Source organism: Streptomyces indicus (assembly GCF_900100315.1).
Taxonomy (GTDB): Bacteria; Actinomycetota; Actinomycetes; order Streptomycetales; family Streptomycetaceae; genus Streptomyces; species Streptomyces indicus.
The window spans coordinates 1-57,671 of the sequence record NZ_FNFF01000003.1 but is presented as its reverse complement, the minus strand read 5'-3'; the positions used below and the strand labels follow the sequence as shown (position 1 = coordinate 57,671).

At 72.6% G+C, this 57,671-nt stretch carries 45 protein-coding genes and 1 rRNA gene (1 of these 46 running past the window's edge); 21 read left to right on the top strand and 25 right to left on the bottom strand.

The window, feature by feature from the left end; translation table 11 throughout:
• The 3 genes in view from BLT97_RS09735 to yczE are tightly spaced (at most 44 nt apart) and all read right to left on the bottom strand, a layout consistent with a single transcriptional unit that may run on beyond the window.
• Positions 1–746, bottom strand: partial view of an MFS transporter gene (locus BLT97_RS09735; protein WP_093608416.1) — the 5' portion only. The gene continues 601 nt to the left of window position 1, outside the view; the window shows 746 of its 1,347 coding nt (coding positions 1–746); it begins with the start codon at positions 744–746; the stop codon falls past the left edge of the window.
• A 44-nt stretch (positions 747–790) separates the two neighbouring features.
• Positions 791–1,564, bottom strand: coding sequence for a glycerophosphodiester phosphodiesterase family protein (locus BLT97_RS09730; protein ID WP_093608415.1), 774 nt, complete (start codon positions 1,562–1,564; stop codon positions 791–793).
• Entirely contained in the window at positions 1,561–2,214 is a 654-nt protein-coding gene (yczE, locus tag BLT97_RS09725) for a membrane protein YczE (protein WP_093608414.1), read from the bottom strand. Before yczE ends, BLT97_RS09730 begins: the two co-directional genes overlap by 4 nt.
• 225 nt (positions 2,215–2,439) lie before the next feature.
• On the opposite strand from yczE, the gene BLT97_RS09720 reads away from it, so the two are divergent.
• Positions 2,440–3,939, top strand: a complete 1,500-nt coding sequence (locus BLT97_RS09720) for an SCO1417 family PLP biosynthesis transcription factor (RefSeq protein ID WP_093608413.1) — start codon at positions 2,440–2,442, stop codon at positions 3,937–3,939.
• Positions 3,940–3,971: 32 nt separating this feature from the next.
• On the opposite strand, the gene BLT97_RS09715 is transcribed toward BLT97_RS09720, so the two are convergent.
• Positions 3,972–5,549, bottom strand: a complete 1,578-nt coding sequence (locus BLT97_RS09715; protein ID WP_093608412.1) for an ATP-binding protein — start codon at positions 5,547–5,549, stop codon at positions 3,972–3,974.
• Positions 5,550–5,595: 46 nt separating this feature from the next.
• Positions 5,596–5,790 carry a hypothetical protein gene (locus BLT97_RS09710; protein ID WP_018534760.1) on the bottom strand — a complete coding sequence of 65 codons (195 nt, stop codon included), beginning with the start codon at positions 5,788–5,790 and terminating at the stop codon, positions 5,596–5,598.
• A 274-nt stretch (positions 5,791–6,064) separates the two neighbouring features.
• On the opposite strand from BLT97_RS09710, the gene BLT97_RS09705 reads away from it, so the two are divergent.
• The 5 genes from BLT97_RS09705 to BLT97_RS09685 all read left to right on the top strand — a co-directional run bounded on the left by BLT97_RS09705 (position 6,065) and on the right by BLT97_RS09685 (position 11,484).
• On the top strand, positions 6,065–6,457 hold the full coding sequence (locus tag BLT97_RS09705) for an ankyrin repeat domain-containing protein (RefSeq protein WP_093608411.1): 393 nt from the start codon (positions 6,065–6,067) through the stop codon (positions 6,455–6,457).
• A 302-nt stretch (positions 6,458–6,759) separates the two neighbouring features.
• Complete coding sequence (locus tag BLT97_RS09700; RefSeq protein ID WP_093608410.1) at positions 6,760–8,169, top strand: hypothetical protein; 1,410 nt, start codon at positions 6,760–6,762, stop codon at positions 8,167–8,169.
• A 161-nt stretch (positions 8,170–8,330) separates the two neighbouring features.
• The gene (locus BLT97_RS09695; protein ID WP_093608409.1) at positions 8,331–9,455 is read left to right on the top strand and encodes a glycosyltransferase family 4 protein; all 1,125 of its coding nucleotides are present in this window, start codon (positions 8,331–8,333) and stop codon (positions 9,453–9,455) included.
• On the top strand, positions 9,452–10,618 hold the full coding sequence (locus BLT97_RS09690; protein ID WP_093608408.1) for a glycosyltransferase: 1,167 nt from the start codon (positions 9,452–9,454) through the stop codon (positions 10,616–10,618). Before BLT97_RS09695 ends, BLT97_RS09690 begins: the two co-directional genes overlap by 4 nt.
• The gene (locus BLT97_RS09685) at positions 10,615–11,484 is read left to right on the top strand and encodes an SGNH/GDSL hydrolase family protein (RefSeq protein ID WP_093608407.1); all 870 of its coding nucleotides are present in this window, start codon (positions 10,615–10,617) and stop codon (positions 11,482–11,484) included. Before BLT97_RS09690 ends, BLT97_RS09685 begins: the two co-directional genes overlap by 4 nt.
• Positions 11,485–11,498: 14 nt before the next feature.
• Here BLT97_RS09685 and BLT97_RS09680 read toward each other — a convergent pair whose 3' ends face one another.
• The 5 genes from BLT97_RS09680 to BLT97_RS09660 all read right to left on the bottom strand — a co-directional run bounded on the left by BLT97_RS09680 (position 11,499) and on the right by BLT97_RS09660 (position 16,099).
• Positions 11,499–12,362, bottom strand: coding sequence for a 5-oxoprolinase subunit C family protein (locus tag BLT97_RS09680; protein ID WP_093608406.1), 864 nt, complete (start codon positions 12,360–12,362; stop codon positions 11,499–11,501).
• Positions 12,359–13,048: a 5-oxoprolinase subunit B family protein gene (locus BLT97_RS09675; RefSeq protein WP_093608405.1), complete on the bottom strand. Its 690-nt coding sequence runs from the start codon at positions 13,046–13,048 to the stop codon at positions 12,359–12,361. Before BLT97_RS09675 ends, BLT97_RS09680 begins: the two co-directional genes overlap by 4 nt.
• Complete coding sequence (locus BLT97_RS09670; RefSeq protein WP_245769238.1) at positions 13,045–13,794, bottom strand: LamB/YcsF family protein; 750 nt, start codon at positions 13,792–13,794, stop codon at positions 13,045–13,047. Before BLT97_RS09670 ends, BLT97_RS09675 begins: the two co-directional genes overlap by 4 nt.
• A 158-nt stretch (positions 13,795–13,952) precedes the next feature.
• A complete protein-coding gene (locus BLT97_RS09665) occupies positions 13,953–14,792 on the bottom strand; it encodes a putative hydro-lyase (protein WP_093608403.1) in 840 nt (279 codons plus the stop codon).
• Entirely contained in the window at positions 14,789–16,099 is a 1,311-nt protein-coding gene (locus BLT97_RS09660) for an MFS transporter (RefSeq protein WP_093608402.1), read from the bottom strand. The genes BLT97_RS09665 and BLT97_RS09660 overlap by 4 nt, the downstream gene beginning before the upstream one ends.
• Before the next feature lie 166 nt (positions 16,100–16,265).
• Here BLT97_RS09660 and BLT97_RS09655 point away from each other — a divergent pair, with 166 nt between their 5' ends.
• The 4 genes from BLT97_RS09655 to BLT97_RS09640 all read left to right on the top strand — a co-directional run bounded on the left by BLT97_RS09655 (position 16,266) and on the right by BLT97_RS09640 (position 24,288).
• Positions 16,266–16,964 (top strand): GntR family transcriptional regulator, encoded by a 699-nt coding sequence (locus tag BLT97_RS09655; protein WP_093608401.1) that lies wholly within the window; start codon positions 16,266–16,268, stop codon positions 16,962–16,964.
• A 142-nt stretch (positions 16,965–17,106) separates the two neighbouring features.
• Positions 17,107–18,612 (top strand): hypothetical protein, encoded by a 1,506-nt coding sequence (locus BLT97_RS09650; RefSeq protein ID WP_093608400.1) that lies wholly within the window; start codon positions 17,107–17,109, stop codon positions 18,610–18,612.
• A 52-nt stretch (positions 18,613–18,664) separates the two neighbouring features.
• Positions 18,665–19,558 carry a hypothetical protein gene (locus BLT97_RS09645; RefSeq protein WP_093608399.1) on the top strand — a complete coding sequence of 298 codons (894 nt, stop codon included), beginning with the start codon at positions 18,665–18,667 and terminating at the stop codon, positions 19,556–19,558.
• A 50-nt stretch (positions 19,559–19,608) separates the two neighbouring features.
• Positions 19,609–24,288, top strand: coding sequence for a hypothetical protein (locus BLT97_RS09640; protein ID WP_093608398.1), 4,680 nt, complete (start codon positions 19,609–19,611; stop codon positions 24,286–24,288).
• 44 nt (positions 24,289–24,332) lie between these two features.
• On the opposite strand, the gene BLT97_RS09635 is transcribed toward BLT97_RS09640, so the two are convergent.
• The 6 genes from BLT97_RS09635 to BLT97_RS09610 form a co-directional block, all read right to left on the bottom strand.
• Positions 24,333–25,457 carry an aromatic ring-hydroxylating oxygenase subunit alpha gene (locus BLT97_RS09635; RefSeq protein ID WP_093608397.1) on the bottom strand — a complete coding sequence of 375 codons (1,125 nt, stop codon included), beginning with the start codon at positions 25,455–25,457 and terminating at the stop codon, positions 24,333–24,335.
• Between the two features lie 14 nt (positions 25,458–25,471).
• Positions 25,472–26,587, bottom strand: a complete 1,116-nt coding sequence (gene solA / locus BLT97_RS09630; protein WP_093609010.1) for an N-methyl-L-tryptophan oxidase — start codon at positions 26,585–26,587, stop codon at positions 25,472–25,474.
• 116 nt (positions 26,588–26,703) lie between these two features.
• Entirely contained in the window at positions 26,704–29,103 is a 2,400-nt protein-coding gene (locus tag BLT97_RS09625; RefSeq protein WP_093608396.1) for a GcvT family protein, read from the bottom strand.
• 111 nt (positions 29,104–29,214) lie between these two features.
• Positions 29,215–29,841 (bottom strand): MBL fold metallo-hydrolase, encoded by a 627-nt coding sequence (locus BLT97_RS09620; RefSeq protein ID WP_093608395.1) that lies wholly within the window; start codon positions 29,839–29,841, stop codon positions 29,215–29,217.
• Entirely contained in the window at positions 29,841–30,926 is a 1,086-nt protein-coding gene (locus tag BLT97_RS09615; protein WP_093608394.1) for an S-(hydroxymethyl)mycothiol dehydrogenase, read from the bottom strand. The genes BLT97_RS09620 and BLT97_RS09615 overlap by 1 nt, the downstream gene beginning before the upstream one ends.
• Positions 30,927–31,067: 141 nt before the next feature.
• Positions 31,068–31,811, bottom strand: a complete 744-nt coding sequence (locus BLT97_RS09610) for an IclR family transcriptional regulator domain-containing protein (RefSeq protein ID WP_093609008.1) — start codon at positions 31,809–31,811, stop codon at positions 31,068–31,070.
• A 439-nt stretch (positions 31,812–32,250) separates the two neighbouring features.
• On the opposite strand from BLT97_RS09610, the gene BLT97_RS09605 reads away from it, so the two are divergent.
• Positions 32,251–32,571, top strand: a complete 321-nt coding sequence (locus BLT97_RS09605) for a bifunctional 3-phenylpropionate/cinnamic acid dioxygenase ferredoxin subunit (RefSeq protein ID WP_093608393.1) — start codon at positions 32,251–32,253, stop codon at positions 32,569–32,571.
• A gap of 66 nt (positions 32,572–32,637) precedes the next feature.
• Here BLT97_RS09605 and BLT97_RS39085 read toward each other — a convergent pair whose 3' ends face one another.
• Complete coding sequence (locus tag BLT97_RS39085) at positions 32,638–33,207, bottom strand: hypothetical protein (protein ID WP_425442682.1); 570 nt, start codon at positions 33,205–33,207, stop codon at positions 32,638–32,640.
• Positions 33,208–33,625: 418 nt separating this feature from the next.
• Between BLT97_RS39085 and BLT97_RS09595 the strand changes: the two genes are divergently transcribed.
• The 5 genes from BLT97_RS09595 (at position 33,626) to BLT97_RS09575 (ending at position 42,120) form a co-directional block, all read left to right on the top strand.
• A complete protein-coding gene (locus BLT97_RS09595; protein WP_093608392.1) occupies positions 33,626–36,676 on the top strand; it encodes a sensor histidine kinase in 3,051 nt (1,016 codons plus the stop codon).
• Positions 36,673–37,113: a roadblock/LC7 domain-containing protein gene (locus BLT97_RS09590; RefSeq protein WP_093608391.1), complete on the top strand. Its 441-nt coding sequence runs from the start codon at positions 36,673–36,675 to the stop codon at positions 37,111–37,113. Before BLT97_RS09595 ends, BLT97_RS09590 begins: the two co-directional genes overlap by 4 nt.
• A 9-nt stretch (positions 37,114–37,122) precedes the next feature.
• The gene (locus BLT97_RS09585; protein WP_093608390.1) at positions 37,123–37,518 is read left to right on the top strand and encodes a DUF742 domain-containing protein; all 396 of its coding nucleotides are present in this window, start codon (positions 37,123–37,125) and stop codon (positions 37,516–37,518) included.
• 51 nt (positions 37,519–37,569) lie between these two features.
• Complete coding sequence (locus BLT97_RS09580; protein WP_093608389.1) at positions 37,570–41,328, top strand: hydantoinase B/oxoprolinase family protein; 3,759 nt, start codon at positions 37,570–37,572, stop codon at positions 41,326–41,328.
• Positions 41,329–41,514: 186 nt separating this feature from the next.
• The gene (locus BLT97_RS09575; RefSeq protein ID WP_093608388.1) at positions 41,515–42,120 is read left to right on the top strand and encodes a GTP-binding protein; all 606 of its coding nucleotides are present in this window, start codon (positions 41,515–41,517) and stop codon (positions 42,118–42,120) included.
• A 138-nt stretch (positions 42,121–42,258) separates the two neighbouring features.
• Here BLT97_RS09575 and glpK read toward each other — a convergent pair whose 3' ends face one another.
• The 5 genes from glpK to BLT97_RS09550 all read right to left on the bottom strand — a co-directional run bounded on the left by glpK (position 42,259) and on the right by BLT97_RS09550 (position 47,794).
• The gene (gene glpK, locus BLT97_RS09570) at positions 42,259–43,773 is read right to left on the bottom strand and encodes a glycerol kinase GlpK (RefSeq protein WP_093608387.1); all 1,515 of its coding nucleotides are present in this window, start codon (positions 43,771–43,773) and stop codon (positions 42,259–42,261) included.
• A gap of 37 nt (positions 43,774–43,810) precedes the next feature.
• A complete protein-coding gene (locus BLT97_RS09565; RefSeq protein ID WP_093608386.1) occupies positions 43,811–44,539 on the bottom strand; it encodes an MIP/aquaporin family protein in 729 nt (242 codons plus the stop codon).
• Positions 44,540–45,045: 506 nt separating this feature from the next.
• Positions 45,046–46,236 carry a lipid-transfer protein gene (locus tag BLT97_RS09560; protein WP_093608385.1) on the bottom strand — a complete coding sequence of 397 codons (1,191 nt, stop codon included), beginning with the start codon at positions 46,234–46,236 and terminating at the stop codon, positions 45,046–45,048.
• The gene (locus BLT97_RS09555; RefSeq protein ID WP_093608384.1) at positions 46,233–46,655 is read right to left on the bottom strand and encodes a Zn-ribbon domain-containing OB-fold protein; all 423 of its coding nucleotides are present in this window, start codon (positions 46,653–46,655) and stop codon (positions 46,233–46,235) included. Before BLT97_RS09555 ends, BLT97_RS09560 begins: the two co-directional genes overlap by 4 nt.
• A 323-nt stretch (positions 46,656–46,978) precedes the next feature.
• Complete coding sequence (locus BLT97_RS09550; protein WP_093608383.1) at positions 46,979–47,794, bottom strand: M15 family metallopeptidase; 816 nt, start codon at positions 47,792–47,794, stop codon at positions 46,979–46,981.
• A 162-nt stretch (positions 47,795–47,956) separates the two neighbouring features.
• On the opposite strand from BLT97_RS09550, the gene BLT97_RS09545 reads away from it, so the two are divergent.
• Both BLT97_RS09545 and BLT97_RS09540 read left to right on the top strand, forming a co-directional pair.
• Positions 47,957–48,490, top strand: a complete 534-nt coding sequence (locus tag BLT97_RS09545; RefSeq protein WP_245769237.1) for an NUDIX domain-containing protein — start codon at positions 47,957–47,959, stop codon at positions 48,488–48,490.
• A 59-nt stretch (positions 48,491–48,549) separates the two neighbouring features.
• Positions 48,550–49,104, top strand: a complete 555-nt coding sequence (locus BLT97_RS09540; RefSeq protein ID WP_093608381.1) for a GNAT family N-acetyltransferase — start codon at positions 48,550–48,552, stop codon at positions 49,102–49,104.
• Here BLT97_RS09540 and BLT97_RS09535 read toward each other — a convergent pair.
• A complete protein-coding gene (locus BLT97_RS09535; protein ID WP_093608380.1) occupies positions 49,073–51,430 on the bottom strand; it encodes a glycoside hydrolase family 31 protein in 2,358 nt (785 codons plus the stop codon). The genes BLT97_RS09540 and BLT97_RS09535 overlap by 32 nt on opposite strands.
• Before the next feature lie 336 nt (positions 51,431–51,766).
• Here BLT97_RS09535 and BLT97_RS09530 point away from each other — a divergent pair, with 336 nt between their 5' ends.
• Together BLT97_RS09530 and BLT97_RS09525 are read left to right on the top strand one after the other, a co-directional pair.
• A complete protein-coding gene (locus tag BLT97_RS09530; protein WP_093608379.1) occupies positions 51,767–53,737 on the top strand; it encodes an acetoacetate--CoA ligase in 1,971 nt (656 codons plus the stop codon).
• A gap of 88 nt (positions 53,738–53,825) precedes the next feature.
• Positions 53,826–54,719 (top strand): hypothetical protein, encoded by an 894-nt coding sequence (locus BLT97_RS09525; protein ID WP_093608378.1) that lies wholly within the window; start codon positions 53,826–53,828, stop codon positions 54,717–54,719.
• A 98-nt stretch (positions 54,720–54,817) separates the two neighbouring features.
• Here the strand turns inward: BLT97_RS09525 and ptsP are convergent, their stop codons facing one another.
• The gene (gene ptsP, locus BLT97_RS09520; RefSeq protein ID WP_093608377.1) at positions 54,818–56,488 is read right to left on the bottom strand and encodes a phosphoenolpyruvate--protein phosphotransferase; all 1,671 of its coding nucleotides are present in this window, start codon (positions 56,486–56,488) and stop codon (positions 54,818–54,820) included.
• A gap of 77 nt (positions 56,489–56,565) precedes the next feature.
• Positions 56,566–57,015, bottom strand: coding sequence for a PTS sugar transporter subunit IIA (locus BLT97_RS09515; protein WP_093608376.1), 450 nt, complete (start codon positions 57,013–57,015; stop codon positions 56,566–56,568).
• A 581-nt stretch (positions 57,016–57,596) separates the two neighbouring features.
• Here BLT97_RS09515 and BLT97_RS09505 point away from each other — a divergent pair.
• Positions 57,597–57,671 (top strand): 16S ribosomal RNA (locus tag BLT97_RS09505); the annotation flags it as partial.

Genomic DNA, 57,671 nt, shown 5'->3' with positions numbered 1-57,671 from the left:
ATGTCCCGCAGCGTGGCGCGCAGTTGGCGCCAGCCGCCGGAGACCGGTGCCGCCTCGGCGGGTTCCCGGCGGCGGTCGCGCAGCCTGGAGAGCGGTATGAGGGCGAAGGTGCCCCACCACACGCCGGCGGATGCGAGACAGATCCGCACGGCCATGGCCTCCGAGAGGCCGAAGGAGTCGTGGGCCAGATAGAGGATCAGGTTGAGGACCAGGACGAGTGCGCCGGAGGCGTAGCCGAAGGCCCAGCCGCGCGCCGAGACGGCGTCGCGCTCCTCGGGTGCGGCGATCTGCGGCAGGTACGCGTTGTAGAGCGCCATCGCCACGGCGAACGAGGCGTTGGCGAGGATCAGGAGCAGGCCGCCCAGGAGATAGCGCTCGCCCGCGAGGAAGAACATGCCGGCCGTGGCCGCCGCGCCCAGGTAGGCGGCGGCCGCGAGGTAGGGCTTCTTGCGGCCCGTCCGGTCGGCGGCGGCGCCCACGAGGGGCATCGCGACCAGGGCGACGATGAGCGAGGCCGACACCGCGTACGGGAAGAAGGAGCCGGCCCGCACCGGGATACCGAGGGGGTGGACGAAGCCGTCCGCGTCGGCGGCGGACTCGGCGATCTCCGTCAGGTAGGGGCCGAGGAACACTGTGAGCACGCTGGTCGAATAGACCGAGCAGGCCCAGTCGTAGACGTACCAGCCGCGCTGTTCGCGGCGGCGCTGTCCGCCGTCGCTGCGCTCGATGACGGTGTCCGTGCCCACCGCGCCCCCTCGCCGCTCCGCATCGAGGCGGCGCCGTCGCGCGGTCAGGCCCAGGCCCCGCGCTCCTTGAGCACCTCGATCAGTGTCCCCGTGTGATCGGTCATGATGCCATCGACCCCCAGGTCCAGGAGTCGCTCCATGCGTGCCCGGTCGTTCACGGTCCACACGTGGACCTGGAGGCCCAGGGCGTGGGCGGTGCGCACGAAGCGGTGGTCGACCACGCGGATCCCGGACTGCAGCTCGGGGACCTGGGCCGCGACGGCCGAGCGGCGCAGCCGGGCCGGCATCCCGAGGGAGCGCAGCCGCAGGGCCAGCACCCCGGACGTACCGAGCGAGGTGGCGAGCTGCGGACCCGCGAGGCGCTGGGCGCGGGCGACCCGGGCCTCCGAGAAGGAGCCGACGCAGATGCGGTCCCAGGTGGCCGTGCGGCGGATCAGGTTCAGCAGCGGTTCGAGGGCGGGATCCGCCTTCACGTCCACGTTCCAGCGCGCGTCGGGGAAGGCTTCGAGGAGGTCCTCGAAGAGCGGGACCGGCTCGCGGCCGCCCACGCGGGCCTTCTGCACGTCCGCCCAGCGCAGGTCGGCGATCCGGCCGCCGGTGTCCGTGACCCGGTCGAGGGTGGCGTCGTGGAAGGCCACGAGCTTGCCGTCGGCCGTGGCGTGCACGTCCGTCTCCAGGTAGCGGTACCCGGAGTCGACCGCGCTGCGGAACGCGGCCTCGGTGTTCTCCAGACCGTCCGCCGCCCCGCCCCGGTGGGCGAAGGCGAGCGGCGCGGCGTCGAGGTAGGGGTGGCGTATCGGGGTGCTCGGCGAGGTCACGACCGCAGTATCGCGCGCTTGCGTGGCGCGGCGGCGACCACCCGGCTGCCGGACTCCACGCCCGGGATGGCGAAGAAGCGCAGGAAGAACTGGGCGAGTGGGCCGATCGCGAGCGCGTACAGGACCGTGCCGACGCCGACCGTGCCGCCCAGCAGGAAGCCGGTGGCGACCACGGCGATCTCGATGCAGGTACGGGCCAGGCGGATGGACCAGCCGGTGGCCTGGTTGAGGCCGGTCATCAGGCCGTCGCGCGGACCGGGGCCGAAGCGGGCCGAGATGTAGAGGCCGGTGGCCACGCCGTTGAGGAGGATGCCGCCGACCAGGGCGAGCACCCGCAGGGGCCAGCCGTGGGCGTCCGGGACCAGCGCGAGGGTGCCGTCCATGGCGAGGCCGACCACGAACACGTTGGAGACCGTGCCGAGGCCCGGGCGCTGCTTGAGCGGGATCCAGAGCAGCAGGACGGCGGCGCCGACGATGATGGAGACCACGCCGATGGTCAGGCCGGTGCGTTCGGCCAGGCCCTCGTGCAGCACGTTCCACGGTTCGAGGCCCAGGCCCGAGCGCAGCAGGAGCGCCGAGCTCGCGCCGTACAGGGCGAGGCCCGCGTAGAGCTGAACGAGGCGGCGGGTCAGGTGGGTGCCGCGCTGCAAGGTGTCCCCCTCGAATGTCGTGTGACGAGTGGTGCGGAGCACTCGCCCTCTGGTGGTGACCCGGCCGATGGGTCCGACCTTGGTTCCCGGCCAATGACCCGGCCGATCCCTACGGTGTGGCCTTCGTCTCGTCCGGCAGTGGCCCTCACAGGCCCACACATGACACTCTGTGGCTTGCCAGGAGATGGCCGATAGGGCCAATTCGGGGAAGGTGGACTGGTTTCAATGGTGCAGTGGACTTCGGCGGTGGGCTCCACCCAGCTCGCCCGCCTCATCACCTCGCAGCAGGCGCGCCCGGCCGGCCCCGGCACCCGTCGGCCCCCGGCCTACCGCGCGCTCGCCGACGGCGTCCGCACCCTCGTCCTCGAAGGCCGCGTGCCGGTGGCGGCCCGGCTGCCCGCCGAGCGCGAACTGGCCCAGGCCCTCAACGTCAGCCGCACCACCGTGGCCGCCGCCTACGAGGCGCTGCGCACGGAAGGGTTCCTCGAATCCCGCCGCGGGGCGGGCAGTTGGACCGCCGTGCCGGCCGGCAACCCGCTGCCGGCTCGGGGCCTCGAACCGCTGCCGCCGGAGGCTCTCGGCTCGATGATCGACCTCGGCTGCGCGGCCCTGCCCGCCCCCGAGCCGTGGCTGACACGCGCGGTCCAGGGCGCCCTGGAGGAGTTGCCGCCGTACGCCCACACGCACGGCGACTACCCGGCGGGCCTCCCGGCGCTCCGCCAGATGATCGCCGACCGCTACACCGAGCGCGGCATCCCCACCATGCCCGAGCAGATCATGGTCACCACCGGGGCCATGGGCGCGATCGACGCGATCTGCCACCTCTTCACCGGGCGCGGCGAGCGCATCGCGGTCGAGTCGCCCTCGTACGCGAACATCCTCCAGCTCATGCGCGAGGCCGGCGCGCGGCTCGTTCCGGTCGCCATGGGGGAGGGGCTGACGGGCTGGGACCTGGAGCGCTGGCGCCAGGTGCTGCGCGAGTCTGCGCCCCGACTCGCGTACGTGGTGGCCGACTTCCACAACCCGACCGGCGCGCTGCCGGACGACGACCAGCGGCGCGCGCTGGTGGACGCGGCGCGGTCCGCGGGCACGGTCCTGGTCGTCGACGAGACGATGAGCGAGCTGTGGCTGGAGCCCGGCTTCGAGATGCCGCGCCCGGTCTGCGCGTTCGACCCCGCGGGCTCCTCGGTGATCACCGTCGGCTCGGCGAGCAAGGCCTTCTGGGCCGGGATGCGGATCGGCTGGGTGCGGGCGGCCCCGGACGTGATCCGCTCCCTGGTCGCGGCCCGCGCGTACGCGGACCTCGGCACCCCCGTGGTGGAGCAGCTGGCCGTCAACTGGCTGATGAGCACGGGTGGTTGGCAGGAGGCCGTGGCGCTCCGCCGCACCCAGGCCCTGGAGAACAGGGACGCTTTGGTCGCGGCGGTCCGACGCGAACTCCCGGAGTGGACCTTCGAGGTCCCCCAGGGCGGCCTGACCCTCTGGGTCCGCGCGGGCGGCCTCTCCGGCTCCCGCCTCGCGGAGGTCGGCGAACGGGTCGGCGTCCGCGTCCCCTCCGGCCCGCGCTTCGGCGTAGACGGCGCCTTCGAGGGCTTCGTGCGCCTGCCGTTCACGGTGGGCGGCGCGCTGGCGGAGGAGGCGGCGGTCCGGCTCGCGGCGGCGGCTCGACTTGTGGAGGGCGGGGCAGGGGCCGGGGTGCATCAGCCGCATACGTTTGTGGCGTAGGGCCACCGGCCAAGTGGAGCCGCCGCCGCGGCTCAGACGTTGCTCGCGCTCAACTCGTCGTCCTGTTCCGTCGCGTCACCCTGCTCCGCCGCGTCATCCTGCGGCGCCACCCGTTCCGGCAGCAGGTCGAGGACCGCGCGGCGCTGGGTGTCGTTGGTTGCGTCGTCGTACGGGTCCGGGGTGGCCGGGACCTGGAGGCGGTGGACCGGGCCCGTGCCCAGGCGGGCGTAGCCGCGGCCCGGGGGGACGTCCTGGGTGGGGGTGGTGTGCGGGGAGGCGCCGAGCACCGCTTCGATGTGCTCCATCGGGGCCGCGCCCAGGACCACGCGGGCCCGGGTGTGCTGGCGTACCGGATCGCTGAGCGCGTCCATCGTGTCGAACTGGTCGGCCACGACCACCGTCACGCTCGCCGCGCGCCCGTGCCGCAGCGGGACCTGGAGCAGGGCCTGCGGGTCCTCGCGGCCGTCCGCCGCGGCCAGGTGGCCGAGGACGCTGGGGCGGTCCAGGAGGATCCACAGCGGACGGCGGGTGTCCTCCGGAGCCGGGTGCCCGGCCTGCCGCGCGCGGTTCGCCGCGATCAGGCGGCGCTCCGTCTCGTGCGCGGCCCATTCCAGGCAGGCCGCCGCGCCGGCCAGTCCGCACTCGACGCCGAGCACGCCGTGCCGTCCGGTCAGGCAGGCGTACTCGCCCGTGCCGCTGCCCTCCACGATCAGGACGTCGCCGTGTTGAAGGGCCTGGAGCGCGATCGAGCGCATCAGGGTCGTGGTGCCGCTGCCGGGCTGACCGATGATCAGCAGGTGCGGCTCGGTGGAGCGGGGGCCTGTGCGCCAGACCACCGGCGGTACGTCGCGCTGTTCGCCGCCGTCCACGACCGGCAGCGTGCGCTGGACGGCCGTTTCGTCGGTGAAGCCGAGCACCGTCTCACCCGGCGTCGTCACGAAACGCTGGGCCGCGATGTCCGTCGGGAGCGGGGCGAGGACGTGGACCGTAAGCTCGTTGCCCTCCTCGTCCCACTCGAAGTGGTACTCGCGGCCGCGCCCCGCCTTCGCGTGCAGCACCTGCTCGATACGGGCCCGGGACGAGGCCTCGCCGTCGGTGAAGTACGCGGGGTAGCGCAGCGTGAGCCGGCTGATGCGGCCGCTCTCGTCGAACTCGTGGGAGGGGAACGCCTTGTCCCACTCGCCGCCGTGCGCGTAGAGCGGGCTCGGGTCGTCGGGGACCGAGAAATACGGAACCAGCGCCTCGTAGAGCGTCTGAAGGCGCTGGAGCTGGTTCTCGTCCGGACCTGTCTGGACCGGGGTGCGGTCGCGGCCGGTCCACGCGGCCGTCGCCATCAGGGAGATCAGGGCGAGCAGCGGACCGTACGGGATGAGGACCACGACCAGGAGGCACGAGGCCACCAGGAACAGGACCGGGCCGCGGCGGTCCTTCGGTGTCTCACTCCATTTGCGCCGCCCTGCGGAGGCGAGGCGGCGCAGTCCCCGAGTGATGGTGATCAACGGATGGAGCACGTCCGTGGCGCTGTCGGCTGCCGTTCTGGCCAGTTCCCGGCTTCGCGTGAGAGAGGCGGAACCGGTGGTCAGAATGCGCGGAAGTGGTCGCCTGGCCACGTCGTACTCCTGAAGTTGTGATCCGTTGTGATCCGGTGTGCGGCCGTCAGAACTTGATGCCGCCGAGCAGGCTCGCCAGGCTCGCGCCGCCGGCCTTGATGCTCGGGGCGATGGCGGTGCCCGCGAGATAGAAGCCGAAGAGCGCGCAGACCAGCGCATGGGACGCCTTGAGCCCGTCCTTGCGGAAGAAGAGGAAGACGATGATTCCCAGCAGCACGACACCCGAGATGGACAGGATCATGAGAGTTCTCCTGGTAGAGGGGACAGTCACCATGAGTTCTTCCAGGCTCACAGCATGTATCCATACGACAAAAGGTGCAACCGGGTGAAATTTCGCTAATTTCCCCCGTATGGCAGCAGGCTGCTGAGCCGGTCGTGCGGGTGCCGAGCTGCGGAGCAGCTCGAAGTGATCTTTGCCTCGGGCGGGGGCAGGCATGTGCTGTGACGGGCAGTACGCTGTCGATTCACTCGTACGGCCGACCTGGTGCGGCCACCCCTGATGAAAGGTCCGGCCGATGACGCAGACACCCGATCCGGAGGTCGTGGAGCTCGCCACGAAGATCTTCGATCTGGCGCGCCAGGGCGAGACCGAGACCCTCGCCGCGTACGTGGACGCCGGTGTACCGGTGAACCTCACGAACGACCGCGGCGACTCCCTCGTCATGCTCGCCGCCTATCACGGCCACGCCGCCGCGGTACGGGTCCTCCTGGAGCGCGGCGCGGACGCCGACCGGGCCAACGACCGGGGGCAGACGCCGCTGGCGGGCGCGGTGTTCAAGGGCGAGACCGAGGTGATCGAGGCGCTGCTCGCCGGCGGCGCCGACCCGGCGGCAGGAACGCCCTCGGCGGTGGACACGGCGCGGATGTTCGGCAAGAACGACCTGCTCGAGCTGTTCGGCGCCCAGTAGCCCCGGGGGCGGGGGTCCGGGAAACCGGGCCGCACGGGGGTACACGGGGGGTCAGCGGAAATCTGGTCGACCCGGCCGAAGCGGCTGGGTCATCATGACGTCGTGATTCACGGACACGACTGCTGGGCAGATGCCGCAGCACGCGGACCGTGACCGGCCCTGACCCGGGGCCGCCGACCGAGAGGCAGAGAAAGATGGCTTACAGCAAGCAGCAGACGACGGGCAGCCGCACGTGTTGTCGCACCTGCAGGTAGTGCACGGACACCCCCTGTTGCGTCGACGCTTGATGTGAGGCTCTTTCCATGTTCGACACGGTCATAGCGCCCAGCGGTACGCTGCTCGGCCTGCTCCAGCGAGGCCGCGGCGACGGCACGCTGCACGCGCTCACCGCCCCCCGCGAGGAAGCCCTCGCGGCCCTTGACCACTGTGTGCTGAGCGATCCCCGCCACGACTGGCAGGTGGAGAACCGCTCGCTCTACTACGCGCGGCTCTACCTCGATCTCGGCGGCCCGCTGGAGCGGATCGCGGAGCACCTGTTCAGCGCCGAGGACGTGTTCGACGGCGAGGAGTCCCGTACGGGCCTCGCGCTCTCCGTGCTCGGCCACCTCGCCTCGTACGGCCGTGACGACGCCCTGATGCTGCTGCGCCGGTACGCCGCCGAAGGGTCCAACTGGGCCTGGGCGCTGGACGAACTCGCCCTGCGCGACGACGACGCCGGGCTGCGCGCCCTCGCCGAGCCCGTGCTCGCCCGCTTCCCGCGGACCGCGGAGGGCGACGCCGAGCTGGCCGCCGCCGTGCGCGACGCCTTCGAGCCCCGGCCGTGGCGCCTGTGGGCCGAGGACAAGCGGGAGTTCATCGGCGGCCGGGTGCGCGCGGCCGGTGAGCGCGGCTCCTTCGACCAGTGGCAACGGCAGCTGAGGCCATCGGGGCCACGCCCCGGATGGAGCGTCGCCGCCGTGTTCGCCTGGGCCGAGGAGGCCATGGAGCGCGGCGCCGGACGCCATGTGCCGGCCGCCCGCTGCCTGGCCGCCGTGGCCGGACCCGAGGACCTGCCGGAGATCATCTCCGTGGCGCGGTCCGGGTCGGACGGGGCGCGGTGCACCGCGTTGCGCTATCTCGCCGACGCCGGCGATCCCGTCGTACTGGATCTGGTGGAAGCCGCCCTCGCCGACGGCTCGCGGGTCGTCGTCGAGGCCGCCGTCGACGCCTTCGAGCGGATGACGGACGACCACGCGCTCGAGCGCGCCCGACGCTGGGCCGCCCGGCCCGACGCCCTGGGTGCCGCGGCCGGACGGGTGCTCGCCTGCAGGGGCGGCGCCCAGGACGCCTCGCTGGTGCTCGGCGCGCTGCGCGAAGCCGTGCGCTCCGAAGGACCCGACGGGCCCACGCTGTGGACGCTCGTCGACGGCACCGGTCGGCTCGGCATCGCGTGTGCCGCCCCCGTCCTGCGCCATATCTACCGCGAGACCGCCTCATCCCATCTGCGCGGGCGCGCCGCCGCGGCGCTGGCCGCCACCGACCCCTCCTTCGCGGCCGGCTTCGCCGTCGAATGCCTGTGGGACTGCGAGGAGACCACGCGCGAACTCGCCGCACGGCACGCCGAGACCGCGGACAGCCGCGTCGTCGAGCAGCTGCGCCGGCTCGCCGCCGATCCGGCGGAGGAGACCGAGATGGAGACCGTCGTGCGCAGCCGGATCGGGCCCGAGGCGTAGCGGCCGGGCGGGTTCGCCGCCCTCGCGCGGGTGCCGCGGCCCCGGAGCATGCCGGGTGACCTGAGACCGGGGGCCCGTCGGAGCGGAACGCTCATGGGACGTTCCCCCGCCGGAAAGATCCACGTTGGCGCGGCCATGCCGCGGGCGACGACAACACCGGTATGCGTGTCGTCATCGTCACCGAATCCTTTCCCCCCGACGTCAACGGCGTGGCGCACTGCGCCCTGCAGACCGCCCGCCACCTCGTCCGGCGCGGACACGACCCCCTCGTCGTCGCACCCGCGGGACCCGACAAGACCCCCGACGCCGACGCGCCCTGCCCCGTGGTGCGCGTCCCCTCCCTGCCGCTGCCCGGCTATCCCCAGGTCAGGGTGGCGCTGCCCAGCCGCCGCGTCACGGCCGCGCTGCTCGCGCACCGGGCCGAACTGGTCCATCTGGCCGGTCCGTTCGTGCTCGGGGTGCGCGGGATGGCGGCCGCGTCCCGGCTCGGACTGCCCGCCGTCGCCGTCTACCAGACCGATCTGGCCGGCTACGCCCGTACGTACATGGGCGCGGGTGAAGGGGCGGCCTGGCGCCGGATCCGGGCGGTGCACAAGGCCGCCGACCTGACCCTCGCCCCGTCGAGCCCGGCGCTCGCCGACCTGGTCGCGCACGGGGTGCCGCGGGTGGCCCTGTGGCCGCGCGGCGTGGACACCGGCCGGTTCCGGCCGGAGCTGCGGGACGAGGGACTGCGCCGCCGCTACGCACCGGACGGCGAGCTGCTCGTCGGGTACGTGGGGCGGCTCGCGCCCGAGAAGCAGGTCGAACTGCTCGCAGGGGTCTGCCGGTTGGACGGCGTACGCGTGCTCGTCACCGGAGACGGCCCGAGCGGGCCGGCGCTGCGGGCCGCCCTGCCCGGAGCGCACTTCCTCGGGCGGCGTACCGGCGGCGAACTCGCCCGGATCTTCGCCTCGTTGGACCTCTTCGTGCACACCGGGCCCTTCGAGACCTTCTGCCAGACGGTGCAGGAGGCCATGGCCAGCGGCGTCCCGGTGATCGCCCCGGCCGCGGGCGGACCGCTCGACCTCGTCGCACACGGGCGCACCGGCATCCTGGTGCCGCCGGGCGACGCGGAGGCCGTGCGGGACGCGGTGTGGTCCCTGGCGGCCGATCACCGGCTGCGGGCCGCCTACGGCCGGGCCGGCCGGGCCGCGGTGGCGGACCGCACCTGGGAGGCCGTCGGCGACCAGCTCCTCGGCCACTACGCCGAGGTGCTCGCCGCACGGCGGACGGCGGTGGCGGCATGAGCGCGCGGGCGGGCACCGGGCTGCGGATCGTGCGGATGGCCAACTTCGTCGCCCCCGCCTCCGGTGGACTGCGCACGGCGCTGCGGGAGTTGGGCGCCGGTTACCTGGCCGCGGGGCACGAGCCGGTCCTGATCGTGCCCGGCGCGCGAGCCGAGGACCGGATGACCGCGCAGGGGCGCGTGATCATCGTGCCGGGGCCGCTGCTGCCCGGGACCGGCGGCTACCGCGTGCTGACCGGCCGGCGCGATCTGACCCGGCTCGTGGAGGGGCTCGCACCGGACCGCCTGGAGGTGAGCGACCGCACCACGTTGCGCTGGACCGGGGAGTGGGCGCGGCGGGCGCGTGTGCCCGCCGTGATGGTCTCGCACGAGACGGCGGACGGGGTGCTGCGCACCTGGGGCCTGCCCGAGCCGGCTGCCCGCCGCGCGGCCGACCGCCTCAACCGCCGTACGGCGTACGCGTACTCCCGCGTGGTGTGCACCACCGAGTGGGCCGAGCGCGAGTTCGTACGGATCAGGGCGCGCAACGTCGTACGGGCACCCCTTGGCGTGGATCTCATCGGCTGCCGTCCCGGGCTGCGCGATCTGGCCCTGCGGGCGCGCTACGCGTGCGAGGGCGAAGTGCTGCTCGCGCTCTGTTCGCGGCTCTCGGTGGAGAAGCGTCCGGGCACCGCGATCGACGCCGTACGGGTGCTGCGGGAGCGCGGTCTGCCGGTGCGCCTGGTCGTGGCGGGGGACGGGCCGCTGAGGGCCCGCCTTGAGCAGCGGGCGCGGGCGCTGCCCGTGACATTCCTCGGGCACGTCGCCGACCGGGCCCGGCTCGCCGCGCTCCAGGCCACGTCCGACCTGTGTCTGGCGCCGGGGCCGGCCGAGACCTTCGGGCTGGCCGCGCTAGAGGCGCTGGCGTGCGGGACACCCGTGGTGGCCAGTGCCTCCTCGGCGCTCGCCGAGATCCTCGGGCCGGCGGGCGTGGTGGCGGCGGACGACGGGGAGTCCTTCGCCGACGCCGTGGAGGCGCTGCTCGGTCGGACGGAACGGCTGCGGCGCACCACCGCCCGTGCGCGTGCCGAGTGCTTCGGCTGGGACCGCGCGGTGGCGGCCTTCCTGGCGGCGCACGAGGCGCCGGTCCGTGTGGTGGCGCGCCCGGAACGGGTGCGGTCATGAGCCGAGCCCTGCGCTTCGTGGCGCTCGGCGACTCCCTCACGGAAGGGGTCGGGGATCCGGTCGACGGCGGGTGGCGGGGCTGGGCCGCGCTGCTCGCGCCCTCGCTCGGCGGCGGCGAACGGCCCGTGGAATTCCGCAATTTCGCCGTCAGCGGCGCCCAGACCCGCGACGTCCTGGAGCGCCAGCTGCCCGCCGCGCTGGCCTTCGGTGACGCTCGGGCACCCGACGTGGTGTCCGTCGTGGTGGGCGTGAACGACACCCTGCGCTGCACCTTCGACATCGCCGCCGTGGCGGCCCGGCTCGACGCCGTCTACGCCGCGTGCAGCGGACGGGGCGCCCTGCTGCTCACCGCCTGCTTGCCCGATCCCGGCAGGAAGCTGGGGCTGCCGCCCGCCCTGGCCCGTCCCCTCGCGCGGCGGCAGCGGGCCGTCAACTCCGTGGTGCACGCCCTGTCCGAGCGGTACGGCGCGGTGCATCTGCATGCGGCGCAGGGCGCCTGGGTGGGGGACCGCGCGATGTGGAGTGCCGACCGGCTGCATCCCGGTGAGCGCGGCCACCGGATGCTCGCCGTGCGCTTCCACGCCCGGCTCGCGGAGCTCGGCCACGTGCTCGGCCCGCCGCCGTCCACCGAGCCCGAGCATCCGGAACCGACGCGTTCGGCCAGCCTGTTCTGGCTGGCAACGGCCGGCACGGGGTGGGTAGTACGCCGGTGCACGGATCTGCTGCCGCAGCTCCTCGCCTTGGCCGCGCACGAGGTCCACCACCATGCCCGCGGCACCTCAGCCACTCTGGATCTCAAGGCGGCCCGCGCGGCCTCGGCGGCGCTCGCGGCGGTGTCGGTGGGGTGGTGGGAGGAGGCGGCCTGAAAGGGAATGACCGGTCAGCGTCCCCGTACGAAACGCACCGCCGTCCCGGGTACCGCCTGCGCCGCCGCCGCCAGGTCCGCGGGCCTGACCACCGCCACCACCGGGTAGCCGCCCGTCGTCGGACGGTCGGCCAGGAAGATCACCGGGCGGCCGTTCGCGGGGACCTGCACGGCGCCCGACACCACGCCCTCGCTGGGGAGTTCACGGGTCACCGCCCGTTCCAGGGGCGGGCCTTCGGTGCGCAGGCCGATGCGGTTGCTCGTCGCGGAGACACGGTAGGTGCGGGTGGTGAGCGTGCGGAGTGCCGCGGGCGTGAACCAGTCGTCGCGCGGGCCGAGGGCGATGCGCAGCACCAGCTCCGTGGGCGGGGCGGGCTGCGGGGCGAGGTCCATCCGGGCGGGCGCGGCGGTCACGGGTCCCAGGGGCAGCACGGTGCCGTCGGCGAGCGGGGCCGGGCCCAGGCCCGAGAGCAGGTCCGTGGCGCGGCTGCCGAGCACCGGGTCAACGTCCAAGCCGCCCGAGACGGCGACGTAGGAACGTACGCCGGAAAGGGCCGCACCCACGGAGAGCAGCGCGCCCGCCGGCACGCGGACCGGCGCGCCCCAGGCGGCAGGCCGACCGTCCACCGCGACCGGACAGGGGGCACCGGTCACGGCCACGGTGACCGCACAACGAGGGCGCAGATCAACGCCGTTGAGAGTGGTCTCCAGGAGCGCCGCCGACGCGGGGTTGCCGACCAGACGGTGGGCGAGCAGGCCCGCGGGGACGTCGAGCATGCCCGAGGGCGGCACCCCGAGATGGGCGTGGCCCGGGCGGCCCAGGTCCTGGACCGTGGTCAGCGCTCCGGCGCGTACGACGACGAGGGCACGGTCGGTCACGCCGCCTCCCCGAGGATGCGGAACCGCACCCGACTGCCGGGGGAGAGGAGCGCGGCCGGAGTGCGGGTGTGGTCCCACAGCACGGCCTCCGTCCTGCCGATGAGCTGCCAGCCGCCGGGGGACGAGCGCGGATAGACGCCCGTGTACGGCCCCGCGAGGGCTACCGAGCCCGCCGGGACCGCGGCGCGCGGAGTGGCGTGGCGCGGCACCGCGTACCGTTCGGGCAGTCCGGTCAGATAGCCGAACCCGGGCGCGAACCCGCAGAAGGCGACGCGGAATTCGAGGTCCGCGTGGATCCGCGGAACGTCCGCGACCGGCACGCCCCAGTGGTCGGCGACCTCCGCCAGATCGGGTCCGTCGTAGCGCACCGGCAGCTCGACCACCTCATGGGTGCGCGGCGGCACGGGGGGTACGGGCAGGGCGGCGAGGCGGGCGGCGACCTGGTGCACCGGTTCGGTCAGGCCGTCGAGGAGGACCGTGCGGGCCGCGGGCACGAGGTCGCGTACCGCCGGAAAGACGCCGGCCGCGCGCAGTCGCACCAGCTCCGCATGCAGGGCCTCCGCCTCGGCGGCGCAGGGGAGTTCGACGAGAAGCGCGCTGTCGCCGACCGGGAGGATGCGGCGTTCGGAGGCGGGGGCTTCGGTGGCGCGTGCAGAGGCGGGCTCCGGGGCTTCGGTGCCGTTCATGCGAAGGCCGCCACTTCGATGCCGTGCTCCTCCAGGTGCCGCCGTACCCGCCGGGCCAGCTCCACCGCGCCCGGGGTGTCGCCGTGCAGGCAGAGCGAGCGCGCCCGGACCGTGATCCGTCGGCCGTCCAGCGACGTGACGGCGGAATCGCGGGCCAGGCCCAGCGAGCGTTCCACGACAGCCGAGGGATCGGTGACGACCGCTCCCTCACGCGTACGCGGCACCAGCGTGCCCTCGTCCGTGTAGGCGCGGTCCGCGAACGCCTCGGCGACCACCGACAGTTCGGCCTTCGCGGCGAGGTCCAGGAAGCGGGAGCCCGGCAGGCCGAGCACCGGGAGTCCGCCCGCGAGGAGCACGCCGTCCACGACCGCGCCGGCCTGCTCCTCGTCGTGCACCACCCGGTTGTAGAGCGCGCCGTGCGGCTTCACATAGGCGACCGCCGCGCCGGCCGCCCGGGCGAAGACCTCCAACGCGCCGATCTGGTAAGCGACTTCGGCGGCGAGTTCGTCGGCGGGCACGTCCATCGCGCGCCGTCCGAACCCGGCCAGGTCCCGGTACGAGACCTGGGCGCCGATCCGTACCCCGTGCTCGGCCGCGAGTGCGCAGACCCGGCGCATGGTGGCCGCGTCGCCGGCGTGGAAACCGCAGGCGATGTTGGCGCTGGTGACGACCGGGAGCAGCTGCTCGTCCTCGGTCAGCCGCCAGCGCCCGAAGCCTTCGCCGAGGTCGGCGTTGAGGTCGATCACGGGGCGGTGGGGCGCAGGGCTCGAGTGGGTCTCTGAGCCAGAGTGGGCCTCCGGGCTCGGGCGGTTCTCAGGGCTCATGTGCGGGTGCTTGCCTTCGGTTGCGGTGCTTGCTTTCGGTTGCGTGCTGTCTTCGGTGCGAGAGGGGCGGTCGGCGGGTTTCAGATCACCCGGTACGTATCGTCGCGCGTATCCGTGATGAGCATCCGTCCCGGTGCGTGGGTGAGTGCGAACGGCGGCCGTGACTCCATGACCGCCGCCTGCGGGGTGACCCCGCAGCCCCAGAACACCGGGATCTCGCCCGGCCGGATGTCCACGGGGTCGCCGAAGTCGGGCCGCCCCAGGTCCTCGATGCCGAGCACGGACGGGTCACCGCAGTGCACCGGGCTCCCGTGCACGGCGGGCAGCAGGGCCGTCTCGCGGATCGCCGTGGACAGCAGCTCGGGCGGGATGGGCCGCATCGAGACCACCATCCGCCCGCTCAGCCGGCCCGCGCTGCGGCAGGGGCGGTCGGTGAGGTACATCGGCACGTTGCGGCCCTGTTCCACGTGGCGCATCGGGATGCCGGCGGCGGTGAGCGCGGCCTCGAAGGTGAAGCTGCACCCGATCAGGAACGTGACCAGGTCCTCGCGCCACCACCCGGTCACGTCCCTGGGCTCGTCGGTCAACTCGCCGTCCTGCCACACGCGGTAGCGCGGCAGGTCGGTGCGCAGATCGGCGCCAGGCGCGAGCCGCGTGCGCCACTCGCCCTTGTCGGTGACGTCGAGCACCGGGCAGGGCTTGGGGTTGCGCTGGCAGAACAGGAGCGTGTCGTACGCCCAGTCCGCGGGCACCGAGATCAGGTTGACCTGGGTGTGACCGGGCGCCCAGCCCGCCGTGGGCTCGTCCGCGCCCGCCCGGAAGTGGGCGCGTGCGGCCCGCGGCTTGCGGCGGTGGAGCGGCAACTGGCCGCTCTCGTACGGGGCATGACGGTCCGTGAGGTGTGCTCCGTGCCGTGTCATGTGAGCTCCCGGCCGCGCGTCTCGGGCAGTCCGACCAGGGCGACGACCGCGATGCCGTACGCCAGCGCGCCGAACACGAGCGCTCCGCCGACGCCCCAGCTGTCCGACAGGAAACCGACCAGCGTGGGGAAGACGGCGCCCACGCCGCGGCCCGTGTTGTACGTGAATCCCTGGCCCGTGCCGCGTACGGCCGTGGGGTAGAGCTCGGCGAGGAAGGAGCCGAAGCCGCTGAAGATCGCGGACATGCAGAACCCGAGCGGGAAACTCACCACGAGCAGCAGCCCGTTGGAGCCTTCGGGGATCGAGCCGAACGCCAGGATGCACAGGGCGGACAGGACCGCGAAGAGCGCGATGTTGCGTTTGCGGCCGAGGACGTCCGTGAGGTAACCGCCGGTCAGATAGCCGATGAAGGCGCCCGAGATCAGCACTGCCAGATAGCCGCCGGTGCCGACGACGGTGAGGCCGCGCTCGGTCTTGAGGAACGTGGGGACCCAGGTGGCGAGGGTGTAGTAGCCGCCCTGCACGCCGGTCGACAGAAGTGCGGCGAAGAGGGTGGTGCGCAGCAGTCCCGGCTTGAAGATGGCAGCGAAACTGCCCTTGTGCGGGCTCCTCTTGCGTGCTTCGGCGGCCTCGGGGGCGTCCTGCACGTTGCGCCGGACGTAGAGCACGAGCAGGGCGGGCAGGGCGCCGGTGAAGAACATGACGCGCCAGGCGGTGTCGTCGTCGAGGAACTGGAAGACCAGCGTGTAGACGAGCACGGCCAGGCCCCAGCCCGCGGCCCAGGCGCTCTGGATCGCGCCGAGTGTGCGGCCGCGGTGCCTTGCGCTCGCGTACTCGGCGACGAGGATCGCGCCGACCGCCCACTCGCCGCCGAACCCGAGGCCCTGGAGGGCGCGGAAGACCAGCAGCGTCTCGTAGTTGGGCGCGAAGCCGCAGGCCACGGTGAACACGGCATACGTGACGACGGTGACGATCAGGGCCTGCACGCGGCCGATGCGGTCCGCGAGCACGCCGGCGAGCGCGCCGCCCACCGCGGAGACCACCAGGGTCACCGTGGTGAACAGGCCGGTCTGGCCGTTGTTCAGACCGAAGTAGGCCGCGATCGCGACCATGCTCAGGGGCAGCGTGAAGTAGTCGTACGAGTCCAGCGCATAGCCGCCGAACGCGCCCGCGAAGGCGCGCCGGCCGCGCGGGCCGAGGTCCCTGAACCAGGCCAACGGGCCCTGTTCCGCCGGGAGTTCGGGGTCTGTGCTCGCGGGCGTGTCGGGGACGGCCTTCAGGTCGCGGGACGGTGGGGTCGCGGTCATCCGGGCACCTCGCTGTCGGTGGAGGGGAGTGTGCCTGTGCTCGTGCCTGTGCCTGTGCCTGTGCGGGGTGTGCCTGCGTGCGGTGTTCGTCACCGTAGAGGATTGTTGAACGATTCCTCAATACCCATGGTGGAAGGTTCGTGGATTCTGCGGTTGAATCCCGGCCATGAACGGGCTCGAGGACGACCGCGCACTGCTCGGCCGCACCAGCACCGCGGAACGGGTCGCCGGCATCCTGCGCGGCCGGATCGCGGACGGCTACTTCCCGCCGGGGGAGCGGCTGTCGGAAGAGGCGATCGGCGCGGCCCTGAAGGTCTCACGCAACACGCTGCGCGAGGCGTTCCGGCTGCTCACGCACGAGCGGCTGCTCGTCCACGAGCTCAACCGGGGGGTGTTCGTACGGATCCTGACCGTCGAGGACGTCGAGGACATCTACCGCACCCGGCAGCTCGTGGAGTGCGCGGTGGTGCGCGGACTCGGCAGGCCGCCGTACGCGCTGGACGGGCTGCGCGGCGCCGTGGAGGACGGGCGGCGGGCGGCGCGGGCCGAGGACTGGGCGGGAGTGGGCACGGCCAACATCCGCTTCCACGGCGAACTCGTCGCCCTGGCCGGCAGCCGGCGCACGGACGAACTCATGCGCAGCGTCTTCGCCGAACTCCGACTCGCCTTCCACCTCGTCGACGATCCGCACCGCCTGCACGAGCCGTATCTCGCGCGCAACGCGGAACTGCTCGACACGCTCGACGGGGGCGGACGCGCGGCCGCCGAGAAGCTGCTCGCCGGGTATCTGGAGGATTCGCGGCTGCGGGTGGTCGAGGCGTACGCGCGCCGGCTCGCGGAGGGTTCGGGCGCCTCCGGGGTGTGAGGCGCGGCACATTCGGGTGCGGGTCGGCGTGCTGGGCGAGACGTCGTGAAGCAGCGGGACGAGGTGCCGTGAGGCTTCGGGACAAGCAGTCCCAACTGCGCCGTTTCGGTCGTTGTCAGTGTGAGCGCCTAATCTTTGCGTCGTGACTGCTCCTGCCCCGGCGAAGATCCACCCGTCTCCGGCACCGGGCCCGGCCGCCGACGAAGGCCTGGCGCGGCGCCTGCGCGCGCTCGCCTGCACCGCTCCGCTGCACGATCTGGATGTGCGCAAGGCCAACCTCGCCGGTGAGTACACGGTGTACGCGATGGCCGAGGTCGCCCTCGCGGCGATCGATCTCGTCACGCTGAACATGGACTTCGACACCGGCGCCGACCACGAGCAGATCGTTGCCCGCCTCATCCCTCGCATCGCCGCCCAGGCCCCGCAGCGGCCGGCCGCCGAGCACGAGCGGGTGGCCCGCTGGGTCCTGGAGAACCTGATCAATGTCGGCAGCGTGGACCGGGGCTTCCGCGCCGTGTACGGGACCTTCGCGCCCGACGGCAGCTATGTCCGGCGTGACTACGACTTCAAGCTGATCGAAGAGGTCCCGGGGTACGGGGGCGGCGTCTATCTCCGTACGACCGATGAGGCCGTCAATGTCCTCGTCGGCGCCCTCGACACGGACGTCACCAGCGCGCAGATCGCCGCCGAGGTCAAGCTGGAGGTCCTGATCAGCCGCGGCCGGCTCGCGGACGCCCAGCTCGCCGCCGAGCAGGCCCGCTACCGGACGGTGCAATACTCGGAGACGCTCCGCCGGGCCCTGGACGCCACGCGCCGCAATGTGCGCGCGGTCGACTGGCTCGAAGCGGTGCCCGACATGATCGCCGAGGCCCTCGACCACGTGGCCGACCGCTACCGGCACGAGAACGCGATCCTCACCAACATCCGCAAGGCCCGCGACGAGGCCGAGGACCAGGAGCACAAGCGCCGCGCCGCCGAGCTCGTCGACATCGTCAAGGACTGCATCCGCCGTCATACGCAGCTTCAGTCGCGGCTGCTCGAAGCGGGACCGCTGTTCCGTGCCGAGCAGGACCGCCAGGCCTTCGCGCCACCGTCCGGACGGATCGGGCTCGACCTGTACGGGCAGCTGGTGGCGCCTCTGCTGCCGCTCCCCGTGGAGCAGGCGATCCGCGTGACCGACGCGTTCTTCGCCCGCGGCACCGGGCTGCGCACGCCCACGTCCGTACGCGTCGGCGACCTGGTCGACATACTGCTGACCCCGCCCCTGGAGCGGGAGCACCTCGGCGCCGAGATGCCCGAGCCGGACGTGATCGCCACGCCGGACGACAGCCGGTTCAGCGAGGAGCAGCTCGCCCGGGCCATGGAGCTGCTCGACCTGGAGCACGAGGCACCGCGGCGTCTGTCGGGGCTGCTGGCCGACGCGCGCCGCATCGACCCCGAACTGCCGTATCTGGTCGCCCTGTTGGCGGTCCACGCGGCGAGTCCGCCGGTGGGCACGGCCTACCGCCAGGGCGAGCAGAAGCTGTTGTTCGCCGTGGACGACGGGACGCAGCTAGACGACCCGGAGTTCGGCGGCGCCGACCTCATCGTCGGCACCGCCCTGCTGGACGCCGCCGGCATGGCGGCCGACCGGACGGAGGCGGCGTGACCCGTCTGCTCGTCCACCACTTCTCCACCCCACGCGACAAGGAGCCCCGCCCGTGACCGACAAGGACGTCGAGACCGGCACCTGGGGCGAGCCCGAGGCACGCCCCGCGGCCGCGCCGGTCACCCCCGCCGACGCCGCCGACGCGGCACGCCTGGTCTCCTTCGGCCTGCAGCCCAAGCTGCTGCCCGCACGCGACGCCGAGTACGCCGAGCTCCTTCGCCGCTACCGCGAGGACCCGCCGTTCGCCCGCCTCGCCGACGCCGTGGCCAGCGGACTCGGCCTGGTGGTCCTCGAGGTGTCGCCGCGCGCGGGCATGGCGGTGACCGCCGCCGAGGACTCGCTGTTCGCCGTGCGCATGGGCGACTACGCGCGCCGTGCCTCCTCCGACGCGGGCGACCGCTTCCTGCACGGCCTCGCCCACCTGGCGATGGCCGCCCTCGCCTTCCCGCGGCCCGAGGACCTCGCCGACGACGGCTACATCGGCCGGATCACGGTCAACGGCGTGGACGCCTTCGTCCGCCAGGCCTGTCAGCGCCTCGAAGAGCGCGCCGAGGAGGCCGGTGAGAACACCGACCCCGCCTCCGACGCCCCCGGCCTGGAGTCCGCCTGGCGGATCTGGGCGCGGCGCAGCTCGACCGGTGCCACCAAGGACGCACGGCGGCTTGCCGGTTCGACCACCGGCATCGTCTCCAAGGCCGCCGCCTTCCTCACCGACTCCGGGTTCCTGCAGCGCACCGGGGACGATTCGGGCGGTACGTATCGCACGACGCCGCGTTATCAACTGCAGGTGCGCGACATGGCCGGTTCCGCCGCCATGGCGGAGCTGCTCGACCTCGGGGTGGTCCCCGTGAGCGACGGCTCCGCGAGCCTGACCGTGCCCACGGCGGGCGAGGACCTGGAGCTGGTGGCGGGGGCCGGACTGCCGTTCCACGCCGACACCCCCTGACCGCACCCGCCCGCCCCTTCGCCCCGCCCCTCCGTTCACGAGAGTCCGCCATGTACGAGCTGTCCCGGGTCCGCCTCTACTCCATCGGCCCCGCCGGTGCGCGCTATGCCGACACGGTCCTTGACCTGCGCGGTGTGGGCGAGCCCGTGCCCGACCCCGCGCCGCAGCAGGCGGAGTTCTTCGCGGAGGAGCCCACCGGGCCGCAGCTGCGCCCGGCCCCGGCCGGCGTGCTGTTCCTGGAGAACGGCGGCGGCAAGTCCGTCCTGCTCAAGCTGATCTTCTCGGTGATGCTGCCCGGCCACCGCAACACCCTGGGCGGCGCGAGCTCCGGTGTGCTGCGCAAGTTCCTGCTCGCCGACGACTGCGGGCACGTGGCCCTGGAGTGGCAGCACACCCTGACCGGCGAGTGCGTGGTCGTCGGCAAGGTCAGCGAGTGGCGCGGGCGCCAAGTCTCCAACGACCCGCGGAAGTTCGCCGAGGCCTGGTACTCCTTCCGGCCCGGACCCGGCCTCAGCCTGGACAACCTGCCGGTGGCGGAGTCCACGGCGGTACGGCCCGTCGCCGAGGGCACCTCGGGCGCGCAGGGGCGGCGCCGCACGATGAAGGGCTTCCGTGACGCGCTCACCGAGGCGGGCAAGGCGTACCCGCACCTCGAAGTGCACTGGGAGGAGATCCACGACCGCTGGAACGAGCACCTGGGCGACCTCGGCCTCGACCCCGAACTCTTCCGCTACCAGCGGGAGATGAACGCCGACGAGGGTGAGGCCGCCGGACTCTTCGCGGTCAAGAAGGACTCCGACTTCACCGACCTGCTGCTGCGCGCGGTCACCGACACCCGTGACACCGACGGGCTCGCCGACCTGGTCAGCGGCTTCGGCAACAAGTTGGGGCGGCGCGCCGAGCTGATCGCCGAGCGCGACTTCACGGCCGGGTCCGTGGACCTGCTCGGCAGGATCGTCGAGGCCACCGAGACCCGGGCCCGGGCCCGCGAGGTGCACGCGGGCGCCGAGCGCCGCACCCGCAGCCTCGCCCGCCGCCTCTCCGCGCGCGCCGTACAGGAGCGTGCCCGGGCCGCCGAGCTCGCGCAGCAGGTCACCACCGCCGCGCACACCGTCACCGAGGCCGAGCGGGCCCGCGGCGCCAGCGCCCTCATCGCGGCCGAACTCGCCTACCGGCACGCCTCGTTGGCGCTCGCCGCGGCCGAGAAGGCCGCCGCAGCGCAGAAGCGCGAGCTGGCCGACGCCCGCACCCTGCACTCCGCCTGGCAGGCCGCCGAGGCCGTCCTCCGCTCCCGCGCCGCAGCCGACCGCTCGGCCCGGGTGGCCGCCGCGATCCGCGAGGCCGAGCGGGACGCCGCCCCCGCGCTCGCCGCCCGCGCCAAGGCCGCCGCCGACCTCGTACGGGCGCTGCACACCGCCGCCGAGAGCGCCGAGCGGCTGGCCGACGAGGAGGAGGAGCGCTCCGCCGCGCTCCAGGAGGCCGGCGAGGCCGCGCACCGCGACGCCACCGTGGCCGCCACCGACGCCCAGCGCGCCCGCAGCGAGATCGGGCATCTGCGGCAGCGGCTCAGCGAGGTCGAGCAGGAGACCGCCGAGGCCGTACGGGCCGGCTGGCTGGACGACACCGCACCCGACGCGGACCCGGCCCGTGCCGCGCTCGCCGCGAGCGACGCCGAGAAGAGCGCCGTCGCCGCCTGGGACACCGCCCGCGAAGCCGCCCGCGTCACCGCCGAGCGCGCCAAGGAAGCCGCGTCCACCGAGGCCCGCGCCGAGCTCACGGCGGCCCGCGCCGCCGACGCGGCCCAGGCCGCGGGTCAGGCCTACGAGGCGGAGCTGCGCACGGCCGAAGCGCTCGCGGCCGAGGAGCGGCTCGTCGAGCTGCTCGGACTGCCCGGCCGCGAGACGGTGTCCGGGGCGGAGGCCCGCGGCGGAGTCCCCAAGCCGCGCACCGACGACCAAGGCGAAGGTGAGTCGGCCGCACGGCCCCACGGCGAGTCGGCCGCCCGCCCGCAAGGCCCCCTGACCGCGATCGAGTTGGACCGGTACGCCGACGAGTTGCGCGAGCTGCTCGACAGCGGTGTGACGGCCGCCGAGCGCCAGCTCTTCGACCTGCGCACCGCCGCCGCCGACGACTCCCGGATCCTCGGCGCCCTCGGCGACGGCGGACTGCTCCCGCCCGGCCCCGACGTCCTCGCCACCGTCGAGTACCTCGGCGAGCACGGCATCCCCGCCCTGCCCGGCTGGCGCTACCTCGCCCAGGCCGTGGCGCCCGCCGACCACGCCCGGGTGCTCGCCGCGCGCCCCGAGCTGGTCGACGGCGTGGTGATCACCGACCCCGACACGCACGCCCGCGCGCGTGAAGTCCTCGGCGCCGCCGCCCTGTTGCCGCGTTCCGCCGTGGCCGTGGGCACGGCCGCCGCGCTGCTCGCGCCCACGCCCGCCGAGCAGGACGGGCCCGCCGAGGTCTTCCTGGTACCGCCGAACCCGGCGATGCACGACGAGCAGGCCGCCGACGAGGAGCGGCAGGCCCTGCGCGCCCGCGCCACGCAGCGCGACGAGGAGATCCGCGCGCTCGCCGCCCGGCTCGGCAAGGACCGCGAGCTCGCCGCACGGCTCGCCTCCTGGCGCACCGGCTGCCCCGCAGGGCGGCTCGCGGAGCTGGAGGCGGCCGCGAGCGCGGCGCGCACCTTCGCCGAGGAGGCCGAGGCCGAGCTGACCGAGGCGCGGGCCGCCCGCGCCGAGGCCGACGAGGCCGCGGCCGACGCCGCGCGCGTCCGGGACGAGAAGCAGGACGCCGCCCAGCGCGCCCGGCGCACCGCGGACGCCCTGGCCGGTCTGGCGTTCCGGCTGCGCGAGCGGGCCGGCTGGCAGGTCAAGCTGCGTGAACTGGCCGACGAGGCGGCCGAGTCGGAGGCCAAGGCGCAGGCCTGCCTGGAGCGTGCCCGCGCCGCCGACGAGGACCGCCGCGCCGCCCAGCGCGCCGCCGACGACGCCCACCGCACCGCCCGCGCCCTGCGCGCCGAGCGCTCCGAGATCGCGGGCGCCCCCGACGACGTACCCCTGGACGAGCAGGCACCCAAGGCCCCGCTGCCCGCCCTGCGCGAGGCCTACCGGGCCGCCTCCCAGCTGTACGAGAAGGTCGGCGTCGGCGCCGACCTGCGGGCCGAGCAGGCGCGTGCCGAGTCCGACGAGTCCGCGGCCCTCGCCGAGCTCGACCGGCTCAGCAACAAGGTCCGCACCCGGGCCGCCCAGCTCCTCGAAGGACCCGACGGCGCCGACGGGCCCTCGCGGCAGGCCGCCGCCGCGCGCGCCGAGTCCCTGGTGCAGATGCTGGAGACCCGCGCCTCCGCCGCGAGCGAGCAGCTCGGCCGGCTGCGCGGCGAGGCCGAGCGGCACGCACCCGAGGACGGCGAGGCGCACACCGAGCTGCCCGAGGACCGCACCCCGAAGGACGCCGAGCACGCACAGGCGCTGCTGCGCACCGCCACCGCCGAACTGGCCGCCTGCACCGACGCGTTGAGCACCGCCCGCGAGCACCACGCCGAGCTGCTCACCGCGCACCGGGCCGCCGAGGACGGCGCGGGCGGCTTCGACGAGACCGCCGCGCTCCTGCGCGACCTGCTGCGCGACCACCATTCCGACGACGAGGCGGAGAGCGAGCCGGAGCCCTTCCCGGGCACCCTCGAAGAGGCCCGCCAGTCGGCGGGCGAGACCCGTCGTTCGCTGCGCGGCTGTGCCACCGACCTCTCGGCCGCCGAGGCCGCCGTGCGCGAGGCGAGCGACGTCCTCGTCCGGCATGCCAACTCCACGCGCTACGAGCAGGTACGCACCCCCGCGCGGCAGCAGATCCGCGAACTGCCCGCCGCCGTACTGCCCGAGCACGCGAAGAAGTGGGCCGAGGCCTTCGCGCCCCGACTGCGCGTGCTCACCGACGAGTTGGCGCAGCTGGAGCGCAACCGCGACAGCATCGTCGACCGCCTTCGCGGCCTCGTCGAGTCCGCGCTCGCCACGCTGCGTTCCGCCCAGCGGCTGTCGCAGCTGCCCGAAGGGCTCGGCGAGTGGTCGGGGCAGGAGTTCCTGCGGATCCGCTTCGAGGAGCCCGATCAGGCCACGCTCACCGAGCGGCTCGGCGAGGTCGTGGACGAGGCCACGCGCGCGGCCGTCAAGAAGAACTCCGACCTGAGCAGGGACGGCATGTCCCTGCTGCTCAGGGGAGTGCACGCCGCGCTGCAGCCGCGCGGCATCGCCGTGGAGATCCTCAAGCCCGACGCGGTGCTGCGCGCCGAGCGGGTGCCCGTCGGGCAGATGGGCGACGTGTTCTCCGGCGGCCAGCTGCTCACCGCGGCCATCGCCCTGTACTGCACGATGGCCGCGCTGCGCAGCAACGACCGGGGGCGCGACAAGCACCGCCACGCCGGCACGCTGTTCCTCGACAATCCGATCGGCCGCGCCAACGCCACGTATCTCCTGGAGCTGCAGCGCGCCGTCTCGGACGCGCTCGGCGTGCAGCTCCTTTACACCACCGGCCTGTTCGACACGACGGCGCTCGCCGAGTTCCCGCTGGTCATCCGGCTGCGCAACGACGCGGACCTGAGGGCGGGCCTGAAGTACATCAGCGTGGAGGAGCACCTGCGCCCGGGCCTGCCGCAGCAGCGCCCGGACGGCGAGACGGTGCACGGCGAGATCACGGCGACGCGGATGTTCAAGCGGCCCGTGGAGAGCGTGAGTTGACCGCGGCCGGGCGGTGAGCCCCGGCGCGAGGCACGGGCGGGCGCTCAGTCCAGGAGCGCCCGCACCCAGGTGTGGAACCCGCCGATGTGATGCTCGGAGGGCACCAGGACCCCGCCGTCGCGGTACGCCTTCGAGCTCATCGCCGGCTGGGTGCGTTCGCAGGCCTCGAAGTCCTGGGCGTTGACGCGGTGGAAGAGCTCCACCGACGCCGACACGTCCGCGCCCGACGCCACGACCTCCGGCGCGTACAGCCAGTCGCACTCGACCACCGTGCGGTCCACGGCCAGCGGGTACATGCGGTGCAGGATCACGTGGTCGGGCACCAGGTTGACGAACACCGAGGGCCGGACGGTGACGGCGTAGTAGCGGCGGTCCTGCGCCTCGGCCACCTTCGGGAGCCGCGCGAAGCCCGCGCTGCCGTCCACGGTGAACCCCTTCACCTCCTCGCCGAACAGCGCGCCGTGCCCCACGAAGTACTGGGCGGCGAGACCGTCCGCGAACTCCGGGAGCACTTCGGTCAGTTCGGGGTGGATGGTCGCGCAGTGATAGCACTCCATGAAGTTCTCGACGATCAGCTTCCAGTTGGCCCGCACGTCGTACGTGATACGGCGGCCGAGCGCCAGCTCCGCGACGTCGTAGCGCTCGATCGCGGCCGGGTCGCCGAGCCGTTCGGTGGCCGCGCCGATCACCGTCTCCTCGAAGGACGGAGGGGCGTCGGCGAGGCACACCCAGGCATAGCCCAGCCACTCGCGCAGCGCCACCGCGCGCAGCCCGTACGCCGCACGGCCCACGTCCGGCATCTTCGACAGGTTGGGCGCGGCCACCAGCCTGCCGTCGAGGTCGTACGTCCAGGCGTGGTACGGGCATTGGAGGTTGCGGCGGACCTCACCCGACTCGGCGGTGCACAGCCGGGCGCCCCGGTGCCGGCACACGTTGAGGAAGGCGCGCAGCCCGCCGTGGCGGTTGCGGGTCACGAGCACCGACTCGCGGCCGATCTGGACGGTGCGGTACGCCCCCGGCTTCGGGAGGTCGGCCGCGCGGACGGCGCAGATCCACCGGGACTCGAAGATGCGCTCCTGTTCCCGCAGGAACACCTGCGGGTCGGTGTAGGCGGAGCCGGGGAGGGTGGCGCGCAGGCTGGAGGCGCTGGAGGCAGGCGCGGACGTCATGGCGGTGGGGCCTCTCACACGGGCGGCGGCGCGAACCGTCGCGGGTCGAAGAGTGAGATGGGGTGCTCCGTCGCACCCCGCAGCGCGAGATCGGCCAGGATCTCGCCGACGACGGGCACGAACTTGAAGCCGTGCCCGGAGAATCCGCAGGCCACGGTCACCGCGTCCGGATGACCGGGGTGCCGGGCGATCACGAAGTGTTCGTCGTCCGTGGTGGAGTACATGCAGGTGGCCGCCCGCAGGAACGTCCCCGGCAGCGTGGGCAGATGACGCCGGGCCTGCGCGGCCATGGCGTCGATCTCGTGCCGGTGGACGGTCCGGTCGATGGTCTCGGGGGTGCACGGTGCGCCGTTCTTGCGGAAGAAGGCGACCTTCGCGCCGCCGTCCGGACCGTCGATCGCCGGGAAGCCGTAGATCTGGACGTCCGCGGAGTCCTCCCAGATGTAGATGGGATGGCGTTCCGGACGATACGGCTCCACCCCGCCGGCCGGCTGGAACCAGTACATGATCTGCCGCTCGATCGTGATCGGCAGACTGAGCCCGGAGAGGATCTGGGGCGCCCACGCACCCGGACAGATCACCAACTGCCCCGCGGTGTAGGTCCCTTGGGCGGTCTCGACGCGGACATGGTCGCCCAAGGCCTCCCAACGGAGTGCCGGTTCCTCGAAGTGCAGGTCGGCGCCCGCGCGTTCGGCGAGGCGGAGCTGGGCCGTGACGGTGTTCTCCGGTTTGAGCAGCCCCGCCCGTGCCTCGTACAGGGCGACCTCGTCGTCCGCGGGGGAGAGGGTGGGGAAACGCCGGCGGATCTCGGCCGCGTCCAGGAGCTCGTGCGGAAGATCCCAGGTGCGGGCCGACTCCAGGGAGCCCGCGACCGTGCGGCTGTCGGGCAGGCCGGCCATCACGCCGCCGCACAGGGTGGCGATGTCCAGGCCGGTCTCCTTCTCCAGCCGTTCGTAGAGCTCGTACGCGCGCAGCAGCAGCGGGACGTACGCGGCGCCCTCGAAGTACGACTGGCGGGTGATCCGCGAACCGCCGTGGCTGGAGCCGCGGTTGTGCGCCGGGCCGAACTTCTCCAGGCCGAGCACCCGCACCCCGCGCTCGGCGAGGTGCCAGGCGGCGGAGCTGCCCATGCCGCCGAGTCCGAGAACGATCACGTCGTAGGTGCGGGTGGGGGAGCTGGTGCGGGACACCGTGGGGCCTCCTCAGCGGCCGTGGCGGCCGATCGACAGCAGGATGTCAAGGCCGCTCAGCGGCGGATCCGGCGCATCTCCGGGTCGAACAGCGGTTCGTCCCGCACCGTCGCGAGGACCTTCTCGCCGAAATACTCGATCTGCACACCGGTCCCGGAGGGCAGCGGGGGCAGCCACGCGTACGCCACACAGCGGCCCTGCGTGTACCCGTACGCGGCGGAGGTGACGTAACCGGACACGCGTCCGTCGACGTGCACGGGCTCCTTGCCGAGGACCACGGCCGCGGGATCGTCGAGCGTGAGCGCGGTCAGCCTCCGCCGCAGCGGGCGCTGTGGGTCCAGCGCCTCGCGCCCCAGGAACTCCTTGTCCATCCGTACCGCGAAGCCGAGTCCCGCCTCGAAAGGGTCGTGCTCGTCGGTCATGTCCTGGCCCCAGGCGCGGTAACCCTTCTCCAGGCGCAGGCTGTTGAACGCCGAGCGTCCCGCCGCGATCACCCCCAGCCCCTGCCCGGCCTCCCACAGCGTGTCCCAGAGCCGCAGCCCGAGGTCGGCCGTGGTGTACAACTCCCAGCCCAGTTCGCCGACATAGCTCAGGCGCAGGGCCGTGACCGGTACGTGGCCGATATACGTCTGCCGGGCGCGGAAGTAGCCGAAGGCCTCGTGCGAGAAGTCGTCCCGGGTCAGGGGCTGCACCAGGTCGCGCGCGAGCGGACCCCACACGCCGATGCAGCAGGTGCCCGCGGTGATGTCCCGGAGCGTCACCCCGGACGGCGCGTGCCGGGTCAACCAGTCCAGGTCCGTTGGGGAGTTGGCGCCGATCTGGAAGCGGTCGGGCCCCAGCCGGGTCACCGTGAGGTCGGACCGTACGCCGCCCCGCTCGTCGAGCAGCAAGGTGTACGTGACCGAACCGGGCCGCTTCGCAAGGTTGTTGGTCGTCATGCGCTGCAGGAACTCCAGGGCACCCGGACCGGCCACCTCCAGGCGGCGCAGCGGCGTCATGTCGTACAACGCCACCGTCTCGCGGGTGGCCCGAGCCTCGGCCGCGGCGATCGGCGACCAGTAGCGGGCCGACCAGGCGTCCCGCGCGGGCAGGTCCAGCTGCTCGGCGAGCGGGGCGTTCGCCTCGTACCAGTGCGGGCGCTCCCAGCCGCCGCCCTCCAGGCTGAACGCCCCCAGCTCCTGCTGCCTGGCGTGGAAGGGGCTCACCCGCAGCGGGCGCGGCTGCACCATCGGCTGGAGCGGATGCAGGACGTCGTACACCTCGACGAACTGCTGGGCGCCGCGCCCGGCGACATACGCGGGGGAGCGCTGGGCCTCCTCGAAGCGGGTGAGCACGCACTCGTGGAGGTCGATGCCCGGGTGCCCGGTCGTGATCCACTCGGCGACCGCCCGGGCCACGCCGGCCGAGTGCGTCACCCAGACCGCCTCCGCCAGCCAGAAGCCGGGCAGCTCCGGGCTCTCGCCGAGCACGGGGAAGCCGTCGGGCGTGAAGGAGAAGATCCCGTTGAAGCCCTCCGCGACCTCGGCCTCGCGCAGCCCCGGCATGAGGGCCCGGCAGTCCTCCCAGCTCGGCGCGAAGTCCTCCGGCGTGAAGGCGAGCGAGGACGGCATGACCGGCGCTTCGTCGTATGCGGGGAGCGTCGCCGGGTCCACGGGCAGCGGGCGGTGCGCGTACGAGCCGATGCCGAGCCGGTCGCCGTGCAGCCGGAAGTAGAGGTCCCGTTCCTGGTGGCGCAGGATCGGGGCGTTCGCGGGCAGGTCCACCGGACCGGTGCGGACGTACTGGTGGGCCAGTGGCTGGAGCGGGACGTCGACCCCGGCCATCCGCCCGATCACCGGTCCCCAGAAGCCCGCGGCCGACACCACCAGATCCGCGGGGAAGCTGCCCCGGTCGGTGACGACTCCGGTGACCCGTCCGTCGGCGCGCTCGATGCCGGTGACCGTGTGCCGGTCGAGGAAGCGCGCGCCCCGGGCGGTGGCCTGTCCGATCTGGGCCGCGCAGGCCCGTACCGCGTCGGCGAGACCGTCGTCGGGGGTGAGGAAGCCGCCGTACAGCGTGGACGCGTCGAGCGTGGGCCACAGCTCCTTGCACCGGGCCGGCCCGATCAGCTCGCCGCGTACACCCCAGGAGGCGGCGAGACCGGCCCGGCGGTGCAGATCGGCCCAGCGCTCCGGGGTGGTGGCCAGCTCCAGGCCGCCGACCGCGTCGAAGGCGCCGAGGGCGGTGAGCTTCCCCACGGTGTACGCGGCGAGTTCGGTCATCGTCTTGGACGGGTTGGTCTGGAAGACCAGGCCGGGAGCGTGCGAGGTGGAGCCGCCCGCGGCCGGGAGCGGGCCCTGGTCGAGGACGGTGACGTCACTCCAGCCGCGGGCCGTCAGCTCGTCGGCGAGCGAGCAGCCGACGATGCCGGCGCCGATGATGATCACTTTGCGTGGAGTCGGAGGCGTGCCGGACATGACCCTCCTCGCGTGCGTGGCTGCGTGCGGTGGGTGGGCGACGTGCGGTGGGTGACGTGCGGTCGGCGGGCGACGTGCGGTCGGCGGGGGCCGGGCCGGGCGCGGGGTCTGCTAGGCGTGCGGCACGTTGGCGCGTTCCGCGCCGATGGTCGTGTCCTGACCGTGGCCCGTGTGGACGACGGTGCCGGCCGGTAGGACCAGGAGCCGCTTCCGTATCGAGGTCTCGATGGTCGGGCGGTCCGAGTACGAACGGCCGGTCGCGCCCGGACCGCCGTGGAACAGCGTGTCGCCCGTGAACACGGCGTCCAGGAACGGCACATGGAGCGAACAGCTGCCCCAGGTGTGGCCCGGGGTGTGGACCACACGCACCGAGACGCCCGCGACCTCCAGGGACTGGCCGTCGGTGAGGTCGCCGTCCGGCTTGCGGTCCGGGTGCACCGCCGACCACAGCTCGCGGTCGGCGGGGTGCAGCAGCACCGGCGCACCCGTGAGCCCGGCGAGCTCGACGGCCGCGCCGATGTGGTCGTCGTGGCCGTGGGTGCAGACGACGGCGGTGACCCGGCGCGCGGCGGTGGCGGCCTGGATCGCCGGGGCGTCGTGCGCGGCGTCGACGATCAGGACCTCGGCGTCGTCGCCGATCAGCCAGACGTTGTTGTCGACGTCGAAGGTCTCCCCGTCGAGGCTGAAGGTCCCCGAGGTGACGACCCGTTCGGCGCGCACCGGGCCGTTCGCCGTCATCAGAGAACCACTACCGAGCGGAGGACTTCGCCGCGGTGCATCTTCGTGAAGGCCGCCTCGACCTGTTCGAGGGCGATGGTCTCCGACACGAATCCGTTCAAGTCCAGCTTTCCGCTGAGGAATTGGTCGATGAGGATCGGGAAGTCCCGGCTCGGCAGGCAGTCCCCGTACCAGGAGGACTTGACCGCGCCGCCGCGCGAGAACACGTCGATCAGCGGGAGTTCCAGCGTCATCCGCGGGTCGGGGACGCCGACCTGCACCACCGTGCCCGCGTGGTCGCGCATGTAGAAGGCCTGCTTGAAGGTCTCGGGCCGGCCGACCGCGTCGATGGCCACGTCGACGCCGAAGCCCTCGGTCAGTTCGCGCACCGCCTCGACGGGGTCCGTGCCCTGCGCGTTGACCGTGTGCGTGGCGCCGAAGCGGGTGGCGCCGTCCAACTTGCGGTCGTCGATGTCGATCGCGATGACGCGCCGGGCACCCGCGAGCGAGGCCCCGGCGATCGCCGCGTCGCCCACACCGCCGCAGCCGATCACCGCGACGGTGTCGCCGCGCGAGACACCGCCCGTGTTCACCGCCGCGCCGTAACCGGCCATCACACCGCAGCCGATGAGCCCGGCGGCCTCGGGCCGCGCGGCCGGGTCGATCTTCACCGCCTGCCCGGCCGCGACCAGGGTCTTCTCGGCGAAGGCGCCGATGCCCAGCGCCGGGCTGAGCGGAGTGCCGTCCAGGAGCGTCATCGGCTGGGCGGCGTTGCGCGAATCGAAGCAGTACCAGGGGCGGCCGCGGCGACAGGAACGGCAGCTGCCGCAGGGCGCGCGCCAGGCGAGCACCACGTAGTCACCGGGCGCGAGGTCGGTGACGCCCTCGCCCACCACCTCCACGATGCCCGCAGCCTCATGGCCGAGCAGGAACGGGAACTCGTCGTTGATCGCGCCTTCGCGGTAGTGCAGATCGGTGTGGCACACCCCGCAGGCCTGCACGGACACCAGGACCTCGCCGGGTCCGGGATCGGGGACCCTGATCGTCTGCACCTCGACCGGCGCACCGGATTTCATGGCGACGACGGCACGGACCTCGTACGACATGACTCACCCCAACTGTTGCGCTCTGCACGAAGTGTTGCGCGATGAGAGACATAGTGGGAACGGCGTGCGGAAACCGTCAAGGGGGCGACGGGCGCGGTTCTGGGCGGTGTTGACCGTGTTCGGCCGGAGCGCCCGGGACGGCTACAGCGCGTAGCCCATCCGCCGGGACAGCTCGTCCGCCCGGTCCACGGCCCGCTTCGCGAGCTCGCGCAGGCGCTCCTCGGTCAGCCGGAACACCGGCCCCGAGATGCTCAGCGCCCCGATCACCTTGCCGTCGTGCGCCCGTACCGGCGCGGCCACGGCCGTCAGCCCGATCTCCAACTCCTCCATGGCGAGGGCGAATCCGCGCTCCTCGATCGTCCGCAGCTGGTCGCGCAGCGCACCGGCGCCCGTCACCGTGTGGTCGGTGAAGCGGGGCAGGGTGCGGGCGAGCAGGCCCTCGCGCAGCGCCGGCGGCTGGTGGGCGAGCAGCACCTTGCCGCTGGAGGTGGCGTGCAGCGGGGTGCGGCGTCCCAGCCAGTTCTGGGCCGTCACGGAGGCCGAGCCGCGGGCCTGCATGATGTTGACCGCCGCGTCGTCGTCGAGGACCGCGATGTTCACCGTCTCGCCCAGCTCGTCGGCGAGTTCACGGCACAGGGGCGCGCCCTCCTGCGAGATGTCCAGCCGTACGGCCGCCGCCCCGGCCAGCCGCAGCACACCCGCGCCGAGGAAATACTTGCCGCGGTCCTGCGCCTGGGACACCAGGCCCCGGTTCTCCAGGACGCCGAGCAGCCGGAAGGCGGTGGAGCGGTGCACGTCGAGCTCTTCGGCGATCTCGGTGACGCCCGCCTCCCCCTGTTCCGCCAGGATCTCGAGGACGCTCACGGCGCGCTCAACGGACTGCACCGAACTCGCCTGCGCCTTGGCCGAACGGGGTCCGCGCGCGGGTGAAGCGGCCCGCTGCCCGGGCGACTCGCCCGTGCCGGAGCCGTTGTCCCGGGCCCGGTCCCGCCTGCTGCTCATCGCTCGCTGGTCACCCCCAGGCGGCCGGTCCGGGCCGCTTCCGCGGGAAGTGCTTGACGTGATGCGCTTCCCGCCCGGATTCTGTTGCGCAGAGCGCGCTCCAACGCGCCGTGCGCAACACGATGTTACCGAAGGGTCGTACGCGCGGTACCGCTCCGGCGGACTGCGCTGCGGATCACCGCAAGGCCGGACCCCGTCCGTCACCGCTCGTCGGATCCCGCGAACCGCCACCGGCACACGCACCCGCGCCACGACACCTCCCCGGAGCCGTCACGGCGGCTCGCGACCTCGACCCTCCCCGTCCGTCCGCACTGGGGGCCCCATGATTCCCGTCTGCCCTGTCGACGACCTCCCCGACGGTGAAGCCGTCCGCGTCGAGACCGAACCCCCGATCGCCGTCTTCCACAGCGACGGCGAGCTCTTCGCCCTCGACGACACCTGTACGCACCAGGACGCCTCGCTGTCCGAGGGCTGGATCGAGGACTGCCGGGTGGAATGCCCGCTGCACGCCGCCTCGTTCGACCTGCGCACCGGCGAACCCAGCTGCCTGCCGGCGCGCCGTCCCGTCCGCACGCACCGCGTCGCCGTGATCGACGGCGTGATCCATGTGGAGCCGCCGGCCGAGCAGGAGGGGGTGGCCTGAGGGAGCCTGCGGGCGTGCGGGGTCAGGCCCGCACGCCCGAGCATCTCCCAGGGCCCGCACGGGAGTTCAGACCCGTATGCCCGCCGCGTCCTCCCGCGGCGAACGGGCCGGTCCCGGGACGGGAGCCGGGGCCACGGCGGGCGCTGCCGCCGGAACCGAAGCCGCCGCGGGAGCTGACGCAGGAGCTGACGCGGGGCCCGATGCGGGAGCCGGAGCCGGAGCCGCTCCAGGGCTCGAAGTCGAAGCCTTCGCAGGCCGCGCCCTAGCCGACCCGCTCCCCGACCGCCGCGCCTGCCGCCGTGCCTGACGCCGCTCCTTGCGCAGCCTGCGCGCGGTGCTGCGCGGGGTGGAGACCACGCCATGGCGCTGGTTCCACACCTGGCGCGTCACCCAGACGTCGAGGACGCCCCAGGTCGACACCACGGTGCCGCCCACGCTGGCGAGCACCATGGGGAACGCCAGCGACGAGCCGGCGACGGTGCAGAAGAACGCCACCGTCGTCGCGATCAGCGTCAACGACCCCAGAATCACGGCCCGCACCGCCGCGGTGCGCACCGGATCGGGCAGTCTGCGCGTCCCCACCGGCTCCTCGACCCACAGCTCGCCGCCAGGCCCCCGCCGCTCCGCCGTCCCCATCAGCACGTCACTCCCACTCCCCACAGTCGGACGCATCCGCTCCCTATCGGGTCCGACTCATCAGTAGCTGCCCGGATTTGACCCGGTTCACTCCGCTGTCATGCGGAGTGCCGCCTGAACGTGTGCCCCGTCTTCCCGTTCGTAGTGACGACCGGCGCCCTGGAAAGATTCCCGGCCGAACCGGTCGGTTCGAGTAATTCCGGCCAAGAGCAATTCAGTTGTGGCGAGAACTCGACGGGTGGGTCCGGCCGCGGAAAGGGCGGTGATGTGGCGGTAAGGGGGGACAACTCGGTACGCACGGAAGGGAGTCGGATGCGAAAGGGTGTCGGACACCCCTTCGAGTTGTTCGAGTGGCAGTAGTAGGCTCACGCCGTTTCTGACGTCGCGCTCCCTGCCGGGGGCCGTTATGGGGGAGGCCATGCGCTTTCGCGGGAAGTCCATCCGCCGGAAGATCGTGGCGTTGCTCCTGGTGCCGCTGCTGTCGCTGACCGTCGTCTGGGGTTACGGCACGTACATCACGGGCCGGGAAGCGGTACAACTCCTCGATGTGGCCACGATCGTGGACGAGATCGGCTATCCGCTGGACGACACGATCCGTGTCATCCAGGAGGAACGCCGGCAGACGCTCGTCCACCTTGCGGACCGGGGCAACGCCGAGGACCGCACCGATCTCGCCGAGAAGCGGGCGGTCACCGACCAGATGGTGGAGCGCATCCGCTCGTCCGCGGGCGACGAGGACGTGCGCGACATCATGGACGACGGTTCGAACCGCCGCCTCGACGCCATCATCGAGGCCTTCGACACCCTCGACTCCCTGCGCCGCTCCGTCGACGACGGACAGGTCAGCCGGTCGAGCGCGCTCGAGCAGTACACGCGGCTCATCGAGCCCTGCTTCAGCTACCTCATGGCCACCCACGCCATGGACAACCTCCAGATGGACCGGCAGGCCCGCTCCCTGATCGTGCTGGCCCGCGGCCGTGAACTCCTGTCCCGCGAGGACGCGGTCATGGCCGGGGCGCTGCGCGTACGCCACTACGACAAGGGCGCCTGGAACCAGGCGGAGGCGCTGCTCGCCCAGCGCGAGGTGACCTACGCCAGCGGTCTGGAGGCGCTGCCCGATGAGGAGCAGGCGCGCTTCGAGGGCTTCTGGGACAGCGCCTCGGTCACCGCGCTCCTGGAGGCCGAGAAGGCCGTGGTCGGCGCGGGCGACGAGAAGCCCGGCGGCCTGACCGCACGGGCCTGGGACGCCGCGGCCGGCCGGGCCCTCGACGACGTCGGCGACCTCACCAAGGCCGCGGGCGACCGCTACAAGGAACGCGTCGAACCGGTCGCCATCGGGGTCCTCGTCAAGGCGGTGCTCGTCGGCTTCTTCGGCCTGCTCGCCCTGGTCTTCGCCCTGGTGATGTCCATCCGTATCGGCCGCGGACTGGTCCGCGACCTGACCCATCTGCGCGACGACGCCCACGAGGCCGCGGGCGTACGGCTGCCCGGCGTGATGCGCCGCCTGGCCGCCGGCGAACACGTCGACGTCGAGACCGAGGCGCCCCTCCTCGAACACGACAAGGACGAGATGGGCCAGGTCGGCCAGGCCCTCAACACCCTGCAGCGCGCGGCCGTCGACGCGGCCGTGAAGCAGGCCGAGATGCGCCGCGGCGTCTCCGAGGTGTTCGTGAACCTCGCCCGCCGCAGCCAGGTCCTGCTGCACAAGCAGCTCACCCTGCTCGACACCATGGAGCGCAGGACCGAGGACACCGAGGAACTCGAGGACCTGTTCCGCCTGGACCACCTGACGACCCGGATGCGCCGGCACGCCGAAGGCCTGGTGATCCTCTCGGGCGCCGCGCCCTCGCGGCAGTGGCGCAAGCCGGTGCAGCTGATGGACGTCGTGCGCGCGGCCGTCGCCGAGGTCGAGGACTACGAGCGGATCGAGGTGCGCCGCCTGCCGCGGATCGCCGCGCAGGGCACGGCGGTCGCCGACCTCACGCACCTGATCGCCGAACTCCTGGAGAACGCCACGGTGTTCTCGCCCCCGCACACCGCCGTGCAGGTGGTCGGCGAGCGCGTCGGCAGCGGATTCACCCTGGAGATCCACGACCGCGGCCTCGGCATGACCTCCGAGGCGCTCCTGGAGGCGAACCTGCGGCTCGCGGAGACGCCCGAGTTCGAACTCTCCGACACCGACCGGCTCGGCCTGTTCGTGGTCAGCCGGCTCGCCCAGCGCCAGGGCGTGCGCGTCTCGCTCACCCAGTCGCCCTACGGAGGCACCACCGCGGTCGTCTTCATCCCCGAAGCGCTGCTCACCGATCCCTCGGACACCGAGGGTTCGGGTCTGCGGGTCGACCTGGAGGCCATGGAGCGGGACGCGGACCGCAAGGCGCGGCTGGCCCAACTGACGCTGCCTCCCGCGCCGTTGGGCGGCGACGTGCTCGACGGCCCGGTGGAGCTGGAGGCGCCGCTGGGCCTCGAGGGCCTGGACGGCGCACCCGCTCCGGCCGCCGCGCCGGGCCGCGGCGTGCTCGGCAACCTCGGCGGCGCCCTCGACCTGGAGGACGAGGACAGCGAGCGCGGCGGCCTGTTCCGGCCGCGCCGCCACCTCACCGAGGCCACGGGCGAACAGCACCAGCAGGCGCGGGACGCCCGTGAGCAGGGCGGGGAGACGGTACGCCCCGACGGCGGGGCACCGCGCGGGGTGGACGGTCTGGTGCCGCTGCCCCGGCGCCGTACCCCCAAACTCATCAGCTCCCACGGCCGCACCCTGGGCGAACGGCCCGACGGCAAGCCCTCGGACGCCAGGTCCGCTGCGGCCGGGGCCGCCGAGGCGCAGCCGGCCGACGCCCAACCGTCCGGCACGGGCCCCGTCGAGCCGGAGCGCCGGCGCGAACGCGAGCGTGCCGACGGCCGCACCGGATCCGCCGAGGACCGCGGAGCCGGCCCCGTCGACACGCCCACGCAGATCCTGCCCCGCCGCGTCCGCCAGGCCAGCCTCGCGCCCCAGCTGAAGACCTCGGACGCCGCGCAGACCACGCGGGAGCGCACCGAGCCCGCGGCCGACCGCGACGCGGACGAGGTCCGCAGCCGCATGGCCTCGCTCCAGCGCGGCTGGCAGCGCGGCCGCGTGGAGACGGGCGAGAGCGCGGAGACGGCCGGGATGGAGAGGGTCGGGACGTCGACGGCCGGGACGGACACGGCAGGTCGGCGCCCGACGCTCGTACGCGACGAGACGCCGGATCCTGTACGGGACGAGTCACCCGGCCTCGTACGGGAGGAGTCACCCGGCCTCGTACGCGACGAGACCCGCGACCCCGTACGGGACGACGCGCGCCCCACGCCGGGTGCCGAGGCACGCACCCCGGACGCGGACACGGAGCCGGACACCACCGCACCACCCCCCGCCGATGCCCCGGCGGACGATCAAGCAGCGGCCGAAGACACCGCACCCAGCACCACACCCGAGGGGAACGGTCGATGACCACACCGAGGACCGGAGCGCAGCACGCAGGCTTCCGTTCGTCCGGGGAGCTGAACTGGCTTCTCGACGATCTGGTCGACCGGGTCGCCAGCATCCGCAAGGCACTTGTGCTCTCCAGCGACGGCCTGCCGACCGGCGTCTCGCAGAACCTCACCCGGGAGGACAGCGAGCACCTGGCCGCCGTCGCCTCCGGCTTCCACAGCCTGGCCAAGGGCGTGGGCCGGCACTTCGAGGCCGGCCGGGTCCGGCAGACCGTGGTGGAGCTGGACGACGCGTTCCTGTTCGTGACCGCCGCGGGCGACGGCAGCGCGCTCGCCGTCCTGTCCGACGCCGACTCCGACGTCGGCCAAGTCGCCTACGAGATGACGCTCCTGGTCAAGCGGGTGGGCGTACATCTGGGCACCGCGCCACGCACCGATCTGTCTTCGGGAGGGTAGTAGGAGGGCATGAGCGACGACGGCAGCGCGACCCCCCACTGGTACGACGACGACGCAGGCCCGGTGGTGCGCCCCTACGCGATGACGCGGGGCCGCACCGCCGGCGCGGCACGCCACCGCCTCGATCTGATCGCCCTCGTGGTCCCCGAGCCGCACGCCGACGACGCCGAGGCGGACCAGACCCTCTCGCCCGAGCACGTCGACATCATCCAGCTCTGCCAGGAGGCCCCGCAGTCCGTGGCGGAGCTGGCCTCGGGGCTCGATCTTCCCCTGGGTGTCATACGGGTGCTCATCGGCGATCTGGTGGAGGACGAACTGGTCCATGTCACCCGGCCCGTACCCCCGGCCGAGCTGCCGGACGAGAGTATCCTTCGCGACGTGATCACCGGACTGCGCGCGCTCTGACCCGTATGCCGGACGTCGGGCCGCCGCAGGGGAACCGCGGAGGAGGCCCACGTGGCGGACCAGGCGCACGGACCGGGCTGGCAGTTCTGGATCGACCGCGGCGGCACCTTCACCGACATCGTCGCCCGCCGCCCCGACGGGAGCCTCGTCAGCCACAAGCTCCTCTCGGAGAACCCGGGCCGGTACGACGACCCGGCCGTGGCCGGCATCCGGGCACTCCTGGGCGGCGCACTCCCGGGCGACACGGCGGACACGTCGGACCCGTCGGGCCCGACGGATTCAGCGCACGCAGCGCACGCAGCGCACGCAGCGCACTCACCGCACCCGGTCCGCATCGAAGCCGTCCGCATGGGCACCACCGTCGCCACCAACGCCCTCCTCGAACGCAAGGGCGCCCGCACCCTCCTCGTCATCACCAAGGGCTTCCGCGACGCCCTGCGCATCGCCTACCAGAACCGCCCGCACATCTTCGCCCGCGCGATCGTGCTGCCCGAGCTGCTCCACGAGCGGGTCATCGAGGTGGACGAGCGGCGGGCCGCCGACGGCACGGTCCTGACCCCGCCCGACCTCGACGCCCTCGAAGGACCCCTGCGCCGGGCGTACGAGGACGGCATCCGCGCGGTCGCGGTGGTCACCCTGCACAGCCACCTCCACCCCGAGCACGAACAGGCCGTCGGCGCCCTCGCCCGCCGGATCGGCTTCCCGCAGATCTCGCTCTCCAGCGAGGTCAGCCCGCTGATGAAGGTGGTGCCGCGCGGAGACACGGCCGTCGTGGACGCCTACCTCTCGCCGGTCCTGCGCCGCTACGTACGCCGGGTCGCGGACCAACTTCCGGGCGTGCGGCTGATGTTCATGCAGTCCAACGGCGGACTCACCGAAGCAGGCCGCTTCCGCGGCAAGGACGCCGTCCTGTCCGGCCCGGCCGGCGGGATCGTCGGCATGGCGCGCATGTCCGAACTGGCCGGATTCCGGCGGGTGATCGGCTTCGACATGGGCGGCACCTCCACCGACGTGTCGCACTACGCGGGCGCTTACGAGCGGGTGTTCACCACGCAGATCGCCGGGGTCCGGCTGCGCGCCCCCATGCTGGACATCCACACCGTCGCCGCGGGCGGCGGCTCGGTCCTGCACTTCGACGGCAGCCGCTACCGGGTGGGACCCGACTCGGCGGGCGCGGATCCGGGCCCGGCCTGCTACCGGCGCGGCGGCCCGCTCACGGTCACCGACGCCAACGTGATGCTCGGCCGCATCCAACCCGCCCATTTCCCACGGGTGTTCGGCCCCGACGGCGATCAACCGCTCGACGCCGGCCTCGTACGGGAGCGCTTCACCGACCTCGCCGAGCGCATCCGCGAGCAGACCGGCGACGCGCGCACCCCCGAGCAGGTGGCCGAGGGCTATCTGCAGATCGCCGTGCAGAACATCGCCGGCGCCATCAAGCGGATCTCCGTCCAGCAGGGCCACGACGTCACGCGCTACGCCCTCACCACCTTCGGCGGCGCGGGCGGCCAGCACGCCTGCGCCGTGGCCGACTCGCTGGGCATCCGCACCGTCCTCGTCCCGCCCATGGCCGGCGTGCTCTCCGCCCTCGGCATCGGGCTCGCCGACACGACGGCGATGCGCGAACAGTCCCTGGAGGCGCCCCTCGACGACGCCTCGATGCCCCGCGTACGGCAGGCGGCCGACGAACTGGAAGCGGCGGCGCGCGACGAGCTGCTCGCCGAGGACATCCCCGAGGACCGCATCCGGGTGACCCGCCGCGCCCAGCTCCGGTACGACGGCACCGACACCGCCCTGACCGTCGCGCTGGCCGAACCGGCGGCGATGCGCGCGGAGTTCGAGCGGCGCCACCGCGCCACGTACTCCTTCACCATGGAGCGGCCCCTCGTCGTCGAAGCGGTCTCTGTCGAGGCCACCGGTCTCACCGAGGCTCCCGACCTGCTCGGCCTCGCGCCCGCGGGGACGGGCGAGCCCGAGCAGGTGAGCCTGCACACCGGAGGCGCCTGGCGGGAGGTCCCGCTGCACCGCCGCGAGGAGCTCGGCCCCGGCCGCACCGTCACCGGACCGGCCGTCGTCACCGAGGCCAACGCCACCACGGTCGTCGACGCGGGCTGGCAGGCGGCACTCGACGGCCACGGGCACCTCGTCATGCGGCGCACCACACAGACCGAGGGGCTCGCGGCCGGCACCGAGGCCGACCCCGTGCTGCTCGAGGTCTTCAACAACCTCTTCATGTCCATCGCCGAGCAGATGGGCGCCCGCCTCGAATCCACCGCCCAGTCCGTGAACATCAAGGAGCGCCTCGACTTCTCCTGCGCCCTCTTCGACCCGGACGGCAACCTCGTCGCCAACGCGCCCCACATCCCTGTGCACCTGGGCTCGATGGGCACGTCGGTCAAGGAGGTGATCCGGCGCCGCGGCGCTGCGATGCGCCCCGGCGACGCCTACGCCGTCAACGACCCGTACCACGGCGGCACCCACCTGCCCGACGTCACCGTCATCACCCCCGTCTTCGACCAGGACGGACGGCAGATCCTCTTCTACGTGGCCTCGCGCGGCCACCACGCGGAGATCGGCGGCATCGCCCCCGGCTCCATGCCCGCGCACAGCCGCACCATCGACGAGGAGGGCATTCTCTTCGACAACTGGCTGCTGGCCGAGGACGGCCGCTTCCGCGAGCAGGAGACCCTGGACCTGCTCACCAAGGCCCCGTACCCCTCCCGCAATCCGGCCACCAACCTGGCCGATTTCCGTGCCCAGATCGCCGCCAACGCCAAGGGGGTCGAGGAAGTCACCCGGATGATCGAGGAGTTCGGCCTCGACGTCGTCCAGGCGTACATGCGCCACGTGCAGGACAACGCCGAGGAAGCCGTGCGCCGGGTCGTCGACGCGCTCGACGACGGGGAGTACGCCTACGAGACGGACCTCGGCGCCACGATCCGCGTCGCCGTGCGCGTGGACCGCGAACAGCGCACCGCCACCCTCGACTTCACCGGCACCTCGCCCCAGCTCGCCGGAAACTTCAACGCCCCGTACGCCGTCGTGAACGCGGCGGTCCTCTACGTCTTCCGCACCCTCGTCGCCGACGACATCCCGCTCAACGACGGCTGTCTGCGCCCGCTGAGGATCATCGTGCCCGAGGGCTCGATGCTCGCGCCGCGCCCGCCCGCCGCCGTGGTCGCCGGCAACGTAGAGACCTCCCAGGCCCTCACCGGCGCCCTCTACGCGGCGCTCGGCGTCCAGGCCGAGGGCTCCGGCACCATGAACAACGTGACGTTCGGCAACGAGCGCTTCCAGTACTACGAGACCGTGGCCTCCGGATCCGGCGCGGGCGAAGGCTTCGACGGCGCGCCCGTCGTGCAGACGCACATGACCAACTCCCGCCTCACCGACCCCGAAGTCCAGGAGTGGCGGCTGCCGGTGCTGCTCGAGGAGTTCTCCGTACGGCGCGGCAGCGGGGGAGCGGGCCGGTGGCGCGGCGGCGACGGGGCGGTGCGGCGGATCCGCTTCCGCGAGCCGATGACCGTCTCGACGCTCTCCGGACACCGGCGTGTGCCGCCGTACGGCATGGCGGGCGGAGCACCCGGGGCGCTCGGCGCCAACCGGATCGAGCGGGCGGACGGCAGCGTCGAGACCCTCGCGGGGAGCGACTCCGCCGAACTGGCCCCCGGAGACGTGCTGGTCGTCGAGACGCCGGGCGGCGGCGGGTACGGAGCGCCGGGGAGCGGTGGACACGGAGAGCTCGAGCGTGGGCCATACGAAGAGCCGTGGACCGAAAGCGATGGAACCAGTACCGGAGACGACCGCTGAACGACCGCTCCGCGACCGGGAAGCGGTCGTCGGCGAAACCGTTGCGGACAGGATCACCCACCCGCGGTGAACCGCGCGCCGCGCGCCGATAGAGTCGGGGTACGGAACTCCCGTATGAGCAAAGGATGTTCCGACCGATGCTCATCGAAGGACGGTCCGGCAAGCCGGCGATCAGGAGTGGAGAACATGGTCCTCGGGCGCACAGGGCACCGACAGCCCCCGGTCGAACCGGTCACGCTCAAGATCCTCGTGGCCGGCGGGTTCGGCGTGGGCAAGACGACCCTCGTCGGAGCCGTCAGCGAGATCCGGCCGCTGCGCACCGAGGAGCTGCTCAGCGAGGCGGGCCGCCCGGTCGACGACCTGAACGGGGTCGAGCGCAAGGTCACCACCACTGTGGCCATGGACTTCGGGCGCATCACGCTCCGCGACGACCTGGTGCTCTACCTGTTCGGCACCCCGGGCCAGGACCGCTTCTGGTTCCTCTGGGACGAACTGGCGCAGGGCGCGCTCGGCGCGGTCGTCCTCGCCGACACGCGGCGCCTGGAGGACTGCTTCGCGGCCGTGGACTACTTCGAGCGGCGCGGCATACCGTTCATGATGGCCGTCAACTGCTTCGAGGGCGCGACCCGTTACCCCGCCGACATGGTCCGCCAGGCCCTCGACCTCGACGAAGAGGTCCCGGTCGTGCTGTGCGACGCCCGTAAGCGGGAGTCCGCGAAGACCGTCCTGATCAGCCTGGTCGAACACGCCATGACGAAGGCGGCGGAGGCGCGCCAGCCCGCGGCGACGTAGCGACGACGTAGCGACGAAGGACGCTGCAGACCGACGGCCCGCACCCCCGCCGACAGGGGTGCGAGCCGTCGTATGACGAGACCCGCCGGTCTCAGACCTTCGGGCCACGGCCTGCACGGACCGTGGCCGCCCGCGTCCTCAGCCTTCGCCGTCCTCGTGCCAGCCGAAGCTGCGCTCCACGGCCTTGCGCCAGTTGTGGTACTCCTTCTCGCGCGCCTCACCGGCCATCTGCGGAGTCCACTCCGCGTCCTTCTGCCAGTGCGCCTTGAGCTCGTCCAGGTCGTTCCACACCCCCGTGGCGAGCCCGGCCGCGTAGGCCGCGCCCAGACAGGTGGTCTCGGAGACCTTCGGACGCACGACGGGCACACCGAGCACATCCGCCTGGTGCTGCATCAGCAGATTGTTCTTGGTCATGCCGCCGTCGACCTTCAGCGTGGTGATCTGGACCCCGGAGTCCTGGTACATCGCGTCCACGACCTCACGCGTCTGCCAGCTCGTGGCTTCGAGCACGGCACGTGCGAGGTGCGCCTTGGTGACATACCGCGTCAGCCCCGTGATCACACCCCGTGCGTCGGAACGCCAGTACGGAGCGAAAAGGCCGGAGAAGGCGGGCACGATGTACGCGCCGCCGTTGTCCTCCACGCTCGCCGCCAGCGTCTCGATCTCGTCCGCGCTGCGGATGATGCCGAGCTGGTCGCGCAGCCACTGCACGAGCGCACCGGTGATCGCGATCGAGCCCTCCAGGCAGTAGACCGGAGCCTCGCCGCCGATCTGGTAGCCCATCGTGGTGAGCAGTCCGCTCTTCGAAGGCACCGGCCGGTTACCGGTGTTGAGCAGCAGGAAGCTGCCCGTGCCGTACGTGTTCTTGGCCGTGCCCGTGTCGTAGCAGGCCTGTCCGAACACCGCTGCCTGCTGGTCGCCGAGCGCCGAGGCCACCGGCACCCCGGCGAGCTGCCCGACCGCCGTGCCGTACACCTCGGCGGAGGACTTGATCTCGGGGAGCACGTCCTGCGGCACGTTCATGGCCGAGAGGATCGAGGTGTCCCACTGGAGCGTCTCGAGGTTCATCAGCATGGTGCGGCCGGCGTTGGTGACGTCGGTGACGTGCACCCCGCCGTCCGTGCCGCCGGTGAGGTTCCAGATCAGCCAGGAGTCGATGGTGCCGAAGGCGATCTCGCCGCGCTCGGCCCGCTGCCGCAGGCCCGGCACGTTGTCGAGCAGCCAGGCCGCCTTGGGCCCCGAGAAGTAGCTGGCCAGCGGCAGGCCCGTGGCCTCGCGGAAGCGGTCCTGGCCGTCCGTGCCGCCGAGTTCGTTGCACAGCGCGGAGGTGCGGGTGTCCTGCCACACGATCGCGTTGTGCACGGGCTTGCCGGTGGCGCGGTCCCAAAGGACCGTGGTCTCCCGCTGGTTGGTGATGCCGAGCGCGCTCAGGTCGCTCGCGCGCAGGCCCGCCTTCGCGAGCGCGCCGGCCACCACGGCCTGCACCTTGGACCAGATCTCGGTCGCGTCGTGCTCCACCCAGCCGGGCTTCGGGAAGATCTGGCGGTGTTCGCGCTGGTCGACGGCGACGATCGCGCCGTCCTGGTCGAAGATGATGCAGCGGCTCGAGGTGGTGCCCTGGTCGATCGCCGCGACGTATTTACGATCCGGCATGGGTTCCCCTTTTCGGAAAGCTGCTTCAGAAGGCTGCTCAGAACGCTGCGTTGAAGATGAGCCCGGCCAGCGCACCGCCGATCAGCGGGCCGACCACCGGCACCCAGGCGTAACCCCAGTCCGAACCGCCCTTGTTGGGGATCGGAAGGAACGCGTGGGCGATGCGCGGGCCCAGGTCGCGCGCGGGGTTGATGGCGTATCCCGTCGGCCCGCCGAGCGAGAGACCGATGCCGACGACGAGGAACGAGACGATCAGGACCTGCGTACCGGAGGTGCCGAGCCCCTTGGTCAGGCCGAACGCCAGAATCGGCAGCACCAGACCGATGGTCGCGATGACCTCGGTGACAACGTTCGCCACGGGGTTACGGATCTCCGGCCCCGTCGAGAAGATGCCGAGCGTGGGCTGCGAGGCCTCCTTGTCGGCGTTGGCCTGGAACTGCGCGTAGTACACCAGCCAGCACAGCACGGCACCCAGGATGGCGCCGATCATCTGGCCCAGGATGTACAGGTGAACCTGGTCCCAGTCACCGGTGTCGATGGCGATGCCGAGCGTGACCGCGGGGTTGAGGTGACCGCCCGACAGCGGTGCGGCGGTGTACGCGCCCGCGAGCACACCGAATCCCCAGCCGAAGGCGATGACGACCCACCCGGCGGCCTTCGCCTTGGAGTGGTTGAGCGTGACGGCGGCGCACACGCCGGCGCCGAAAAGAATCAGAATCGCGGTGCCGATGATCTCACCGACGAAGACGTCCCCATTCGAGTACATGGCGGCTCCCTTGGCCCTGGCCCGGAGCCTGGCGCCCCGGTCCTCCGTGCAGGGTGCGGTTCCCACTGCTGCGCCGAAGGCAGGGGAGTCCGCCCCGCCCGGCGTCCGTGACGAGCGTGCCGTCGCAGCCGAATCGCCCGTGGGGGAGAAGCCTTGTGACCAGGGAGCAGCCCTGAAAACGGCCAGGGAGAAGCCCTGAAGGCGCCTTGACATCTTGGGGCGGCGATGCCGACTGACACCGGGAAGTGTTCACCGCGCCCGAGGGAGCGTCAAGGTCGCGGACGGGAAGGGAATGGACCCCTTCCGCCGGTTTCGGGAGGCCGTGTGCGGGGGAGTGGAGGCCGGCCGGAACTTCCCGGCCCCCGCGTCCCGTACGTCTGGCGCCCGCCGCGCCCGTACGTCTGTACCCGCAGGGTCCGCACGTCTGACGCCAGCCGCGTCCGTACGTCTGGCGCCAGCCGCGTCTGTACGTCTGGCGCCCGCCGCGCCCGTATGTCGCCTGCGGCCTACCGCACCGCCACCACAGCCGAACCGTGGCCGAACAAGCCCTGGTTCGCGGTGATGCCGACCCGCGCCCCGGCCACCTGACGCTCACCCGCCGCCCCGCGCAACTGCCAGGTCAGCTCGCAGACCTGCGCGATGGCCTGCGCGGGCACCGCCTCGCCGAACGAGGCAAGCCCGCCACTGGAGTTGACCGGCACCCGCCCGCCAGGCGACGTGGCGCCCTCGCGCAGCAACTTGGCCCCCTCGCCTTCGCCGCACAGCCCGAGGTCCTCGTACCACTGCAACTCAAGGGCCGTGGACAGGTCGTACACCTCGGCCAGCGAGAGCTCCTCGGGCCCGATCCCGGCCTCCTCGTACGCGGCATGCGCGATCGACGCACGGAAGCCGCGCGCGGGCGGTGCGACGGCCGCCGCCGAGTCGGTGGCGATGTCCGGCAGGTCGAGCACGGTCTGCGGGTACTGCGGCGTCACGGTCGACACCGCCCGGATCCGTACGGGATCGGCGTGCCCGTGCCGCCGGGCGAACTCCAAGCTCGACAGGACCAGCGCCGCGGCACCGTCGGAGGTGGCGCAGATGTCGAGCAGCCGCAGCGGATCGGCCACGACCGCCGAGGCAGCGACCTCCTCCGCGGTCACGGTCTTGCGGTAGCGGGCATACGGGTTGAGCGCGCCGGAGGCCGCGTTCTTCACCTTCACCTGGGCGAAGTCCTCCAGCGTGTCCCCGTGCACCGCCATGCGGCGGCGGGCGTAGAGGCCGAAGTACGCGGGGTTGGTGGCACCGAGCACGCGGAACCGCAGCCAATCGGGGTCGTCCGGACGGTCGCCGCCGGCGGGCCGGAAGAACCCCTTCGGCGCGGCGTCGGCACCGACCACGAGCACCACATCGGCCAGCCCCGCAAGGATCTGGGTCCGCGCGGTGCTGATCGCCTGAGCGCCCGAGGCGCAGGCCGCGTACACGCTCGTCACGCGCGCACCCTGCCACCCGAGCGCCTTCGCGAAGGTCGCACCGGCCACATACCCGGGATAGCCGCCCCGCACGGTGTCGGCCCCGACGATCGACTGCACGTCGCGCCAGTCGACACCGGCGTCCTCAAGTGCCTTGCGCGCGGCCACCGTTCCGTACTCGACGAAGCTGCGCCCCCACTTGCCCCACGCGTGCATCCCGGCCCCGAGGACCGCCACATCCCGGCTCATCGCGCGCTCACCGGCCTGAAGTGCCAAGTGGTCCACACCGTCTCCGCGTCCTCGTTCAACACCCCGGGCACGACCTCGACCTCCATGCCGACCTCCACATCGGCCGCCGTCACACCCGGCGGCGCCTGCCCGAGCACCACCATCCGCTCGGCCTCCAGCTCCACGGCGAGCAGCGTGTACGGCTCCCACGCGACGTCCGGATCGGACACGTAGGGGAGCGGCGGCCGGTACCGCCCGTCCGTGTAGGACCAGACGCGCCCGCGCCGGGACAGCGGCACCTCGACGAGCTCACCGCCCCCGCACCCGGGATTGCGGCAGAAGCCGTCCTCACGGGGGAAGAACACCGCACTGCACGCGGCACACCGCGTCCCGAGCAGCCGGAACTCCTCGCCCTCCCCGGTGAACCAGTCGGCCACCACAGGCGTACGCGTTCGAGTCAAGGCCCCTCCCCGGCACCGGATCTGACGGAACGTCAGAAGTGTGCCACGGAGAACGGAAGCCCGTAAGGCATCGGGATCACTTGGCGCCCGTGACGCCCACCACGGAACGCCTCGACATCGGAGAACCGAAGCCGCGTCGCCTGCGTCTGGGAAGAGGTGAGGCCAACACCGCCACGCGCACGACGGCATGGCGGGCACCCCGCCTCACCACGGCCGGCGGCCAGGACCCACGGGGGTGGTCCTGGCCGCCTTCGCCGATCGGGCTGCTGCCCACTCGCCGACTTCTGCCGTACGGGCGGGCCCTACCGCCCGCCCACCGACCTCCGGCTCACCGGAAAGTCGAAGTAGGTGTCGGGGAACGGCTCGGGCTTGTAGGTGAAGTGCCACCACTCCTCAGGCAGATTGACGAACCCCAGCTCGCTCAGCGTCCCCCGCAGTAGATCCCGGTTGGCCCGCTGCTCGCCGGTGATCCGCGGATCGTCCGTGTGCGACAGCGTGTCGAAGCAGTCGTATCCCGTGCCCATGTCCACCGAGCTGTCGGGGAAGCGCTCGTCCTGCGGTGCGTAGCACGGCACGAGCGGCTCGCCCGGCACGTACGGGCGCGTGGGCCGGGCCGGCAGCTTCACCAGCGTGAGGTCAACCGTCGAGCCACGGCTGTGCCCGGACTTCTCGGCGATGTAACCGTCCGCGAACAGCCGGGACTTGTCCACCTTCGGATAGAACTCCGCCTTCATCCGCTCGTCGCTGAGATCCTCGGCCCACCGGACGAAGTGGTCCACGGCCCGCTGCGGCCGGTAGCAGTCGTACACCTTGAGCGAGTAGCCCTGCCGTAGCAGCTTGCGCTGCGCTTTGTGCAGGGCCAGCGCGGCCGGCTTGGTGAGGATGCAGACCGGCTGCCGGTAGCCGTCGATCCGCTCGCCGACGAAGTTGTGCGCGGTCGTGTAGCGCATCTCGTGCAGGATCGTCGGGTCCACCCGGTCGAGCGCCACGAACTCCTCGGGCGCCTTGGGCTCCGGCTTCGCGCCCGCGGTGACGGGTGCGGCCGTCGCGGTGAGCAGCGCGGCGGCGGCGACGGCAAGGGCGCGCCACAGGGCGCGGGTACGCGGAAGACGAGTCATGGCCACTCCGTCTACCAGGCGGACGGGGCGGCTGGGAAGGGTGCGTCCCCCGCGGCGCGCCGGAACGGCGGGACGTGAGGGCAAGGGCCGGCGCACCGCTCGCGAGCGGCGTACGGGTGGGGGATGCGCAGGGCGTGTCGGCGATCCGCTACAGTCCCGCCCGTGTCCGAGCCTGTACCCTCCCCCGCCAAGTCCGCGAAGAACAGCCACTGTTCGACCTGCGGCGCTCCCTATGCAGACCTCTCCGGATGGCCGCGCACCTGCGCGGTCTGCGGCGATGTGGCATACCGCAATCCGCTTCCGGTTGCGGTCGCCCTGCAACCCGTCCACGACACGGAGGGCATGGGCCTCCTCGTCGTCACGCGCGCCATCGAGCCGGCCCGCGGTCAACTCGCGCTGCCTGGCGGCTTCGTGGACCACGACGAGGACTGGCGGCGCGCGCTGGTACGGGAGTTGCACGAGGAGACCGGCATCGAGGGCGACGACCGCGACGTCCGCCTCGCCGACGCCCTGAGCTCCCCGGACGGCCACCTCCTGCTCTTCGGTGTGCTGCCGCCGCGCCCTGCCGCCGAACTCCCGCCGTTCGTCCCGACGGCCGAGACGTCGGCCCGCTCGATTCTCCGCGCCCCCGCCGGCCTGGGCTTCCCGCTCCATACGGTCGCGGCGGCGGCATGGTTCGAGGGGCGGTACGCGTAGCCTGAGTAAGGGGTGAACGGCATATGCACCCCTATACTTGGCACCCCTATACTCCACGCATGACGAGCCCGGAGTTCCACGAGCAGCCCGCTATACGCCGCGCGGAAGCGGCGGACGCCGATGCCCTGACCGCCCTCATGCATGCGTCGCGGGCCTACCGGGGCGCGTACGCATCGATCCTCCAGGGCTACCGCGTGACCCCCGACTACGTGGCCCGCCACCGCGTGTTCCTCGCCGAGGACGCGCACGGCACCCTGCTCGGCTTCTACGCGCTGGTGTGCTCGCCGCCCGAGCTGGACCTGGCCTTCGTCGCGGACGAGGCCCAGGGCCGGGGCGCGGGCCGGCTCCTCCTCACGCACATGCTGGACGAGGCCCGCGCGGCGGGGCTTCCCGGCGTACGGGTCGTCTCGCACCCGCCGTCGGAAGGCTTCTACCGCGCGCTGGGCGCCCGCCGCACCGGCACCCTCCCGGCCAGTCCGCCCAAGGTCACCTGGGAGCGTCCGGAGCTGTGGTTCGACCTGTCGGCAACGGCAACCCCAGCCACAACGGCAGCGAAGCCCGACGATTCGCCGTCCCCGCCCCTCACACCCCTCGAACCCGCACCGTCCCCGTGACATCCACGATTCCTGTGGCCGTCTCGCGGACCACGACCACCCGGTCGTTCTTCCACCGCGTCACATAGCGCTCGACCTCGCCCCGCTCCCACCCGTCGCCGGGATCGCGCACGACGAGCCCACCGCCCGTACGCCCCCGCATCGGCGCCCACACCTCCAGCTCGACCTCCCCGTCGTCCCCGAGCACCGGCACCACGGTGCCCGCCCGGGCGAGCACGGGGATCCGGGATGCGGGCGCGTCGAGCAGCACCTGCCCCGGTCCCTCGTACGCCTGCCCGGTCGCCGTGTCGTACCAGAGCCCGCGCGGCAGCCGCACCGCACGCCGGTCCGCGCCCGGCTCGAACACCGGAGCCACCAGGAACGCGTCCCCGAGCAGAAACGCGTCGTCGCAGTCCCGCAGCGCCCGGTCCTCCGGAGCCGACCACCACAACGGCCGCACATACGGCGCCCCGGTGCGGTGGGCGAGCTGGGAGAGCGTCACGAAGTACGGGTGCAGCCGCCTGCGTTCCCGCAGCGCCGCCCGCGCGTGCCCGAGCACCTCGTCCCCGTACGTCCACGGCTCCCGCCGCCCGGCGTTCATCGCCGAGTGCGTACGGAACAACGGCAGCCAGGCCCCCAGCTGGAACCACCGCAGATACAGCTCCGCCGACGGCCGCCCGTCGAACCCGCCCACATCCGGCCCGGAATACGGCACCCCGCACAGCCCGAGGCCGATCACCAGCGCCAGCGAGGCCCGCAGCCCCGCCCAGCTCGTCTCGACATCCCCGGACCAGGTGCCGCCGTACCGCTGCATCCCCGCCCACCCCGAGCGCGAGAACAGGAACGGCCGCTCCCGGGGCCGCAGTTCGCACAGCCCCTCGTACGCGGCCCGCGCCATGCACAGCCCGTAGACGTTGTGCGCCTCGCGGTGATCGCCCCCGCGCCCGTCCAGCGCGTGCCGCGCCGACCGCGGCAGCGACGGATCGCCGAACGCGACGAACGACACCGGCTCGTTCATGTCGTGCCAGAACCCGGAGAACCCCTGGCCGAGCCGCTCGGCGTACTGCCGACCCCACCAGGCCCGCACATGCGGCGCGGTGAAATCGGGGTACACGGACTCACCCGGCCACACCACCCCGCGTACGAGCCGGCGCCGCGCATCCCGTACGAACGCGTCCTCGGCCCTGCCCGAGTCGAACAGCGCGTTCCCGGGCTCGGCCTTCACGGCCGGATCGACGATCGACACGAGCCGCGTCCCCTGCGCCCTCAACTCCTCGGCGAGCTTCGGCAGTTCGGGGAAGTGCTCACGGTCGACGGTGAACACCTGGTGCGCGTCGTAGTGGTCGATGTCGAGGTGCACCGCGTCCAGCGGAAGCTCGCGCTCGCGGTATCCGGCGACCACCCGCCGCACCTCCGCGGCCGATCCGAACCCCCACCGCGCGTGCTGATACCCGAGCGCCCAGGAGGGCGGCACCGCCGGCGCCCCGGTCAGCGAGGCCCAGGCCTGGAGCACCCGCGAGGGCGTCCCGACCACCACCCAGCAGCGCAACGGCCCGCCGTCCATGCGGAGTTCGGACGTGCCGGGCCGGTCGTGCCCCGACCCCGCCCCCTCCTCGCCCTCGCGCAGCGTGACGCTGCCGTCCCAGGAATTGTCGTGGAAGACCAGATGCGTCCCCGCGTCCGCCACCACCATCTGCACGGGCATCGTCAGATACAGCGGATCGTCCCCCGGCTTGAACGAGCCGCCCGGATCCGTGTTCCACAGCCGGTACGTCCCGTCCGGCAGCCGCGGCCCAGCCGCCCGCCCGCCGAGCCCGAAGAACCGCGCGTCGGCGGCCACTTCGGACCGCTGCACCCACCGCGCCCCGCCCCCGTTCGCGGGCTCCCACCAGCGCGGCGGCAGATCCCGGCGCAGCACCACACCGCCCGGGGTGCGCACCTCGACCGTGCCGTGCCGCGACACCACCACGGTGACCCGCTCCGACACCACCCGCCAGCCGCCGTCCTTGTCCGGCTCAAGGAACGCCCGCGGGTCCGGCTCGCCGCGCAGCCCCGACAGCGCGTACGAGGGATCAGGCTCCGCGCCGTCCCAACCCCAGAAGACGGCACCGCCCCCGGTCACACACACCCGCAGTTCGGACCGCGCGAACCGCACCACACCGCCGCCGGGCCCCGGCTCGACCCCGGTCACCGGGCCAGGGACCCGCGCCCGCTCGGCGCCCCGTCGCGGCAGCCCGGCCGCATCGGCCCGCTGCCTGCGCCAGGCCGCGCGCACCGCCCGCAGCCCCTGAGCGGTTCCCACCATGCCGACAGCTCGTACCGAGCGCACCAGATCGTGACCGTTCATACCGCTCACCCTGTCACCGCAGAGGCCGCGCACAAGGGGGGTTCAACTGCCGTTCACCCGGGACGGGAGCACATCTTCACGCGGGAGCCGCACGCCCCGCCGCTGTGGCGCACCACCACCCACCCGCGCCCCGGACGCCACGGACGTGTGGGAGACCACTATGGTGCGGAAGTCGATCACGTGGCATCGTCCCTGTCAGCCGCACCGTGTTCCGGCCGACGTGTTCCGATCGACCTGATCGCACCACCGACCCAGCCGCACGATGGACCGTCGACCCGGTGCACGTGCGGTCCACGCCCACCGCGCCAACACCGCGTACCGCTTGGGAGCCGCACCATGTCCACCGCCGCACCGCAGCCTCTGTGGCAGCCCGACGAGGCCCGGATCGCCGCCGCCCGCGTCACCCGCTTCCAGAGCTGGGCCGCCGCCCACCACGGCGCGCCCGCCGAAGGGGGATACGAGGCCCTGCACCAGTGGTCGGTCAGGGACCTCGAGGCGTTCTGGCAGGCCGTCGTCGAATGGTTCGACATCCGCTTCTCGACCCCGTACGAGCGCGTACTCGGCGACCGCTCCATGCCCGGTGCCCGGTGGTTCCCCGGCGCCACCCTCAACTACGCGGAACACGCCCTGCGCACGGCCGCGGACCGCCCCGACGAGCCGGCCCTCGTCTGCGTGGACGAGACCCACGAACAGCGCCCGGTCTCCTGGTCCGAACTCCGCCGCCAGGTCGGCTCCCTCGCCGCCGAACTGCGCGCACTCGGCGTCCGTCCCGGCGACCGCGTCAGCGGCTACCTGCCCAACATCCCGCAGGCCGTCGTCGCCCTCCTTGCCAGCGCCGCCGTCGGCGCAGTGTGGACCTCCTGCGCACCCGACTTCGGCGCCCGCAGCGTCCTCGACCGCTTCCAACAGGTCGAGCCCGTCGTCCTGTTCACCGTCGATGGCTACCGCTACGGCGGCAAGGAGCACGACCGCCGCGACACGGTCGCCGAGCTCCGCGCCGAACTCCCCTCCCTGCGTGCGGTCGTGCACATCCCGCTCCTGGGCACCGAGGCTCCCGAAGGCGCCCTCGAATGGGCCGCCCTCACTGCGGCCGACACCGAGCCGGTCTTCGCACAGGTCCCCTTCGACCACCCGCTCTGGGTCCTCTACTCCTCCGGCACGACGGGCCTGCCGAAGGCCATCGTCCAGTCCCAGGGCGGCATCCTCGTCGAGCACTTCAAGCAGCTCGGTCTGCACTGCGACCTCGGCCCCGAGGACCGCTTCTTCTGGTACACCTCCACCGGCTGGATGATGTGGAACTTCCTCGTCTCCGGCCTCCTCACCGGCACCACGGTGATCCTCTACGACGGCAGCCCCGGCTACCCCGACACCGGCGCCCAGTGGGCCGTCGCCGAGAAGACCGGCGCCACCCTGTTCGGCACCTCCGCCGCGTACGTCATGGCCTGCCGCAAGGCCGGCGTCCACCCCGGCCGCGACCACGACCTCTCGCGCATCCAGTGCGTCGCCACCACCGGCTCCCCGCTGCCCCCGGACGGCTTCCGCTGGCTGCACGACGAGGTCCGCGAAGACCTCTGGATCGCCTCGGTCTCCGGCGGCACCGACGTCTGCTCCTGCTTTGCCGGCGCGGTGCCGACCCTCCCGGTCCACATCGGCGAGCTCCAGGCCCCCGGCCTCGGCACCGACCTCCAGTCCTGGGACCCCCAGGGCAAGCCCCTCATCGGCGAGGTCGGTGAACTGGTCGTCACCAACCCCATGCCGTCCATGCCGATCCACTTCTGGAACGACCCCGACGGCAGCCGCTACCACGACAGCTACTTCGACACGTATCCCGGCGTCTGGCGCCACGGCGACTGGATCACGATCACCGACCGCGGCTCCGTGATCATCCACGGCCGCTCCGACTCGACGCTGAACCGCGGGGGAGTCCGCATGGGCTCCGCCGACATCTACGAGGCCGTCGAACGCCTCCCCGAAATCCGCGAATCCCTCGTCATCGGCATCGAACAGCCCGACGGCGGCTACTGGATGCCCCTGTTCGTCCACCTCGCACCCGGCGCGGTCCTCGACGACGACCTTCGTACGAAGATCAAGCAGACCATCCGCGAAGCGTGCTCCCCGCGCCATGTGCCCGACGAGATCATCGAGGCCCCCGGCGTCCCGCACACCCTCACGGGCAAGCGCATCGAGGTCCCGGTCAAGCGCCTGCTCCAGGGAGCCCCGCTCGACAAGGCCGTCAACCCCGGCTCGGTCGACAACCTCGAACTCCTCGAGTTCTACGCCGACCTGGCCGCCCGACGCCGCGCCTGACCCGACCTCCGGCTTCCCCCTGAACACCGATGTCAGTGCCGCCGATTACGGTGAGTGAGCATTGACCGCTTCGTGTTCAGGGGGACGCATGACACACACCACGCAGGTACGGAACGACAGGATGCGGCGCTCCCTGCGCCGCGAGGTCGCCGGCACCATCGGCCTCATCACCGACGCGGAGGACTTCGCGGCGATGCGGCACTACCGCACCTTCGCCTTCGACGACCACGGCTCCTACCTCCGCGAGGTCGAGGGCCTGCTGAAATCCCTCGACGCCCAGGGCAGACACACGACCCTGGCCCTCTTCGACCCCGAGGAGTACGAGGAGTTCTGCGCGGAGGCGGCCCTCGACCCGGACCGGCCGGCCAGCCGCAGCAGCTTCACCGCGGACCTCGCCGCGCAGGGCGCCACCGTCACCTATGACGGCAGCCCGCTGGCCACCCTCGTACCCGCCCTGATCGACGAAGCGGTCCGCCAGTCGACCTGGGAGTACGCGAGCTCAGTCCTCGCCGGCATCGGCGACTGCGCCGACTGCGGCCAGGACATCGGCCGCGCCGCCTTCGCCCGGGCCGCCGCCCTCCTTACCCAGGTCCTCGACGCCATCGCGCACGGCACGCACCACCTGGTGTGCAGCACCCCGCTGCCCACACACGACCTGACCGCGGCGTTGCACGCCGCCACCGACCCTGACGGCCGAATCCACCTCGACGAGGACGCGGCCCTGCACTTCACCTCGGTGCTCGCGGTGGCCCTCGCCACCCGGAGCGCCGGCGGCCTCGTCGTCCGCACCCGCCGCCCCGGCACCCACGACCGCGTCCAAGGCTGGCGCCTGCGCGGCGAGTTGCTCCTGCCGCTCACCGCGGCAGAGGTCTTCGACGCGTACTGCACGGATGTCGACTCGGGAGAGCCGCTGCCACCCGAATCCGGGGTCGACTACTGCGCGGCACCCGACCTGGGGCCATTCGAGGGTCACGCGCACTGAGCGCACCCCGCGGAGGAGGCCCCGCACCCTCCGCCGAAAAGCCCGGAGGGCGCCCCACCGTGTGGTGGGACGCCCTCCGGACAGCACTCGGCTCAGGCTTACTCGCCGGACAGCACGGCCTGCGCGGCGGCGCGGGCCTCCTCCGCCGACTCCGCGGCACGCGCGGCGGCCGCCGCACGCTCGCACTGGGCCAGCGTGTACTTGGCGAGCGTCGCCCGCACATACGGAATCGACGCGGCACCCATGGACAGGGAGGTCACACCCAGACCGGTCAGCACACAGGCGAGCAGCGGGTCGGACGCGGCCTCACCGCACACGCCACAGCTCTTGCCCTCGGCCTTCGCGGCCTCGGCCGACAGCGCCACCAGGTCGAGCAGCGCCGGCTGCCACGGGTCCTGCAGACGCGAGACGGCACCGACCTGACGGTCGGCGGCGAAGGTGTACTGCGCGAGGTCGTTCGTGCCGATCGACAGGAACTCGACCTCCTGCAGCACCGAACGCGCACGCAGCGCGGCCGACGGGATCTCGACCATCGCACCGAACTTGGCCTGCAGACCGGCCGCACGGCACGCGTCGGCGAACGCCTTCGCGTCGGCGCGGTCGGCCACCATCGGCGCCATGACCTCGAGGTACACCGGCAGGCCCTCGGAGGCCTTGGCCAGCGCGGTCAGCTGCGTCCGCATGACCTCGGGGTTCTCGAGCAGCGTGCGCAGACCACGGACACCGAGCGCCGGGTTCGGCTCATCGGCCGGCGTCAGGAAGTCCAGCGGCTTGTCGGCACCGGCGTCGAGCACCCGCACGACCACACGGCCCTCGGGGAAGGCCTCGAGCACCTTGCGGTACGCCTCGACCTGCTTCTCCTCGGACGGCGCCTTCTTGCTGTCGTCCAGGAACAGGAACTCGGTGCGGAACAGACCCACACCCTCGGCACCCGCCTCGACGGCCGCCGGCACGTCCGCCGGACCACCGACGTTGGCGAGCAGCGGCACCTTGTGACCATCGGACGTGGCACCGGGACCGGACGAAGCGGCCAGAGCCGCCTTGCGCTCCTCGGCGGCCTTCTCCAGCTCGGCCCGCTTCTCGGCGGTCGGCTCGACGAAGATCTCACCGGTGCTGCCGTCCACGGCGATGACCTTGCCCTCGGGCAGCTCGCCCGCACCGGGCAGCGCCACGACGGCGGGCACACCGAGCGCACGCGCGAGGATGGCGCTGTGGCTGGTCGGCCCGCCCTCCTCGGTCACGAATCCGAGCACGAGCGCCGGGTCGAGCAGCGCGGTGTCGGCCGGCGCCAGGTCACGGGCGATCAGCACATACGGCTTGTCGCTGTCCGGCACACCCGGCATCGGCACACCCAGCAGCCGCGCGACGATACGGTTCCGCACGTCGTCGAGGTCGGCCACACGACCCGCCATGTACTCACCGGCACCCGCGAGCAGCTCGCGGTAGTGCGAGAACGCGTCGTAGACACCGCGCTCAGCAGTGCTGCCCACAGCAATCCGACGGTCGACGTCGGCCATCAGCTCCGGGTCCTGAGCGATCATGGCCTGCGCCTCGAGCACCGCCTGCGCCTCGCCGCCGGCCAGATTGCCCCGCGCGTTCAGATCGGCGGCCACAGCCTCGACCGCCTGCCGGGCGCGCCCCTGTTCGCGCTCGGCCTCCTCCGCGGGAATCTGCTTGGCCGGCGGCTCGAGTACCGCCGTGCCCATGTGCCGAACCTCGCCGATCGCCACACCGTGGCTCACGCCGACGCCTCGCAGCGTTGTCTCCATTTCACCGTCTCCGATAGTTGCGACGGTCCGGGCCGCCGCGGTGGATGTCGTACCTGCCGCCCTCAGCGGCGATGACGTCACTTCCAGCTGAAGAGAGCGTCGCCGGCCTTCACGTCGGCAGCGTCGACGACGTCGGCCAGGGACTCGGCCGTGGCCTCGAGCGCCACGATCGGGCACACCGGCGACTTGCCGGCAGCCTCGACGGCCGCGGGGTCCCAGCGCACGACCGCCTGGCCGCGCTGCACGGTGTCGCCCTTGTTGACGAGCAGCTCGAAGCCCTCGCCGTTGAGCTGAACGGTGTCGATGCCCAGGTGCGTCAGCACGCCGTGCCCTTCACTGTCCACGACGACGAACGCGTGCGGGTGAAGCGAGACAACGACGCCATCGACGGGCGAGACGGCCGCGCCGGCCTCACGCACGGGGTCGATAGCAGTGCCGGGGCCGACCATCGCGCCGGAGAACACCGGGTCGGGAACGGCCGCGAGCCCGATGGCCCGGCCGGCGAGGGGGGACGTCACAGACGTCATGAGGAGCCTCCCAGGGGTGGAGAGTCTGTACACGCCGTCACTGCCTGTCCTGGACGACGCACTGTTCAGAAGCGTAAGTCATAAGAAGTCCCGCTTCCGCACAACTAGTCCCGGTTCAACGGACCTAGGACCTTCCGGCACGGATTTGCGTCCGCTCGAAGCGAGATGTACTGTCGTACTCCTGCCCGGGACCACGGAGCGCTTCAAGCGCCCGGCCCAGGCGGCCTCAATCAAGCTGGATCCTATCTCTCCATCTGATTCCGCGTGCTCGCGGGAGGGTGGTCAGAGAGACAGAAAATGCCTGATAGAGTTTGAAACACCGAAGGGAAGCCCGGAGGAAAGCCCCAGAGAATATCTCTGCGGGTGAGTACAAAGGAAGCGTCCGTTCCTTGAGAACTCAACAGCGTGCCAAAAGTCAACGCCAGATTGACAACCCCGTCTCTCTCATTCGAGAGGACGCGGTTCCTTTGAAAAAGTCCATCCCACTGGGATGGCACATCAGCGAGGACGCTGAGAACAGTCGGCTTATTCCGCCGTACTGTTCCGCTCAACGCGGATGGGAACCCGATTACGGGTACACATTCACGGAGAGTTTGATCCTGGCTCAGGACGAACGCTGGCGGCGTGCTTAACACATGCAAGTCGAACGATGAACC

Coding starts and splice junctions, on each gene's coding strand:
- BLT97_RS09660 (WP_093608402.1), bottom strand. CDS start 16,099: ATGACCGCGACCCCACCGTCCCGCGACCTGAAGGCCGTCCCCGACACG.
- glpK (WP_093608387.1), bottom strand. CDS start 43,773: ATGCCGGATCGTAAATACGTCGCGGCGATCGACCAGGGCACCACCTCG.
- BLT97_RS09540 (WP_093608381.1), top strand. CDS start 48,550: ATGACGAGCCCGGAGTTCCACGAGCAGCCCGCTATACGCCGCGCGGAA.
- BLT97_RS09560 (WP_093608385.1), bottom strand. CDS start 46,236: ATGAGCCGGGATGTGGCGGTCCTCGGGGCCGGGATGCACGCGTGGGGC.
- BLT97_RS09615 (WP_093608394.1), bottom strand. CDS start 30,926: ATGTCGTACGAGGTCCGTGCCGTCGTCGCCATGAAATCCGGTGCGCCG.
- BLT97_RS09635 (WP_093608397.1), bottom strand. CDS start 25,457: ATGACGTCCGCGCCTGCCTCCAGCGCCTCCAGCCTGCGCGCCACCCTC.
- BLT97_RS09515 (WP_093608376.1), bottom strand. CDS start 57,015: ATGACGTCTGTGACGTCCCCCCTCGCCGGCCGGGCCATCGGGCTCGCG.
- BLT97_RS09665 (WP_093608403.1), bottom strand. CDS start 14,792: ATGACACGGCACGGAGCACACCTCACGGACCGTCATGCCCCGTACGAG.
- BLT97_RS09685 (WP_093608407.1), top strand. CDS start 10,615: ATGAGCCGAGCCCTGCGCTTCGTGGCGCTCGGCGACTCCCTCACGGAA.
- BLT97_RS09640 (WP_093608398.1), top strand. CDS start 19,609: ATGTACGAGCTGTCCCGGGTCCGCCTCTACTCCATCGGCCCCGCCGGT.
- BLT97_RS09625 (WP_093608396.1), bottom strand. CDS start 29,103: ATGTCCGGCACGCCTCCGACTCCACGCAAAGTGATCATCATCGGCGCC.
- BLT97_RS09705 (WP_093608411.1), top strand. CDS start 6,065: ATGACGCAGACACCCGATCCGGAGGTCGTGGAGCTCGCCACGAAGATC.
- solA (WP_093609010.1), bottom strand. CDS start 26,587: ATGGGCAGCTCCGCCGCCTGGCACCTCGCCGAGCGCGGGGTGCGGGTG.
- BLT97_RS09575 (WP_093608388.1), top strand. CDS start 41,515: ATGGTCCTCGGGCGCACAGGGCACCGACAGCCCCCGGTCGAACCGGTC.
- BLT97_RS09535 (WP_093608380.1), bottom strand. CDS start 51,430: ATGAACGGTCACGATCTGGTGCGCTCGGTACGAGCTGTCGGCATGGTG.
- BLT97_RS09550 (WP_093608383.1), bottom strand. CDS start 47,794: ATGACTCGTCTTCCGCGTACCCGCGCCCTGTGGCGCGCCCTTGCCGTC.
- ptsP (WP_093608377.1), bottom strand. CDS start 56,488: ATGGAGACAACGCTGCGAGGCGTCGGCGTGAGCCACGGTGTGGCGATC.
- BLT97_RS09695 (WP_093608409.1), top strand. CDS start 8,331: ATGCGTGTCGTCATCGTCACCGAATCCTTTCCCCCCGACGTCAACGGC.
- BLT97_RS09595 (WP_093608392.1), top strand. CDS start 33,626: ATGCGCTTTCGCGGGAAGTCCATCCGCCGGAAGATCGTGGCGTTGCTC.
- BLT97_RS09605 (WP_093608393.1), top strand. CDS start 32,251: ATGATTCCCGTCTGCCCTGTCGACGACCTCCCCGACGGTGAAGCCGTC.
- BLT97_RS09710 (WP_018534760.1), bottom strand. CDS start 5,790: ATGATCCTGTCCATCTCGGGTGTCGTGCTGCTGGGAATCATCGTCTTC.
- BLT97_RS09525 (WP_093608378.1), top strand. CDS start 53,826: ATGACACACACCACGCAGGTACGGAACGACAGGATGCGGCGCTCCCTG.
- BLT97_RS39085 (WP_425442682.1), bottom strand. CDS start 33,207: ATGGGGACGGCGGAGCGGCGGGGGCCTGGCGGCGAGCTGTGGGTCGAG.
- BLT97_RS09620 (WP_093608395.1), bottom strand. CDS start 29,841: ATGACGGCGAACGGCCCGGTGCGCGCCGAACGGGTCGTCACCTCGGGG.
- BLT97_RS09585 (WP_093608390.1), top strand. CDS start 37,123: ATGAGCGACGACGGCAGCGCGACCCCCCACTGGTACGACGACGACGCA.
- BLT97_RS09655 (WP_093608401.1), top strand. CDS start 16,266: ATGAACGGGCTCGAGGACGACCGCGCACTGCTCGGCCGCACCAGCACC.
- BLT97_RS09590 (WP_093608391.1), top strand. CDS start 36,673: ATGACCACACCGAGGACCGGAGCGCAGCACGCAGGCTTCCGTTCGTCC.
- BLT97_RS09530 (WP_093608379.1), top strand. CDS start 51,767: ATGTCCACCGCCGCACCGCAGCCTCTGTGGCAGCCCGACGAGGCCCGG.
- BLT97_RS09720 (WP_093608413.1), top strand. CDS start 2,440: ATGGTGCAGTGGACTTCGGCGGTGGGCTCCACCCAGCTCGCCCGCCTC.
- BLT97_RS09675 (WP_093608405.1), bottom strand. CDS start 13,048: ATGAACGGCACCGAAGCCCCGGAGCCCGCCTCTGCACGCGCCACCGAA.
- BLT97_RS09690 (WP_093608408.1), top strand. CDS start 9,452: ATGAGCGCGCGGGCGGGCACCGGGCTGCGGATCGTGCGGATGGCCAAC.
- BLT97_RS09565 (WP_093608386.1), bottom strand. CDS start 44,539: ATGTACTCGAATGGGGACGTCTTCGTCGGTGAGATCATCGGCACCGCG.
- BLT97_RS09700 (WP_093608410.1), top strand. CDS start 6,760: ATGTTCGACACGGTCATAGCGCCCAGCGGTACGCTGCTCGGCCTGCTC.